Source organism: Caballeronia sp. ATUFL_F2_KS9A, from assembly GCF_023630765.1.
In the GTDB taxonomy this organism is placed as follows: domain Bacteria; phylum Pseudomonadota; class Gammaproteobacteria; order Burkholderiales; family Burkholderiaceae; genus Caballeronia; species Caballeronia zhejiangensis.
On the sequence record NZ_JALQEK010000036.1, the window covers coordinates 112,002 to 165,252 of the forward strand.

51 protein-coding genes, 2 pseudogenes and 1 riboswitch (1 of these 54 running past the window's edge) are annotated in these 53,251 nt (G+C 63.2%); of the genes and pseudogenes, 33 read left to right on the forward strand and 20 right to left on the reverse strand.

Annotated features, from left to right (window positions below):
• Both NCS67_RS24785 and NCS67_RS24790 read right to left on the reverse strand, forming a co-directional pair.
• Positions 1–1,326: the 5' portion of an aldehyde dehydrogenase family protein gene (locus NCS67_RS24785; RefSeq protein ID WP_175982023.1), read on the reverse strand. Its footprint begins 102 nt before the window's first position; only the first 1,326 of its 1,428 coding nucleotides appear in the window; its start codon is at positions 1,324–1,326; the stop codon falls past the left edge of the window.
• A 26-nt stretch (positions 1,327–1,352) separates the two neighbouring features.
• Complete coding sequence (locus tag NCS67_RS24790) at positions 1,353–2,261, reverse strand: TauD/TfdA dioxygenase family protein (RefSeq protein ID WP_250437020.1); 909 nt, start codon at positions 2,259–2,261, stop codon at positions 1,353–1,355.
• Between the two features lie 173 nt (positions 2,262–2,434).
• Between NCS67_RS24790 and NCS67_RS24795 the strand changes: the two genes are divergently transcribed.
• Positions 2,435–3,145, forward strand: coding sequence for a GntR family transcriptional regulator (locus NCS67_RS24795; protein ID WP_250437021.1), 711 nt, complete (start codon positions 2,435–2,437; stop codon positions 3,143–3,145).
• 6 nt (positions 3,146–3,151) lie between these two features.
• On the opposite strand, the gene NCS67_RS24800 is transcribed toward NCS67_RS24795, so the two are convergent.
• Positions 3,152–4,444, reverse strand: a complete 1,293-nt coding sequence (locus tag NCS67_RS24800) for an MFS transporter (RefSeq protein ID WP_008347351.1) — start codon at positions 4,442–4,444, stop codon at positions 3,152–3,154.
• Positions 4,445–4,760: 316 nt separating this feature from the next.
• On the opposite strand from NCS67_RS24800, the gene fae reads away from it, so the two are divergent.
• Positions 4,761–5,294: a formaldehyde-activating enzyme gene (fae, locus tag NCS67_RS24805; RefSeq protein WP_008347352.1), complete on the forward strand. Its 534-nt coding sequence runs from the start codon at positions 4,761–4,763 to the stop codon at positions 5,292–5,294.
• Between the two features lie 10 nt (positions 5,295–5,304).
• Here fae and NCS67_RS24810 read toward each other — a convergent pair whose 3' ends face one another.
• Both NCS67_RS24810 and NCS67_RS24815 read right to left on the reverse strand, forming a co-directional pair.
• On the reverse strand, positions 5,305–5,784 hold the full coding sequence (locus NCS67_RS24810; protein ID WP_250437022.1) for an HVO_A0114 family putative DNA-binding protein: 480 nt from the start codon (positions 5,782–5,784) through the stop codon (positions 5,305–5,307).
• A complete protein-coding gene (locus tag NCS67_RS24815) occupies positions 5,781–6,140 on the reverse strand; it encodes a toxin-antitoxin system TumE family protein (protein WP_250437023.1) in 360 nt (119 codons plus the stop codon). The genes NCS67_RS24810 and NCS67_RS24815 overlap by 4 nt, the downstream gene beginning before the upstream one ends.
• A gap of 396 nt (positions 6,141–6,536) precedes the next feature.
• On the opposite strand from NCS67_RS24815, the gene katG reads away from it, so the two are divergent.
• Positions 6,537–8,801, forward strand: a complete 2,265-nt coding sequence (gene katG / locus NCS67_RS24820) for a catalase/peroxidase HPI (RefSeq protein ID WP_250437024.1) — start codon at positions 6,537–6,539, stop codon at positions 8,799–8,801.
• Positions 8,802–8,873: 72 nt separating this feature from the next.
• On the opposite strand, the gene NCS67_RS24825 is transcribed toward katG, so the two are convergent.
• Entirely contained in the window at positions 8,874–9,629 is a 756-nt protein-coding gene (locus NCS67_RS24825; protein WP_250437025.1) for a COG4705 family protein, read from the reverse strand.
• 128 nt (positions 9,630–9,757) lie between these two features.
• On the opposite strand from NCS67_RS24825, the gene NCS67_RS24830 reads away from it, so the two are divergent.
• Positions 9,758–10,582, forward strand: coding sequence for an isocitrate lyase/PEP mutase family protein (locus tag NCS67_RS24830; protein WP_175982014.1), 825 nt, complete (start codon positions 9,758–9,760; stop codon positions 10,580–10,582).
• 9 nt (positions 10,583–10,591) lie between these two features.
• Here the strand turns inward: NCS67_RS24830 and NCS67_RS24835 are convergent, their stop codons facing one another.
• A complete protein-coding gene (locus tag NCS67_RS24835) occupies positions 10,592–11,407 on the reverse strand; it encodes a cytochrome c (protein ID WP_250437026.1) in 816 nt (271 codons plus the stop codon).
• A 161-nt stretch (positions 11,408–11,568) separates the two neighbouring features.
• Between NCS67_RS24835 and pssA the strand changes: the two genes are divergently transcribed.
• On the forward strand, positions 11,569–12,183 hold the full coding sequence (pssA, locus tag NCS67_RS24840) for a CDP-diacylglycerol--serine O-phosphatidyltransferase (RefSeq protein WP_033535860.1): 615 nt from the start codon (positions 11,569–11,571) through the stop codon (positions 12,181–12,183).
• A 3-nt stretch (positions 12,184–12,186) separates the two neighbouring features.
• On the opposite strand, the gene NCS67_RS24845 is transcribed toward pssA, so the two are convergent.
• Positions 12,187–13,404, reverse strand: coding sequence for an MFS transporter (locus tag NCS67_RS24845; RefSeq protein ID WP_034472203.1), 1,218 nt, complete (start codon positions 13,402–13,404; stop codon positions 12,187–12,189).
• A gap of 226 nt (positions 13,405–13,630) precedes the next feature.
• On the opposite strand from NCS67_RS24845, the gene NCS67_RS24850 reads away from it, so the two are divergent.
• The 3 genes from NCS67_RS24850 to NCS67_RS24860 are packed head-to-tail and all read left to right on the forward strand — an operon-like array spanning position 13,631 to position 16,199.
• Positions 13,631–13,987, forward strand: coding sequence for a response regulator transcription factor (locus tag NCS67_RS24850; protein ID WP_008347369.1), 357 nt, complete (start codon positions 13,631–13,633; stop codon positions 13,985–13,987).
• Between the two features lie 60 nt (positions 13,988–14,047).
• Positions 14,048–15,556 (forward strand): sensor histidine kinase, encoded by a 1,509-nt coding sequence (locus NCS67_RS24855; protein WP_175982010.1) that lies wholly within the window; start codon positions 14,048–14,050, stop codon positions 15,554–15,556.
• Positions 15,546–16,199, forward strand: coding sequence for a response regulator transcription factor (locus NCS67_RS24860; protein ID WP_008347372.1), 654 nt, complete (start codon positions 15,546–15,548; stop codon positions 16,197–16,199). The genes NCS67_RS24855 and NCS67_RS24860 overlap by 11 nt, the downstream gene beginning before the upstream one ends.
• Here NCS67_RS24860 and NCS67_RS24865 read toward each other — a convergent pair.
• Entirely contained in the window at positions 16,196–16,384 is a 189-nt protein-coding gene (locus tag NCS67_RS24865; protein WP_250437027.1) for a hypothetical protein, read from the reverse strand. The two genes, NCS67_RS24860 and NCS67_RS24865, sit on opposite strands and share 4 nt — an antisense overlap.
• A gap of 435 nt (positions 16,385–16,819) precedes the next feature.
• On the opposite strand from NCS67_RS24865, the gene NCS67_RS24870 reads away from it, so the two are divergent.
• The 10 genes from NCS67_RS24870 (at position 16,820) to NCS67_RS24915 (ending at position 29,297) form a co-directional block, all read left to right on the forward strand.
• Positions 16,820–17,506 (forward strand): response regulator transcription factor, encoded by a 687-nt coding sequence (locus NCS67_RS24870; RefSeq protein WP_008347376.1) that lies wholly within the window; start codon positions 16,820–16,822, stop codon positions 17,504–17,506.
• Between the two features lie 5 nt (positions 17,507–17,511).
• The gene (locus NCS67_RS24875; protein ID WP_175982006.1) at positions 17,512–18,201 is read left to right on the forward strand and encodes a response regulator transcription factor; all 690 of its coding nucleotides are present in this window, start codon (positions 17,512–17,514) and stop codon (positions 18,199–18,201) included.
• Between the two features lie 457 nt (positions 18,202–18,658).
• Positions 18,659–19,876 carry a two-partner secretion domain-containing protein gene (locus tag NCS67_RS24880; RefSeq protein WP_284504152.1) on the forward strand — a complete coding sequence of 406 codons (1,218 nt, stop codon included), beginning with the start codon at positions 18,659–18,661 and terminating at the stop codon, positions 19,874–19,876.
• 424 nt (positions 19,877–20,300) lie between these two features.
• A complete protein-coding gene (locus tag NCS67_RS24885) occupies positions 20,301–20,735 on the forward strand; it encodes a hypothetical protein (RefSeq protein WP_250437029.1) in 435 nt (144 codons plus the stop codon).
• Between the two features lie 141 nt (positions 20,736–20,876).
• Positions 20,877–21,542: a response regulator gene (locus tag NCS67_RS24890; protein ID WP_033535857.1), complete on the forward strand. Its 666-nt coding sequence runs from the start codon at positions 20,877–20,879 to the stop codon at positions 21,540–21,542.
• Between the two features lie 50 nt (positions 21,543–21,592).
• Complete coding sequence (locus NCS67_RS24895) at positions 21,593–24,808, forward strand: hybrid sensor histidine kinase/response regulator (RefSeq protein WP_250437031.1); 3,216 nt, start codon at positions 21,593–21,595, stop codon at positions 24,806–24,808.
• 215 nt (positions 24,809–25,023) lie between these two features.
• Positions 25,024–25,926 (forward strand): DUF3034 family protein, encoded by a 903-nt coding sequence (locus tag NCS67_RS24900; RefSeq protein ID WP_250437033.1) that lies wholly within the window; start codon positions 25,024–25,026, stop codon positions 25,924–25,926.
• Positions 25,927–25,928: 2 nt separating this feature from the next.
• Entirely contained in the window at positions 25,929–26,348 is a 420-nt protein-coding gene (locus NCS67_RS24905) for a group I truncated hemoglobin (RefSeq protein ID WP_250437036.1), read from the forward strand.
• Positions 26,345–26,941: a methylamine utilization protein gene (locus NCS67_RS24910; protein ID WP_250437039.1), complete on the forward strand. Its 597-nt coding sequence runs from the start codon at positions 26,345–26,347 to the stop codon at positions 26,939–26,941. The genes NCS67_RS24905 and NCS67_RS24910 overlap by 4 nt, the downstream gene beginning before the upstream one ends.
• A 13-nt stretch (positions 26,942–26,954) precedes the next feature.
• On the forward strand, positions 26,955–29,297 hold the full coding sequence (locus NCS67_RS24915; protein WP_250437040.1) for a bifunctional diguanylate cyclase/phosphodiesterase: 2,343 nt from the start codon (positions 26,955–26,957) through the stop codon (positions 29,295–29,297).
• 6 nt (positions 29,298–29,303) lie between these two features.
• Here the strand turns inward: NCS67_RS24915 and NCS67_RS24920 are convergent, their stop codons facing one another.
• A complete protein-coding gene (locus NCS67_RS24920; protein WP_175981991.1) occupies positions 29,304–30,872 on the reverse strand; it encodes a sensor domain-containing diguanylate cyclase in 1,569 nt (522 codons plus the stop codon).
• Positions 30,873–31,262: 390 nt separating this feature from the next.
• Here NCS67_RS24920 and NCS67_RS24925 point away from each other — a divergent pair, with 390 nt between their 5' ends.
• The 3 genes from NCS67_RS24925 to aroQ all read left to right on the forward strand — a co-directional run bounded on the left by NCS67_RS24925 (position 31,263) and on the right by aroQ (position 34,299).
• On the forward strand, positions 31,263–32,681 hold the full coding sequence (locus NCS67_RS24925) for an MFS transporter (protein ID WP_250437042.1): 1,419 nt from the start codon (positions 31,263–31,265) through the stop codon (positions 32,679–32,681).
• Between the two features lie 85 nt (positions 32,682–32,766).
• A complete protein-coding gene (locus NCS67_RS24930; protein ID WP_350029140.1) occupies positions 32,767–33,825 on the forward strand; it encodes a Gfo/Idh/MocA family protein in 1,059 nt (352 codons plus the stop codon).
• 36 nt (positions 33,826–33,861) lie between these two features.
• Positions 33,862–34,299 carry a type II 3-dehydroquinate dehydratase gene (aroQ, locus tag NCS67_RS24935; protein ID WP_175981987.1) on the forward strand — a complete coding sequence of 146 codons (438 nt, stop codon included), beginning with the start codon at positions 33,862–33,864 and terminating at the stop codon, positions 34,297–34,299.
• Between the two features lie 50 nt (positions 34,300–34,349).
• Here the strand turns inward: aroQ and NCS67_RS24940 are convergent, their stop codons facing one another.
• Both NCS67_RS24940 and NCS67_RS24945 read right to left on the reverse strand, forming a co-directional pair.
• On the reverse strand, positions 34,350–34,502 hold the full coding sequence (locus tag NCS67_RS24940; protein ID WP_162483411.1) for a hypothetical protein: 153 nt from the start codon (positions 34,500–34,502) through the stop codon (positions 34,350–34,352).
• 86 nt (positions 34,503–34,588) lie between these two features.
• Positions 34,589–34,849 carry a hypothetical protein gene (locus NCS67_RS24945; RefSeq protein ID WP_008347402.1) on the reverse strand — a complete coding sequence of 87 codons (261 nt, stop codon included), beginning with the start codon at positions 34,847–34,849 and terminating at the stop codon, positions 34,589–34,591.
• Between the two features lie 342 nt (positions 34,850–35,191).
• Between NCS67_RS24945 and NCS67_RS24950 the strand changes: the two genes are divergently transcribed.
• Positions 35,192–36,568 carry an amino acid permease gene (locus NCS67_RS24950; protein WP_250437044.1) on the forward strand — a complete coding sequence of 459 codons (1,377 nt, stop codon included), beginning with the start codon at positions 35,192–35,194 and terminating at the stop codon, positions 36,566–36,568.
• A 49-nt stretch (positions 36,569–36,617) separates the two neighbouring features.
• Positions 36,618–37,817: an amino acid aminotransferase gene (locus tag NCS67_RS24955; protein WP_250437046.1), complete on the forward strand. Its 1,200-nt coding sequence runs from the start codon at positions 36,618–36,620 to the stop codon at positions 37,815–37,817.
• Between the two features lie 4 nt (positions 37,818–37,821).
• On the opposite strand, the gene NCS67_RS24960 is transcribed toward NCS67_RS24955, so the two are convergent.
• Entirely contained in the window at positions 37,822–38,193 is a 372-nt protein-coding gene (locus NCS67_RS24960) for a hypothetical protein (RefSeq protein WP_250437048.1), read from the reverse strand.
• Between the two features lie 121 nt (positions 38,194–38,314).
• Here NCS67_RS24960 and NCS67_RS24965 point away from each other — a divergent pair, with 121 nt between their 5' ends.
• The 3 genes from NCS67_RS24965 (at position 38,315) to NCS67_RS24975 (ending at position 41,599) form a co-directional block, all read left to right on the forward strand.
• A complete protein-coding gene (locus tag NCS67_RS24965; protein WP_034472230.1) occupies positions 38,315–38,563 on the forward strand; it encodes a hypothetical protein in 249 nt (82 codons plus the stop codon).
• A 52-nt stretch (positions 38,564–38,615) separates the two neighbouring features.
• The gene (locus tag NCS67_RS24970) at positions 38,616–38,939 is read left to right on the forward strand and encodes a hypothetical protein (protein ID WP_175981977.1); all 324 of its coding nucleotides are present in this window, start codon (positions 38,616–38,618) and stop codon (positions 38,937–38,939) included.
• 158 nt (positions 38,940–39,097) lie between these two features.
• Positions 39,098–41,599, forward strand: coding sequence for a glucose/quinate/shikimate family membrane-bound PQQ-dependent dehydrogenase (locus NCS67_RS24975; RefSeq protein WP_250437050.1), 2,502 nt, complete (start codon positions 39,098–39,100; stop codon positions 41,597–41,599).
• A gap of 41 nt (positions 41,600–41,640) precedes the next feature.
• Here NCS67_RS24975 and NCS67_RS31950 read toward each other — a convergent pair whose 3' ends face one another.
• Positions 41,641–41,763, reverse strand: a complete 123-nt coding sequence (locus NCS67_RS31950) for a hypothetical protein (RefSeq protein WP_268811544.1) — start codon at positions 41,761–41,763, stop codon at positions 41,641–41,643.
• Positions 41,764–41,892: 129 nt separating this feature from the next.
• Between NCS67_RS31950 and NCS67_RS24980 the strand changes: the two genes are divergently transcribed.
• Both NCS67_RS24980 and mntP read left to right on the forward strand, forming a co-directional pair.
• On the forward strand, positions 41,893–43,593 hold the full coding sequence (locus NCS67_RS24980) for an outer membrane protein assembly factor BamB family protein (protein ID WP_008347413.1): 1,701 nt from the start codon (positions 41,893–41,895) through the stop codon (positions 43,591–43,593).
• Positions 43,594–43,693: 100 nt separating this feature from the next.
• Positions 43,694–43,860, forward strand: a riboswitch (yybP-ykoY riboswitch).
• Between the two features lie 8 nt (positions 43,861–43,868).
• A complete protein-coding gene (mntP, locus tag NCS67_RS24985) occupies positions 43,869–44,438 on the forward strand; it encodes a manganese efflux pump MntP (protein WP_250437052.1) in 570 nt (189 codons plus the stop codon).
• Here the strand turns inward: mntP and NCS67_RS24990 are convergent.
• On the reverse strand, positions 44,404–44,835 hold the full coding sequence (locus NCS67_RS24990; protein ID WP_250437054.1) for a DUF6632 domain-containing protein: 432 nt from the start codon (positions 44,833–44,835) through the stop codon (positions 44,404–44,406). The two genes, mntP and NCS67_RS24990, sit on opposite strands and share 35 nt — an antisense overlap.
• Before the next feature lie 174 nt (positions 44,836–45,009).
• Between NCS67_RS24990 and alr the strand changes: the two genes are divergently transcribed.
• On the forward strand, positions 45,010–46,113 hold the full coding sequence (gene alr / locus NCS67_RS24995; RefSeq protein ID WP_008347416.1) for an alanine racemase: 1,104 nt from the start codon (positions 45,010–45,012) through the stop codon (positions 46,111–46,113).
• Between the two features lie 31 nt (positions 46,114–46,144).
• Here alr and pdxR read toward each other — a convergent pair whose 3' ends face one another.
• Positions 46,145–47,602 (reverse strand): MocR-like pyridoxine biosynthesis transcription factor PdxR, encoded by a 1,458-nt coding sequence (pdxR, locus tag NCS67_RS25000; protein ID WP_250437056.1) that lies wholly within the window; start codon positions 47,600–47,602, stop codon positions 46,145–46,147.
• 86 nt (positions 47,603–47,688) lie between these two features.
• On the opposite strand from pdxR, the gene NCS67_RS25005 reads away from it, so the two are divergent.
• Both NCS67_RS25005 and NCS67_RS25010 read left to right on the forward strand, forming a co-directional pair.
• Complete coding sequence (locus NCS67_RS25005) at positions 47,689–48,315, forward strand: FMN-binding negative transcriptional regulator (RefSeq protein WP_250437057.1); 627 nt, start codon at positions 47,689–47,691, stop codon at positions 48,313–48,315.
• Positions 48,316–48,318: 3 nt separating this feature from the next.
• Positions 48,319–48,942, forward strand: coding sequence for a LysE family translocator (locus NCS67_RS25010; protein WP_008347419.1), 624 nt, complete (start codon positions 48,319–48,321; stop codon positions 48,940–48,942).
• A gap of 56 nt (positions 48,943–48,998) precedes the next feature.
• Here NCS67_RS25010 and NCS67_RS25015 read toward each other — a convergent pair whose 3' ends face one another.
• Complete coding sequence (locus NCS67_RS25015; protein WP_250437058.1) at positions 48,999–49,259, reverse strand: PAAR domain-containing protein; 261 nt, start codon at positions 49,257–49,259, stop codon at positions 48,999–49,001.
• 16 nt (positions 49,260–49,275) lie between these two features.
• Entirely contained in the window at positions 49,276–49,590 is a 315-nt protein-coding gene (locus NCS67_RS25020) for a hypothetical protein (RefSeq protein WP_250437059.1), read from the reverse strand.
• 750 nt (positions 49,591–50,340) lie between these two features.
• Here NCS67_RS25020 and NCS67_RS25025 point away from each other — a divergent pair.
• A complete protein-coding gene (locus NCS67_RS25025; RefSeq protein ID WP_250437060.1) occupies positions 50,341–50,523 on the forward strand; it encodes a SymE family type I addiction module toxin in 183 nt (60 codons plus the stop codon).
• Positions 50,524–50,559: 36 nt separating this feature from the next.
• Here NCS67_RS25025 and NCS67_RS25030 read toward each other — a convergent pair whose 3' ends face one another.
• Both NCS67_RS25030 and NCS67_RS32110 read right to left on the reverse strand, forming a co-directional pair.
• A complete protein-coding gene (locus NCS67_RS25030; protein ID WP_175981960.1) occupies positions 50,560–50,955 on the reverse strand; it encodes a hypothetical protein in 396 nt (131 codons plus the stop codon).
• Between the two features lie 332 nt (positions 50,956–51,287).
• Positions 51,288–51,425 (reverse strand): annotated as a pseudogene (locus tag NCS67_RS32110) (RHS repeat-associated core domain-containing protein); the annotation flags it as partial.
• Between the two features lie 595 nt (positions 51,426–52,020).
• Between NCS67_RS32110 and NCS67_RS25040 the strand changes: the two are divergent.
• Positions 52,021–53,251 (forward strand): annotated as a pseudogene (locus NCS67_RS25040) (hypothetical protein); the annotation flags it as partial.

Below are 53,251 nucleotides of genomic sequence, written 5' to 3' on the forward strand. Positions count from 1 at the left end.
GTTCAGGTCGAGCGTCGCGCCGTTGAGCATCACCGCCCCCGCGCGCAGATGATCCGCGACGCGACGCGCGCGCGCCGCGTCGGATGACGACACGTAGGCGGCGAGACCGAAGTCGGTATCGTTGGCGATGTCGATGGCTTCGTCTTCGCTCGAATACGGAATCATCACGACGACCGGACCGAAAATTTCCTCGCGCGCAATGCTCATGTCGTTGCGCACGTTGGCGAACACGGTCGGGCGCGCGTAGAAGCCGCGCGTGAGCGTATCGGGCCGGCCGGGGCCGCCGGCTGCGAGCGTCGCGCCTTCGTCGATGCCGCGCTGGATCATCTGCTGCACGCGCTCGTACTGACGCCGATTCGAGATCGGGCCGAGTTTGGTATCGGGATGCGCCGGATCGCCGACCGTCAGCGCGTTCGCGGTCGCGGCAGCGATTGCAACGGCGTGGTCGTGCAGACGCTTCGGCACCAGCATGCGCGTCGGCGCGATGCACGTCTGGCCGGAGTTGAGCATGCAGAAGATCACGCCGTTCGATACGGCGCTCTTCAGATCGGCGTCGTCGAGGATCAGGTTCGGCGACTTGCCGCCCAGCTCCTGCGTGACGCGCTTCACGGTCGGCGCCGCTTTCATCGCGACATCGACACCCGCCCGCGTCGATCCGGTGATCGACACCATATCGACACCGCGATGGCTCGCGAGCGCCCCGCCGATGTCGGCGCCATCGCCGTAAATCATGTTGAACACGCCGGCTGGCACGCCCGCGTCGTGGAGAATCTGCGCGAAAAGTTCGGCGTCGAGCGGCGTGATTTCCGATGGCTTCAACACGATGGTGCAGCCCGCCGCAAGCGCGGGCGCGACTTTCGCCGCGATCTGATTGAGCGGCCAGTTCCACGGCGTGATGAGCGCCGCCACGCCGATCGCCTCGCGCACGATCTGCGTGCGTCCGCGCGTGGCGACGAACGGGAAGTCCTGCAGCGCGGTCAGCGTGCCGTGAAACTGGCCGAGTCCGGCGGGCGCCTGCTTCTCGCGCGCGAGCCATGCGGGCGCGCCCATTTCCGTGGTGATCGCGTCGGCGAGCGCGCCCATGCGTTCCTTGTACAGCGTCATGACGCGGCTCAGCAACGCCGCGCGCGTCGCGACGCTCGTGCGCGACCACGCGGGAAACGCGGCGCGCGCCGCTGCGACCGCGGCGTCGACGTCGGCGCTCGTGCCCATCGCCACGCGGCCGATGACGTCTTCCGTCGCGGGATTGACGATGTCGGCGAAATGCGCGCCGGCGGCCGGCTCGACCCAACGTCCGCCGATATAGAACTTGTTCAACTCTTTCACGGTTTCTCCATTGCGTGATGACGCGCTCAGACCGGGCGCTCACCGATGATCGTCGCGCGCATCATGCGGCGCACGGCGGGATAGTAGTCCTGAACGGCATAGTGCTGCGTGGCGCGGTTGTCCCAGAACGCGATCGTGTGCGGCTCCCATTTCAGGCGCGCTTGATATTCCGGCGCGGCCGCTTGCCGGAACAGATACTGAAGGAGGTCCATTTCGGCCAGCTTGAGATCGAAGCCGAAGCGATAGCCCGCAATCTCCGCGTAGTTGGAGAAATGCGTCGTGAATGCCTCGTTGACGAAGAGCAGCTTCTCGCCGGATTCGGGATGCGTGCGGACCACCGGATGCGTGACGGCCGGGTTTTGCGCGCGCACGGTGATGCGCTGTTCGGGCGGCAGCATCGAGCCGAAGAGCGGCATCAGATCGTGCACGGCGATGAGGCCCTCGAGACGCGCTTTGACTTCGGCGGGCAGGTTCTCGTAGGCGAGCGCCATGTTCACCCAGATGGTGTCGCCGCCGGTTGGCGGACATTCGACGCAACGCAGGATCGAGCCCATCGACGGCACTTCGCGCCACGAAACATCGCTGTGGTAGATGTTTTCGCGGCCGCGCTTCTTGTCGGACTTGTCGAAGACGACGAGCTCCGGATGATCGGGATGATGCGCGATGACGGGATGCACTTCCAGCTTGCCGAACCGCTGCCCGAGCGCGACGTGCTGCGCGGGCGTAATGTCCTGATCGCGGAAGAACAGCACCTTGTAGCGGATCAGCGCGCGGCGCAGCGCGAGATACGTCGGCTCGTCGAGCGGCTGGCGCAGGTCGATGTCGCTCACGTAAGCGCCGATCGCGGGCGTGGCCTGCGTGACGGTGAACGGCCAGATTTCGCCTGGAGCCGAATCGGAAGTGCGTGCTTCGATGGTCGAACCGGCTTGCTGCATGTCGATCTCCCCGTTGATGCGGCGTCGCCAAAACAGGCGCCCGAGCCGCGATGCTCGCGAGCATGGTCGCACAACCTGTCATAACAGGTGTACCGGTTAAAACCCGTAGCCTGTCATGACAGCTACAATCGCCGTCAGTGTTTCGATCCACCGGACAAGATAAAAAGGGCGCCATGACACAAACTCGTTTCAGGCAGATCGAAGAAGCGTTGCGGCAGCAGATCATCGCCAACGATCTCGCGCCGGGCGTCAAGCTGCCGTCGGAAGCGGAACTCGTCGAACAATATGGCGCGAGCCGCATCACGATCCGGCAGGCGCTCGCCGGGCTGCATGCGAGCGGGTTGATCGAGAAGATCAACGGGAAGGGAAGTTTCGTCACGCGTCCGTCGGAGCGCTCGGATCTCGGACAACTGACCGGTTTCTACGAAGCGGCGCGCAAGCGCGGCCAGACGGGCAACGGCGAACTGCTGTCGGTGCGGACGATCACGCCGCCGCCGTTCGCGATGGAAGCGCTCGGCTTAAGCGAAGGCGACACGCTCGTCTGCGCGACGACCTTGCGTCTGTGGGACGCCGCGCCCGTCGCCATGTTCATGGTGATGGCCGACCCGGCGCTCATGGACGCACTCGTCGCCGAAGACCTAGAAACGAACGACGTCACGAGCATTCTCGAAGAACGCCTCGGTTATCGGCTGAAGCACCTGGAAACCGAGAGCGCCGCGATCGCCGCCACGAAAGAGCACGCGCGGCGGCTGAAGGTGGATCCGGGCGCGCCGCTTCTGCGCGTCCGGTGCACGCCTTTCGACATTCAGGGCAAGGCGCTGTGCTGCGCCGAACTGCTGTTTCGCGGCGACCGCTTCGCGTACAAGGCGAAGGTGTCGCGCTAGCCGCGCTCAGGCGGCGCTCGTCGCGACCGGCTCGGTCGAAGCGCGCGGCGCGCGATCCGGATGCATCCAGCGCAGCGCGATGAGCGTGGCGACGATCAGCATGGCGGCGGTCGTCGCGAAGCCCAGTTCGTAGGCGTGGGCACTCGTGCTGCCGTGCGCCTGCACGATGCGGCCGATGACCATCGGCGCGATCGCCGCGCCCGTGCTCGCGAGCGCGGTGTGGATGCCGATGAGCGCGCCGCGCTGCGCATCCGGCACGACTTCGGACAGCACGGCGGGCGCGAGCGCGAAACACACGGCCGGCAGCGCGCCGGCCACCGCGAACACGGCGACCTTCTGCGCGGAGCTGAGGCCCGGCAGCATCAGCGCGAAGAAAAGGCACGCGGATATCGCGAACGCGGCGCACAGCAAACGCACGCGTGCGCTGCGAGACGACGCCCCGCGAGCGAGCATGCGCTGCGACAGCCAACTGAGCCCGAGGCTGAACGGCGCCGCGGTGGCGATCACGAGCGCGAAGCAGCGTCCGGACGCGATGCCGGAGAAGCCGAGCGCTTTTTCGAGGTAACTCATCAGCCAGGTCGTGTTGGCGCCGAGCATCCAGTAAGCGGCGAAACCGAGCATGAACACGCTGAGGACGGTCGGATTGCTCAGGAGCTTGCGATACGGCACTTTCTGAGGCGCGGCGTCGGCACTGGCGTTGCCGCGCGGACGCCGCGCAAGATTGCCCTCGCGTCCGACGAACAGCCACACGACGCTCCACAACGCGCCGACGATGCCGAGCAGGATGAAGTTCATGCGCCAGCCCCAGTGATGCGTGATCACCGGAATGAGCAGGCCCGCGAGCAGCAGGCCGACCATCGCGCCCTGATTGAGCAAGGCGACCGGCATGTTGCGCTTTTCGTCGGGAAACCATTTGTAGAGCGCGTGTACGGAAACGGGATAGAACGGGCCTTCCGCCGCGCCGAGCACCATGCGGCTCAGGAGAAACGCGGCCATGCTGCTGAAGAGCGCCTGCGGAATCTGCAGCACGGCCCACATGACGCCCATCGCGAGCAGCAGCCAGCGGGTCTGGATGCGGTTCGACAGAAAGCCGACCAGCACCGTCGATACGGCGAACAGCCAGAAGAAGCTTCCCGCGACGACGCCGAATTGCGCCGGCGACAGGTTCAGATCGCGCATCAGCGGCACGGCCACCATGCCGAGCACGATCTTGTCGAGGAAATTGATGAGGGCAAGCGCCGTCAGCATCAGCGTCGTCAACCACGCCGCGCGTGGCCTGTAACCGTCGAGTGAGTTCATGGGTCGGATCGGCTCAAAAATGCGGCGCCCGTTCGGGCCGCGGGGTGCGTTGTAGGTTTCGCCGCGCGCGCTCGCGCGGAGTGCAAGCTGCACGTCGCCACGTTAAGTGCGCGTGACGAACCGCACCCCCACCCGAAACAGGGAGGACAGGGAAAACGCCGTCTCGCACAGTGTGTCACGCGGCGGGCGCAGACTGTTCGCCGCCTCGTTGCCTGGATTGCCGGCGCGCCTGGCATCACGCGGATGGCATCGTCCTTGCAAACGGTTCTTCCTTCGGACTATCGAACCATCGTTCAGCCCTGAAAGGAGAGTGCTCATGAGTCTGGATCTGACCTTCCGCGCAGGCGAAGCAACCGTGCTGGCGGCGCCGGGACAAGCGACCGACGCGATGCCCGAAATTCTCATCGGCCGCGTCGACGGGCCGGTCGGCCACGCGTTCGCCAACATGATGGCGCAATCGAAAGGACACACGGCGATGTTCGCGATACGCGCGTGCAATCAGATGGTGCGCCCGGCGACGATGATCGTGCCGAAAGTGACGCTGAAGGACATGGCGAACATCGATCTGTTCGGCGGCGTGGTGCAGTCCGCAACCGCCGATGCGGTCGTCGATTGCCTGATAGAAGGCATCCTGCCGAAGGATCAGGCGAACGATTTGTGCATCATCAGTCTGGTGTGGATCGATCCGCGTTGCGCGACGGACGCGAACATCGACAAGAAGGACATGTACCGCACGAATTACGAAGCGACCAAGCTCGCCATTCAGCGCGCCATGAGCAACGAGCCGAGCGTGGAGGAACTCATCGCGAATCGCCACACGATCAAGCACGACATGGACGACTGGAGCTGAATTCCGCGGCTCAGCGGTTTCCCGCCGGACGCTGCTCGCGCTTTCGTGGCGCCGCTCGCCGACGCGGGCTGCGCGGCGACGGTGCGCAATCTTCGCCGATGGCGGTGTCGGCGGATTTGTGCTGCGCGGCGGGCGGCGCGAGATCGGCCGCTTTCAAGGTGAAGTTGACGCGCACGGTGTCGTACGGAAACACGATCGCGCCGTGCTCGTCGTGTTCCAGCAAGCCGGCTTCGAGAAGCGCTTGCACGTCGCGATGCACGCCTTTCACGTCGCGTTCGAGCCGGCGCGACAGCGCGCGGATCGACATCGGGCCGGCGCCGGTCATCGCGCGGATGATTTGCCAGCGGGGCGTGGTGAAGGTGCGGAAGAGGAGTTCGGGCGTGGCGTAGGAGAAGAACCTTCCTGGGAACTTGCCGCTCTTGACCGTGGCAAGAACGCGCTCGCTGAACTCTTCCAGCGACGCGATGCCGATCGTGACGGTCTTCATCATCTTGACCTCCATCTGTTCCAGACTTGCACATTCGTGAAGAAGTCGGCGCATAACTGCTCGACCGACGTAAATTCATAAAGTGTCTCGACGTTCGCGAAGTGACGGTGATCGCCTTTGCCTCGCTCGTTGTCGTAACGCAGCACGCACTCGCCAGCGACGACATACGCAAGCCTGTATTTATATGAATGTGTGCATCCCGGAGCAGGCTCAGGGACATGCCATATCGTTAGTTCGACGAAACCACCGGAAGGCAGCTCCTCTCGCGCACCCAGGACGAGCGGAGCTTTTCTGTTGGACACTCTGACAACGCCATAGTGTGTTGTCAAATGCTCCAACACCCGGCCGCCGCCCGCCATTCCCCGAACGGACGACTTGACACACCTTCGCTGCCAAGCTCGCGAGACGCTGCTAGACTGACACGCGCGTTGAGCTGCGCGCTTTCATGACGAAAAGAAGTCAGACGCGCCGCCCGCGATTCCGCACTGCAACATGCCCGCGCGACAAGAACGCGCCACCACCTTATAGCCGTCACCTATCGGCGGCATTGCAAAAATCGCATTCTATTGAGCGCCGCTCTCACGTATTTTTTAAGTTGCACAAGGCTGTCGGGATGAACCACGCATCGCCCGATGCACGCCGCGAAATCCCTTATCGGACCAGGTTCGTGCAGCGCCTCGCATGGATCTGACGCCATGGTAGTCAGTAGCACAAGAACTAGTACTAGTGGGTACGTCCTCGCAAGGAGATAACGCATGTCAAACGAATCGAAGTGCCCGTTTACGCATGCCGCCGGCACCGGAACGACCATCCGTGACTGGTGGCCGCGGCAACTGCGGGTAGATCTGCTGAGTCAGCATTCCGACAAGTCGAATCCGCTCGGCTCGGGTTTCGACTATGCCGAAGCATTCAAGAGCCTCGACCTCGCCGCGGTCAAGAAAGATCTCGCGGAGGTCATGACCGATTCGCAGGAATGGTGGCCTGCCGACTTCGGCCACTACGGTCCGCTGTTCATCCGGATGGCGTGGCATAGCGCGGGCACGTATCGCATCGGCGATGGCAGGGGAGGCGGCGGACGCGGCCAGCAACGTTTCGCGCCGCTCAATAGCTGGCCGGACAACGTCAGCCTCGACAAGGCGCGCCGCCTGCTCTGGCCCGTCAAGCAGAAATACGGACAGAATCTTTCATGGGCCGATCTGATCATCCTCGCCGGCAACGTCGCGCTGGAAACGATGGGCTTCAAGACGTTCGGCTTCGCGGGCGGACGCGAAGACACATGGGAGCCGGATCAGGACGTCTACTGGGGCAATGAAAAGACCTGGCTCGGCGGCGATGTCCGCTACGGCAAGGGCGCGGCCGGCAACGATGAAGATCAGGGCGTCATCACCGCCGACGAACAGAAGCACGGCGAGGAAGTCAGCCGCACCGACGGCGGCCGCAATCTGGAGAATCCGCTGGGTGCGGTGCAGATGGGCCTGATCTATGTCAATCCGGAAGGCCCGGACGGCAATCCCGATCCGCTCGCGGCGGCGCATGACATCCGCGAGACTTTCGCCCGCATGGCGATGAACGACGAAGAAACCGTCGCGCTGATCGCCGGCGGCCATACGTTCGGCAAGACGCACGGCGCGGGGCCTTCCGATAACGTCGGTCCGGAGCCGGAATCGGCGGATCTGGAAAACATGGGCCTCGGCTGGAAGAACAGCTACGGCAGCGGGAAGGGCGCGGACACGATCACGAGCGGCCTCGAAGTCACCTGGACCACGACGCCGACGAAGTGGGGCCAGGGATTCTGGGAGAACCTTTTCGGTTACGAGTGGGAACTGACGAAGAGTCCCGCGGGCGCGAATCAGTGGATCGCGAAGGATTCGACGGAAACCATCCCGCACGCGCACGACCCGTCGAAGAAGATCAGGCCGACGATGCTGACGACGGACCTGTCGCTGCGCTTCGATCCGGAATACGCGAAGATTTCCAAGCGCTTCTGGGAGAATCCAGACCAGTTCGCCGACGCCTTCGCCCGCGCGTGGTTCAAGCTGACGCATCGCGACATGGGTCCGAAGGCTCGCTATCTCGGGCCGGAAGTGCCACAGGAAGAACTGCTGTGGCAAGACCCGATTCCGGCGGTGGATCATCCGCTCGTCGGTGATCAGGATGTCGCGGGGCTCAAGCAGAAGGTGCTGGCGTCGGGGTTGTCGATTACCGATCTGGTGTCGGCGGCGTGGGCATCGGCATCGACGTTCCGGGGCTCCGACAAGCGCGGCGGCGCGAACGGTGCGCGCATTCGTCTCGCTCCGCAGAAGGACTGGGAGGCGAACAGGCCTGAACAGCTCGGCAAGGTCTTGTCGACGCTCGAAGGCATCCAGAAAGAATTCAACGGCGCGCAAGTGGGCGGCAAGAAGATCTCGATGGCCGATCTGATCGTGCTGGCGGGCAACGCGGCGATCGAGAAGGCGGCGGAGAAGGCGGGCCACACGGTCACGGTGCCGTTCACGCCGGGCCGCATGGACGCGTCGCAGGACAAGACAGACGTGCTCTCGGTCTCGGCGCTCGAACCGGTCGCCGATGGCTTTCGCAACTTCGTCAAGTCGAACGTCCGCGTGCCCGTCGAGACGCTCTTGATCGACAAGGCGCAATTGCTGACGCTGACCGCGCCGGAGATGACAGCGCTCATCGGCGGTTTGCGCGCGCTCAACGTGACCGCCGCAGACAACGCGCACGGCGTCTTCACCGACAAGCCCGAAACGTTGACGAACGACTTCTTCGTCAACCTGCTCGACATGAATACGGAGTGGTTGCCGATGTCGTCGCGCCGCGATGTGTTCGAAGGGCGCGATCGCAAGTCGGGGCAGCGCAAGTGGACCGCCAGCCGCGTCGATCTGATCTTCGGCTCGCATTCGGTGCTGCGCGCGCTCGCCGAAGTCTATGCGAGCAGCGATGCGAAGGAGAAGTTCGTCAGCGACTTCGTCGCGGCGTGGACGAAGGTGATGAACCTCGACCGCTTCGATCTGAAGAAGTAAGCGGCCAGGCTCGTAGAAGCTGCAGGCAACGCGGCGGTCCTTCGGGGCCGCCGTTTCTTCTTGCAACGCGCTTCAATGCGCGACGCGCGCGGGCCGCTGCTTGAAGAGAAATCCGCACACGACGATGAACATCGCGAGCGCGATCGACGCGCCGTAACGGCTCATCGCGAGACCGCCGTTCGCGACCGGCTTGTCGAGAAAATCGCCGACTACGGCGCCGAGCGGCCGCGTCAGGATGAACGCGCTCCAGAACAGCAGGGTGCGCGAAACGTTCGTGAACCGATACGCGAGCACGATCAGCAACAGCGCGCCGCCGAAGATCATCGCGGCGCCCGTGTAGCCGAAGCCCGCGGTGTCGGCGGTCCAGTCGCCGAGCGCGGTGCCGAGGGTCTGCGAGAACATGATCGTGACCCAGTAGAAGGCTTCCGCTTTCGGCGATGCGATCGTCGATACCGAGACCGATCCCATCGCGCGATGCCACACCGCGAGCGATGCGATCAGCAACGCGAACAAGATCGCGCTTCCGCCTGCATAGCCGATGCCGAGCGAGCGGTCCGCGAAGTCGGCGAGCGTGGTGCCGACGGTCGTCGTCGCGATGATCGTGATCCAGTAGAGCGCGGGCTGGAATCGCTCCGCCTTGACTTGCGCAATCACCGCGACGACGAACACGGCCGCGAAGATGAACGTGCTCACCAGATAGCCGAGGTTCATCGACATCGAGAGTGCGTCGCCGCCGGTTTCGCCGAGCGTCGTCGCCGCTATCTTGATGATCCAGAACGCCAGGGTCAGTTCGGGGACCTTGGCGAGTGCATTTTCTGTTCGCTCCATGTCGTCTCTCATGCGAGGAAAGCCTCGAGCGTAGGGGTAAGGGCTTAGGAGCGGCTTAGTACGAGCACCATTTCGCCCCTTCGCGTATCGTCGACCTTCCGACCCGTTCATCCACAAGGAGCCACGCCATGCCCCGCACCGTCGCCGAGAAACGCGCCGCTTTTCGCGCGCTGCACGAATCCGGCTGCTTCATGTTGCCGAATCCCTGGGACGTCGGTTCCGCCCGCTATCTCGCGACGCTCGGCTTCAAGGCGCTCGCGACGACGAGCTCGGGCTTCGCATGGTCCAAAGGTCACGCGGACAATCACATGCAGCGCGACGCCGTGCTCGCTCATCTGCGCGAAATCGTCGAGGCGACGGATTTGCCCGTGAACGCCGACTTCGAAAGCGGCTTCGGCGCGACGCCCGACGAAGTGGCTCAAAGCGTGATGCTCGCGGTGGAGGCGGGCGTCGCGGGCTTGTCGATCGAGGATTCGACCGGCGACGCATCCGCGCCGCTCTTTGCGCTCGATGTCGCCGTGGCGCGCATGAAGGCGGCGCGGCGCGCGATCGACGCAAGCGGCGGCGACACCTTGCTCGTCGGCCGCGCGGAAAACTTCTTCGCGGGCAAGCCCGATATCGACGATGCCATCGCGCGTCTCAAGGCGTATTCCGATGCCGGCGCCGATTGCCTCTACGCGCCCGGCATCAAGACGCGCGAGCAGATCGAAGCTGTCGTGAAGGCGGTCGCGCCGAAGCCGGTGAATCTGCTGATCGGCGGCGTGTCCGAGTTCACGCTGAGCGACGTCGCCGCGCTCGGCGTGCGGCGCGTGAGCGTCGGCGGAGGGCTTGCGCGCGTCGCGTGGGGCGGGTTCATGCGCGCGGCGCAAGGACTTGTCGATGGCCGCTTCGACGGGTTCAAGGACGCAGCGGCGGGCAACGATCTCAACGCGATTTTCGACGCGCGCGCGTAACGTACCCGGCTACTTCTTGCGCTTCGCCATGTAGCCGAGATACGCGATGACCGCATCGAGATCGCTATCGCTGATCGCGTTCTTGTCGAAGCCGGGCATCTTCATGTCGGCCCACGCGCGAATCGACTTCGGATCGCGGATGTACCCCTTCAGCGCCCACGGCTGAAAATATTCGGTCGGATTATGCGGACGATTCAGGTCCGGGCCGACCGACGCATCGCCCGCGCCGTTCAGCTTGTGGCAGACCATGCATTGCGTCGTGAAGACGGTCATGCCGCGACGTATCGGCGAATTGGCGGGCACGCTCTTGTCGACGGCGATCTGCGGGAAGCGCGCGGCGGGCGTCGGCGCAATGCGAATCGCGTCGACCTTGAACGGCCACTGCTCGCTCGTGACGCCCGACGCGGCCGGATCGATCCACACGACATAGAACGGACCGACATCGCCGCTGCCCGGCACCTGTGGCCAAGGGTCGTCCGCCGGCTCGATCGCGAGCCACGGTTCGGCGCGCTTCTTCGCATCGCCGAACAGCAGCTTCGCGGAAAAGTGCGTGACGAAACCGTCGGTGGCCGTGACCTGAAGCTCCTTGCCCGCGGGCAGTTCCGTGATGCCGAGCAGCGCGCGCAAGGGCACGGCGCGATACGTCATGCTGCGATGAAACGTGACGTCGTTCGGCACGCGGATGATCGCGGCATCCGGGCGCGCGAGCAATTGATCGGCCGTGAGCGAGCGCTCGCCGCCGACGTTGATCGTGAGCGATGCGGCCATCGATGACGCGCAGGCGAGCATCAGGCTCGCGAGCGCCAGGGCGCGTTTGAACATCATCGTCGCGGTCCTCCTTTGCGTGCGGTGATGATACTGCCTCACGCCGTTTGCCACGATGCGTGGCATGCGGAGTGCTAAGGGAAAGAGGGCGCGATGATAGACTTGAAAGTCTCGCGGCGCTGGCCATCGGCGCTGCCCGAACGTCACGAAAACAGAAACGAATGAAAGCCAAACGATTCTCGATGATCCGCGATTTCCATCTGGCCGACTGGTTCACGCTGGGCAACGCGGTGTGCGGCACGGGCGCGCTTTTCTCGTCGATGTCCTATCTCGACGACTCCGATGTGCTGCATATCTATCTCGCTTGCGCGCTCGTGTTCGCGGCGCTCGTGTTCGACGTGCTCGACGGCCGCATCGCGCGCTGGCGTCAGAAGGCGTCGCTCTTGGGCAAGGAGCTGGACTCGCTGGCCGATGTGATCTCGTTCGGCGTCGCGCCGGCGATCATCGGCTATGGGTTCGGCATGCGCGGCCTCTACGACCGCGTGATCCTGGCCTATTTCGTCGCGTGCGGCGTGTCGCGGCTCGCGCGCTACAACGTCACGACCGAAGAGATGTCGGGCGCAAGCGGCAAGGTCACGCACTTCGAAGGCACGCCCATTCCCACATCGTTTCTCATCGTGCTGCTGCTGACCATCGGCGCGTGGTCCGGCGCGATCGGCGAAAGCATGTGGCTCGGCACGGTGCGTCTCGGCGGCTTCACGCTGCATCCGCTCGTGCTGATCTACGCGATCTCCGGCTCGCTGATGATCAGCCGCATCCGCATTCCCAAGCCGTGAGGATCAGGCGCTGGCCGAAGCCGCGTGATGCCGCCCGATCAGCAGAAAGTGCGCGAGCGCGATGAGCGGAAAGCACGTCGCGACGCTCGCGACGAGCGTCCAGCCGCCGTGCTCGTAAAGCTGGCTCGCGAACGCCGAGCCGAATGCGCCGCCTATGAAAATGCTCGTCATGTAAACGGCGTTCAGCCGGTTGCGGCTCGCGGCGTGTAGCGCGTAGATTTCACGCTGGCCGAGCACCATGTTCATCTGCACGGCGAAATCGAGCACGATGCCCGTCACGACGAGCGCGCCCACGCCCCACGCGGGATGAATCACCACGGGAAGATACGCGATCGCCGCGAGAATCAGCGCGATGAAGGTCGCGCGCACGGTGTGGCCCGCATCGGCGAGACGCCCGGCGATCGGCGCGGATGTCGCCCCGGTCGCGCCGATCAGCGCGAAGATGCCGATGGCCGTCTGCGAAAGCCCGTAATGACGCGTCAGTTCGATCGGAATGCCGGTCCAGAAGAGACTGAACGACGCGAACATCAGCCCTTGATAAAGCGAGCGATGACGCAGCACCGGCATCGTTCGCACGAGATGCCCGAGCGAGCCGATGAGCTGAAAATACGTCGCCTGATGATCTGGCTTGCGGCTCGGAATCGTGAACGCGAGCACGCTCGTGATGCCGATCATCAACACGGCGGCCGCGCCGAACATCGCGCGCCAGCCGAAGTGGCCCGCGACGAGACTCGATATCGGCCGCGACAGCAGAATGCCGAGCAACAACCCGCTCATGATCGTGCCGACCACTTTGCCGCGCGATTCGTCCGGCGCGAGATGCGCGGCGAGCGGAATCAGAATTTGCACCGCCACCGACGAAAAGCCGATCACGAGCGAGATCAGGAGAAACCAGCCGGGCGTGTGCGTGAACGTGGCGGCCGTGAGACTCGCGATCGACACGAGCGCGGTCGCGATCATCAACTTGCGGTTTTCGAGCAGATCGCCGAGCGGCACGATGAAGAACAGCCCGAGCGCATAGCCGATCTGCGTGAGCGACACGATCAGGCTCGCCGTGCCGCCCGCCATGTGCAGATCGGGCGCGATGAGTTCGATGATCGGCTGCGCGTAATACAGATTCGCGACGATCGCGCCGCAGCAGAAGGCGAAGAGCGCAATGAGGCCGCGCGTGAGTTCGACGTGCTTGCCGCCGTCGCGTGTGGTCGAAGCTGAAGCCGGCATGTAAACAGACCCTGAGGTAGCAGAACGGGACTATACGTTGTCGGCGCATTTCCCGCAGAAAGGGCTCACGCCGTTTCATCAGATGAAAGCGGGCGCTTCGGACCTATACCTTCATGTTATTTCGCGGCACGAGGCGCGTGCGTAAGATGGCTTCCAATCAGGCGTGGATCAGTTCATTGCGCGCCGAAACAGGACAACGCCCTTGCAATCGCCTTCCAGAGTTTCCGTGATCGACGATGACGAATCCGTCCGCGTCGCCTCTTCCAGTCTGCTGCGCTCGCTCGGCTGGGAGGTCAGCCTGTACGCGTCGGCGGAGACGTTTCTCGACGCAGATCCGCTCGACGGCCTCGCGTGCATCATCACCGATCTCAACATGCCCGGCATGTCCGGCCTCCAACTTCAGCAACGTCTGCACGAGCTGAATCTGAACGTGCCGGTCATGTTCATCACCGCGTTCGCATCCGATGCCGCGCGCCGTCAGGCGCTCGACGGCGGCGCGGTGTGCTTTCTCAGCAAGCCCGTCGATGGAACCGCCGTCGCCGATTGCCTGGAACGCATTCGGCAAGGATTTTTGAAGGATTAGAATGCTTCGCGTAATCTGGCGCGGGCCCGGACCTTTCCAACGAACGCCGATGATTGATTGATGGAGACATTCCAGAGCGCGCCGCGCGCGGTGCGTCACGATACGCGCATCGTGTCGATGCTCGCGGCGGCCATCGCGCTCGCCGTGTTTCTGATCGACGCGCTCACGCCGCTCGATATCGCCATCGCGGTGCTGTATGTCGTCGTCGTGCTGCTGATCGCATCGACGGGCAATCGCACCGCGACGGTCGCGACCGCGTGGGGCTGCGTCATCCTCACGCTCGTCGGCTTCATTCTTTCGCACGACGAGAACGTCTCGGGCGGCGCGCTCGCACGCTGCGCGGTGAGCCTGCTCGCAATCGGCACGACCGCCGTTCTCTCGCTGCGCATTCAGGCCACGACGATGCAGCGCAAGCGCATGGAAGCCGAGTTGCAGCGTCAGCGCGATGCATTGAAGCGCAGCGAAGCGTTCCTGCTCGATGCGCAGCGGCTTTCGCTTACCGGCAGCATCGCGACGCGTCTGCCCGCCGGCACGATGTGGTGGTCCGACGAGGCGTATCGCATCTTCGATTATCCGCGCGACATGACGCCTTCCATCGATGCAATTCTCGCGCGCTCGCATCCCGACGACATCGCGATCGTGCGCGGCGCGCATGAAGCGGCGCTGTCCAGCGTGCGCGATATCGATGTCGAGCATCGGCTGCTGCTGCCGGATGGAACCGTGAAGCACGTTCATTACGTGGCGCATCGTGCATCGAGCGAAAACGACGGTGGCGAATACGTCGGCGCGCTGATGGACGTCACCGAAACCAAGCTCGCGCAGGAAGCGCTCGCGCGCTCGACCGCCGAACTCGCGCATGTGACGCGCGTGACGATGCTGGGCGAGCTGGCCGCGTCGATCGCGCACGAAGTCACGCAGCCGATGGCCGCGATCGTCACGAGCGGCGGCGCCGCCTTGCGCTGGCTCAATCGCGCGCAACCGGATATCGCGGAGGCGCAGCAATCGATCGCGCAGATGGTCCGCGACGCCAAGCGCGCGAGCGAAGTCATCGCACGCATTCGCGCGATGGCGAGAAAGCGCGACAGCCAGCCCGCGACGCTCGAAGTCAACGAGATCGTCGGCGAGACGATCGAGCTCGTGCGGCGCGAACTCGCGCGTCATCGCGTGGATGTGCGCGCCGATCTCGCGACGCCGTCGCCGACGGTGCGTTGCGACCGCGTGCAGTTGCAGCAGGTGCTCATCAATCTGATGATGAACGCCGCGCAGGCGATGTCCGCCGTGAACGGGCCGCGTGTGTTGCGTGTGGCGACGCGCGAGAGCGACAGCGATCCCGGTTACGCGCAGATCGTCGTGCAGGATTCGGGCACGGGCATCAGCGACGAGAACGCGCGGCGTCTGTTCGATGCGTTCTTTACGACGAAGGCCGAAGGCATGGGCATGGGCTTGTCGATCTGCCGTTCGATCATCGAGGCGCACGGCGGCAGGATATGGGCGGAATCGCCCGATGAAGGCGGCGCGCGTCTGCTTTTCGTGCTGCCCGAAAACGAGAGAAGAGACGATGAGCAATGACAAGCACGCCGCGATGGTCTACGTGGTCGACGACGACGAATCGATGCGCGATGCGCTGCGCATGCTGCTGCGTTCGGTCGGACTGAACGTGACGACGTTCGCGTCCGCGCACGAGTTCCTTGCGCACGACATGCCCGAAGTGCCGAGCTGTTTGATCCTCGACGTGCGGCTGAAAGGGCAGAGCGGTCTCGCCGTGCAGGAGCAGATGGCCGCGAGCCAGCTCGGCTTGCCGATCGTCTTCATGACGGCGCACGGCGACATAGCGATGACGGTGAAAGCGATGAAAGCGGGTGCGAAGGATTTTCTCGCGAAGCCGTTCCGCGATCAGGACATGCTCGATGCCGTCGCGCAGGCGCTCGAAGCCGATGAAGAACGGCGCGCCGCGAGCCGCTCGGTCGCGGACTTGCGGCGCGCGTATGAGTCGCTGACGCCGCGTGAGCGCGAGGTGATGGCGTTCGTCGTGTCCGGTCTGATGAACAAGCAGATCGCAGCGGAGATGAATCTGAGCGAGATCACGGTGAAGATTCATCGCGGCCAGGCGATGAAGAAAATGGCCGCGCGTTCGCTGGCCGACCTGGTGCTAAAAGCCGAAGCGCTCGGCGTGAAGATGCCGCAAGGCGCATCGACGCCGCCGCGCGCCTAGCGGTCTTGCGTCATCGAGGGCGCGGTTTCTTCGCTCAACGCGATGCGTTCGAGCGGCAACTGCGTGTCGTAACCGGCGCGATCGAGCGCGCTCCAGTCGTGCGGCGCGCTCAGCGAATACCACGTTCCGAACGCCAGAACGGCGGCGCAAGCGGATAACAGCCTGCGTGTCGATGTATCGCCCATGATGCGCTCCCGATGCGTGACCATGACGTCAGCTTAGAGAAGCGCATGCGCGCGCGCCATTCTACGAACGGCTCGGCGTGCTTATACGAACGTTTGATGCAAGCAAGGCAGGTCTTCGCCATTTCGAAATCGATCGATATATCGGCGCCCGGATCGCGCGTAATCTCCCGTCGTAGTTTTAAGTCTGCCCCCGTTCAGCCGCCGTTGCGTTAGCCCGGCGGCTTTTTTTCGTGTGTACGTCCGCTATCCGCAATACGGCATTGCGCCTTGCTCGGCAAACCATCGGCTTTCATGACGCAAGTCGAACGTTTCGTCCTTCCCGGTTCGTTTCAAAGTCGTTCTATATCGAGCCGAAATCCCGGTCGATATTGTTCATCCGGATCGTTATCCATATTCAGTACGGTTGAGCTAAGCAGATTTCGGGGAGATGAAACGATGGCGAAAGACATTCGAGTCGCAATAGTCGACGATCATCCGATCGTCCTGTGCGGCCTCAATAAAGCATTACTTGAAGCGGGATTCAACGTACGTGGCGTGGAAAGCAGCGCCGACGGTTTGATGAACGTCCTTGAAAATGAAGCGTGCGATGTGGTCGTGGCCGATTATTCGATGCCGGATGCTTCCTCGTTGGACGGCTGGCAATTTCTGACCGCCTTGTCGAGCAAATACCCGAAGTTGCCCGTCGTCGTTTTCAGCGAATTCGACGATCCATTTCTCGTGGGAAGTCTCGCGCAACGCGGCGTCGCTGGCGTGGTCAGCAAGCGCGAAAACATGTCTGAAATGCTTGTCGCGATCCATACGCTCTTCGCTGGCGGGCGCTATTTGTCTCCCGTCGCGCAATCGGCAGTAGAGCGCTTCAATGTGTCGCCGGAGTTGAGCCGCTTCACCGCGCTCACGCGTCGGCAGATGGAGATCGCGGGCTTGATGCTATGTGGTCTTTCTGTATGCGAAACGGCGCGCCTGCTCGATCGCCGAATGAATACGATCAGCTCTCAGCGTGCGGCGGCTTGCAAGCGACTGGGGTTTTCCCGGGAATCCGAGATGTATCGCTTCGCGGCGAGTCACGGATTGTCGTTGGAGCGTTCGCAAATCGGCGTCGAATTCGACGCGATCCGGGGGTAAATGTCATGACTGGCAAACGCGAGAAGCTGAAGGTCGTTATCGCGGATGATCATCCACTCGTCGCATTTGGTCTCCACAAGGCATTGGATGAGGCCGGCTGCGATGTGGTCGGCACGACGCACGACGTCTCCGATCTGATGGATTTACTGGCACACCGCGAATGCGATATTTTGATCGCCGACTATTCGATGCCGGGCAGAGGATCGCCAGACGGATGGCGATTCCTTTCCATTGTTTCGCGCGAATTTCCCGATCTGCGGATTCTTGTCTATACCGAATTTCATGAGCCGTTTCTCGTTGGATCGCTCGAGCAACGCGGTGTGGCAGGGATCGTGAGCAAATCCGACGAGATGTCCGAGGTGTTGACTGCGGTGCGGGAGCTCGAGCGCGGCGCGTCATATCTGTCGCCGACCGCGCGCGCGGCTTTGTATCAGTACCGGAGTAATCCGGAGCTACAGCGCTTCGGGATGCTGACGGCGCGCCAGATGGAGATCGCCGGGCTCATGCTGTGCGGCATTTCAGGCCGCGAGATAGCGAGTTTGATGCAACGTCGCAAGAGCGCGATCAGCTCGCAGAGTATCAAAGTACGCAGCTTGCTGGGCTTCGACCGGCTTTCTGAGCTGCATCGCTTCGCATCGAACCTTGGATTGAAGCTGGACCGGTTCGGTCCGGGCGACCTTTCCCACGCAGCCTGATTCGGGCGGCGTGCCGATGCCCGGTCTATCCAGACCGGGCGCACGCGTTTCGGCGTCGCGTACAGAAACGGCGCGTTTCTCCCACGATCCCTTATCGGTGTACCGGGCTGGATGGCGCGCATCGAGGTGCGCGCGCCGCTAACTGCCGGCTGTCTCGAAGTTCACGCTTTGTCGATTGGGGAACATTCTGAATTCCATCGACGCTTGGCCCGCCGGGCCTTTGATCCACGGTATCCGCTCGGGCAGCCGTGAGGGCATTCGAATTTCTTCTATATGGCGACGCGGCGTCGATCAATAGCATTCGATCCGTGGAGTTGGTCTGCTTTCTGGCACCGGTTCCTGAGTGTGAAAAAGGTGCGCGACCGCGCGTGCGTCGAGCTGAGCGAATTCCTGTCACACGTTGCGCCGTACTCGATATCCGGGACGGCTAAATCTCATTTACTAGGTTTATTTTCGGATGAACAAGAATCGGTTTCGTCGTGTTTTCAGTAAGCGTCATGGCATGCTGGTCGCCGTTGCGGAAGACGTAACAAGCCAGGGCAAGGCGCCCGGCGAAGGCAACGCTTCCTCCTCCTCTTCTCCTCAAAGCGCGAAAATGGGCGTCATTGCAACGATGACGGCCTTTGCGCTCGCGATGTTCGCATCGACCCCTGCGACGAGCTTCGCGCAGGCACTGCCGACCGGCGGTCAAGTCACCGCAGGTCAGGCTTCGATCTCCCAGAATTCCAACACGATGACCATCAATCAGGGCACGCAACGTGCCGTGATCGACTGGAACTCGTTCAACGTCGGCCAGGGCAACACGGTCCAGTTCAATCAGCCGAACGCACAAGCGCAGGCGCTGAACCGCGTGACGGGCGCGGGCGCTTCCAACATTCAAGGTTCGCTCTTGGCCAACGGTCAGGTGCTGATCCAGAACGCCAACGGCGTGCTGTTCGGCAAGGGCGCGGTGGTGAACGTCGGTTCGCTGCTGGCGACGACCAAGTCGATCGACGCGAACCAGTTCATGTCGGGCGGTCCGCTGAAGCTGTCGGGCACGGGCAAGAACGCGAGCGTGGTCAACGACGGCACGATCAACGCGCAAGGCTATGTCACGCTGATGGGCGATCAGGTGCGCAACACCGGTTCCATCGATGCGGGCAAGAACGGTCAGGTCGCGCTCGCCGCGGGCGACAGCGCGACGGTTGCGCTCGCCAACGGCCAGGGCATCCAGTTGACGCTGAACAACGCGACGGCCAACGCGCTCGTCGAGAACAGCGGCACGATCAAGGCGGACAACGGTTCGGTCCTGCTGACCGCGCGCGGCAGCAACACGCTCTTGAACAGCGTGGTGAACATGTCTGGCGTGGTGAAGGCGGGCACGGTGGTGGCCGATGCGGGCAACACGGGCGACGTGACGGTGTCGGGCAAGATCGATGCATCGAACATGAGCGCGGGCGGTCAGGGCGGCACGGTGGTGCTCTCGGGCAACCGCGTGGGCGTGTTCGGCAACGCGAGCATCGACGCGAGCGGCGACAAGTCGGGCGGCAAGGTCAACGGCGAAGCCAACAACGGCAACGGCGTGGTGATCGACGGCAACACGAGCACGTCCAACGACAGTTCGCTGAACATCTCTTCCGCAAGCGTCACGGTTGCGACTGGTCGGAAGTGGTCGCGCGCATCGCCGGGCATCTGAAGATGCTAAGGGCCGATACCACGTGCGTCTGAAAAATTCATAAGACATCCTCAAGACGCGAGTCTGCGGGATGTCTTGCGTCCTGTGCCCAATCACCGAAGACTCCGCGATAGACCCTCTCGCGCTTCGGTGTTTTCGTCTTCGGAGATGACGAAAAGAACGATCTCCCTACATAAGTTCGCAGATCGAAGCAAGACCATTCCCGGATGAATCGTGCGGATATTTTGACCATATCGGGCTTTCGATATTTTTCTATATCGAGCGGAGAGCCCGTCGGCTAAATTCGACCATCGTTGTGGCAGGGCGCAAGTCACGAGCGATGGGCACTCGCTCTGCCTGCGTGCTGGCCTGAGTAAGCACTGTCTTCCTTCGGATCCTGTATGAGCCGGGGTCGACCGTCGTGCCCTTTGCACTGAATATCGCCATGTCAATTCTCGAATTTCTGAGCCGAAAATTTCGGCATTACTGCGCAATGGCCGGGCGCGCGTCGTCGATTCTCACGTCGGTTTATTTCGGCTTGTCGTTTCTGCTTCTGGCAGCGCTAGGGGTATCGAGTTGGAATTTGATCGTGCCGATTGCTTTGGTATTCAGCCTTTCGATGATCATCTTTGCTTGCATGCTGCTATCCGAAAGCCGTAAGTACGAACGTGAGGCCAGGCCGCCGGTGACATCGATTCCGATCGACCAGCTCGCGAGTTCGCTTCGTGGAAGCAATGAGCATGAGCAGCGCGGGTCAGGATGCACAAACGTCCGCGCTGCAGACAAAGTGCGTGCGGGACGTGAAGCCGGTGTCGCCGGGAAGATTCGTTTCGCCGGGCGAAACGCACTTCTGACACCGCCGATGTTTCTCCCGGATTGAGCACGTCCTAAAATCCGATAGGCTTCCTTTGCGGGATAGCTCAGGCCCGCCCGACATTCGTGAGTTGCTTTTACATCAATAAATGAGCCGTACGTTTCGGGTTTTGACTCGAAGAGCGGCAACTCAAAAAACGGTTGTTATATGAACGCACGAGGGGACAAGATTCGGATGGTTTTGGCGGACGATCATCCGATCGTGCTGTTGGCTGTAGCCGACCAATTCTCGAAAATTCCGGGTTTTACGATCGCCGCCATGGCTCATTCCGGCGCCGAGTTGCTTCGCGTACTCGAAAAGGAGCCCGTCGACCTTATCATCACCGATCTGGTGATGCAGGGAGAAGACGAGACGGACATAGACGGCTTGCGGCTGATCAGCAAGCTCAAGCGGTCCTTTCCGAACATACCCGTCATTGTGCTGACCATGATGACGAGCGGCGGCATCTACCACGAATTGTGCAAGCTGGGCGTCGCTGCGATCATGAGCAAGGAGGAGCCCGCCAGCGAGCTCAGCCAGGTCACGCTTCGTGCATTGAGCACGAAAGAGACGATCATTTCGCCTAAGATTCAACACCGTCTGGCGCGCGATGGATCGACCCTGCAGGACCTCGCGCGCGAGCAGCCGCTTTCGCCCCGCGAACTGGAAGTGGTGCGCCTCTTCGCACAGGGCCTTTCGGTGACTGAAATCGCGCGCACGCTGAACCGATCCGTGCCGACCGTCGCCACGCAGAAGCGATCGGCCATGCGCAAGCTGCATGTGGAGAACCACGTCGATCTCGTCAAATACGCGGCCAGAGCAGGACTAGCCTGATGGAGCATGTTTTCGCCGCATCGCGAGATTCTCCTCTGCAGATGCTGCGAATGCTCGAGGACAATCTCAAACGCGAGCGACGCATTTTCGCGGTCGCCATCGGCTTGCTGATTTTCTCTTCGATGTGTGCCGCTTTCGCGGCCATCGTTTTTCTGGTCAATAGTACGCTCAGGACCGAGCTTGCCGACGTCCAGTCCGTCATGCGCGGCGTGAATATCGGTATCTTCAGTCGTTACAACATGCTGAAGACGGGCGAGCTACTCCTCGAAGTCACCCCGCAGGACTACCATCCATCGCCCAACGGTCCTCGGGCCGCGCTGCCGTGCGCGCCCTTACCTTCGGACAGCGAAGACGCATCGATGAGCCGGATTTGCAGCGCGGCACTGCGTGCTATTCCCGACGGGAGCTTGCCGTTCTCCCTGCAATTCGCACGGTTCGACGGAAGCGCGTCGTATGGTTTTGAATTTTTCACCAAGCGCGACGCCGATGAGGGACCCGGCACCGAACGATTGCGCTCACTCGTCGATACCGCCAAGGCCACCATGAGTTCTCGCGGCCTCGATCCCGTAAGCGTCGCACGAGAACATAGCGTTCTATGGTTCCGTGCACCGGCCCTGCTGGGTTTCGAGAGTTCGACGATCGTTATGTTCATGGTGGTCGAGAAGGACGATCGACCCGTTGCGTTTGTCTTCACGAAGGTGGATGTCGAGCGTGTGCTGAAATTGGTCCGGCCCGCCGCCCTCAATTCGGAAATAACGATCTTTAGCGACGATGGCACGGTGCTGGCGGGCGATGCATCGGGAGACGCGCGATTCGTCGACAAACATCTCGAAAAGGGGCCGCCTGGCGTATCCCACTGGATCATGGGACACGGATGGGGCGCGCGAATGGAACCGCTTGCGCTCGGCGTCGGCCACATCGTCGTTTCCTTGCCGACGGCGACCAATCTCGCTGTCAAGCGTACGGAAGTGTCGGTTATCGTTCTGGTGGAAGCGGCGCTCTCAACTATGCTCGTGGCGTTATACCGATACTGGAACTACCGCTTCCTGACGCGTACCTATGAGCAGGCTTGCCGCGCGGTGGAAGGCGAGATTCTAAATCATCTGCAGGTGCAGGTGACGCCGGTCGGTTTGTGCATTGCGCTGCGTAGCGATTTCAGCGCCATTGCCGCGAATCAGGTCGCGCGTAACCTGCTCGACCTCGATGCCAGCGCGATGCATCTGCCCGCCGCGCTATGTGTGGCCTTCCATCAACATGGCATGAGCTTGCCCGCAAAAGGCGACGCCGCCGTGATCTGGCAATTCGAATGCACGCTGGAGAAAGCGGACCAGTCGTCGCGTCACCTGAAGATTTCCTACACGTCGGCGGTCGTCAACAAGACCGATGTGCTGTTCTGCGCCATTGCCGACATCACGGAGCATCACGAAGCCGAACGCCTGCTGCGCGAAGCGAAGGAAACCAGCGACGCCGCCGCCAAGGCCAAGCTGAATTTCTTCGCTTCGATGAGCCACGAGATCAGAACGCCGCTGGCGTCGCTCGTCGGCAATCTCGAACTCGTCGCCAGGGGCCCGCTGGCGGCGGAACAGGAAGCCCGCGTCGGTGCGATGCAGGCGTCGGCGGGCGCGCTGCTGCAGGTCGTCAACGATGTTCTCGATTTCTCGAAGATGGACGTCGGGGAAATGCGTCTCAGCGAAGAGCCGGCGTCGATACGCGACATCGTCATGCGCGTGATGGTCGGTCATTCGCCCATCGCGAATCGCCAGGGCTTGCGTTTGTTCGTCGTGATCGACCGCGAGTGCCCGTCACGCTTATGGCTCGATCCGATTCGCGTCGCGCAGATACTCAACAACCTCCTTGGCAACGCGCTCAAGTTCACGTATTCGGGCAAGGTCGTCGTGCGTGCGCGCTGGGTCGACGGCGCGCTCGCACTGAGTGTGGCCGATTCGGGCATTGGCATTCCGGAAGCGCAGCGTCAGATGCTCTTTCAGCCGTTTGTCCAGGGCGACGCGCACCGGCTGACTCAAGCGCGCGGCACCGGGCTCGGGCTCTCGATCTGCGAGCATCTGTGCCGGCTGATGAAAGGGCGCATCGCGCTTGAAAGCACGGAGGGCGTCGGCACGCGCATCACCGTCACGCTGCCGTTGCAAGTGGCTGAGTCGTCGCCGGACGAAGCCGATGCCTTGCTCGTCGGCCGGCCCGCCATCCTGTATCGGGCGAACGAGCATCGCGAGTGGTTCGACGCACTCTTCGATGCAGAGCGCAGTTCGATTACGTACATCACGAACGAGGGCGCGGCGGCGAACGTGGAGGGTTGCGACTGTCTCATCGCGACCGACGAAATCTCGGATGACGAGATCGATGCGCGATGGACAGATCGCGCGCGCGTCATCCGCGTGACGCAGGACGGCCCGCTCGTGCCGGTGGCGAGAGAGAACGGCGAAATAGCCGTCAGCATCTTCGCGGCCAAGGAGTTCCGGGAAGCGGTGCAGATTGTCAGAGACGGGAGGCATCACGCGATCTCCGCGTCGCCCATTCGGTCGGCGCCTCTGCAACCCGCTTCGGCGAATCCCGGCGCGACAGTGCTGATCGCCGAGGACAATCGCCTCAACCGAGGTTTGTTGCGCGACCAGTTGCTGACGCTCGGCGCATCCGTGATCGAAGCAGCCGACGGCGAGGAAGCGCTCGATCTGCTGCGCAAGAACCGCGTGGACCTCGTGCTGACCGACATGGACATGCCGAAGATGAACGGCGCGCAACTCCTGGCGGCCGCGCGTGCCCTCGATCCGTCGATGCGTGTCTATGCGGTGAGCGCGAGTGCGAGCGCGACCGATGTTCAACGTGGTCGCGACGCCGGTTTCACCGACTATCTGACAAAGCCGGTTGCGCTCTCCGTGCTCGCTGACGTGTTGCGCACGTTAGCCGTCGATGAAGGAAACGCATCGGCCGATGATGCGTCGCCGCCACGATTGCCGACGGTGCCGGCGCCGTATGTCGCCGCCTTCGTCCAGCAGATCGGCGAAGACATCGCCGCGCTCGACGCGATCTGCTCGCAGCGCGACGCCCCGGCGCTGCGCCGCTGGGCGCACAAGCTTGCGGGCGGGCTGTCGGTGCTCGGCCCGTCCATGCTCTTCGATCAGTGCGAGGAATTGCGCGCGACGCTTAGAGAGGCGGGCAACTGGGTCGAGGACGTCGAGACATACGTCTCGCTGATTCGCTCGGACCTTCTCGAACTGCGCGACCTGCATCGCGACACGATCCACGGTTAGGCCGACGCGCTGACCCATCCCGGATTGCAAACATTCGGCCCGCAAAAACTGACGAACGGCCGTCAAGTTCGACCGTCAGCGGCCGTTTACACGCATATGAAAAGGCGCCGCCTACCTGGCGAGTGACCTTCCCAGAGCGCCTGGCTCGCCGCGACGCGTCGCGCGGCACCCCGAGGCGGCGACGGCAACCCCGACAACCGCTCGATGTCTCCCGCATGCGTCAGATTTACTCAAAGATGCGCCTCGCCAGTCTGGCCGTGGCGTCGCTCCTTTCGTTCTCGTCGTCCGCTTTCGCCGACGATCCGCCCGCCGTGCCGCTCACCGGCGGCAAGCTGCTGCTGACGGGCGGCGTCTCGGAAGTCGAAGGCGCGGCGGGCGGCGGCCTCACGCCGTGGGCCGTCATCGGCGGATACGGCACCGCGCGCCAACTCGGCGCGAACGCGCACGGCACCTACATCCGCACGCAGGATTACGCGCTCGGCACGTGGGGCCTGACCGTCGGCGTCGCGAATCGCGTCGAGCTGTCGCTCGCGCGTCAAAGTTTCGATACGCGCGATGCCGGCGCGAAACTCGGCCTCGGCGAGAACTTCAAGTTCAATCAGAACATCTTCGGCGTGAAGGTGCGGCTGCTCGGCGACGCGGTGCTCGATCAGGACACGTGGATACCGCAAATCGCCGCGGGGCTGCAGTTCAAGCACAACGAACAGGGCGATATCGTGAAAGCGGTCGGCGCGGCGAGCAATTCCGGCACCGATTTCTATCTGTCCGCGACGAAGCTGCTGCTCGCGCAAAGCCTCCTCTTGAACGGCACGCTGCGCTTCACGAAGGCGAACCAGTTCGGCCTGCTCGGGTTCGGCGGCGACAAGTCGAACGCGTATCACCCGGAATTCGAGTCGTCGGTGGCGTATCTGCTGACGAAGAACGTCGCGATCGGCGGGGAATATCGGATGAAGCCGAACAATCTCTCGTTCGCGCGCGAGCAGGACGCGTACGACGCGTTCGTCGCGTGGGCGCCGAACAAGCACGTCTCGCTGACGGCGGCGTATGTCGCGCTCGGCGACATCGCGACGGTGAAGAATCAGCGCGGCCTCTACGTTTCGATGCAGGCGGGGTTCTGACGATGAAAATCCGCCACGCCGCAATGCTGGCTCTCACGCTCGCCTGCGCGAACGCGCACGCCGACGAGGCGCTCTACGAACAGTTCGGGGAGCAAGCAGGGCTGACGAAGATCGTCGACGACATGTACGACAACGTGCTCGCCGATCCGCGCACCGCGCCGTATTTCGACAACGCGCCCGTCAAGCGCATCAAGCAGAAGCTCGTCGAGCAGATCTGCGTGCTGCTCGACGGCCCGTGCGTCTACACCGGCCGCCCGATGCGCCGCACGCACGAAGGACAGAACATCGACCGGGCCGCGTTCAACGCGCTCGTCGAAGACTTGCAGGCCGCGATGGACAAGAACGGCGTGCCGTTCCACGCGCAAAACAAACTCCTGGCGAAGCTCGCGCCGATGTACCGCGACGTGCAAGACCGCGAATGAACATGCTCAAATTTCTCATCACGTTGCTGGTGTTCGGCGCGACGATTGCCCACGCCGGGAGCGTGCGCGTGCAAGTGGTCGATCAGGCTGGCGCGCCCGTGCCCGACGCCATCGTCTATGCGCTGCCCGTCAACGGCAAGCCGCCCGCGACGAAGCCCGCCAGCGCGGTCATCGATCAGATCAAGCGGCGCTTCGTGCCGATGGTCTCCGTCGTGCAGACGGGCGCGTCGGTGGCGTTCCCGAACAAGGACAACATCGAGCACGACGTCTATTCGTTCTCGCCGCCCAAGCGCTTCGAGCTGAATCTGTATCACGGCATTCCCGCGAATCCGGTCGTGTTCGACAAGCCCGGCCTCGTCGTGATGGGCTGCAACATCCACGATTCGATGGTCGCGTATCTGCTGATCGTCGATACGCCGTGGTTCGCGAAGACCGACGCGCACGGCGCCGCGACCATCGACAATCTGCCCGCCGATGCGTACAAGGTGATCGCGTGGCATTTCCGCCAGAGCGATCCGAACGCGCAGCCGACGCAGAAGGTCAACGCGGACGGCGCGGTGAAATTCGCGCTGCAACTGCGCCCCGCCGAATAGGACGCCCGTCACGATGCTCTTTCACAGCCTGCGCGCGCGAATCGCGCTCGTCTTCGTCGTGCTGATGCTCGTCGCGCAGGCGGCGGCGTTTCTCGTCATCAACTCGGTGATTCTGAAGAACGCGCATCGCAACGCCGAAGAGCAACTGTCGGTGGCCGAGCGCGTATTCGCGCAGATTTTGCGCGGCAATAGCGAACAGTTGACGCAGGCGGCGAGCGTGGTCGCGCTCGACTTCGGCTTTCGCGAAGCGGTCGCGACGCACGACAGCAAGACGGTCGCGTCCGCGCTGCGCAATCACGGCGACCGCGTTCATGCGGACGTCGTGATGCTCGTCGATCTCGACGGCAAGCTGATCGCCGATAGCGGCGGCGTCGGGCGCGAAGGCATGGCGTTTCCGTTCCCGAAGCTCATCAGGACCGTCGCGACGAAGGGCGATGCGTCGTCGTTCGGCATGATCGGGCCGCGCGCGTATCAGCTCGTCGCGGTGCCGGTGAAAGCGCCCATCGCGATCGCGTGGGTCGTGATGGGCTTCGCGGTCGACGATGCGCTCGCACGCGATCTGAGCTCGCTCACGTCGCTCGATGTGTCGTTTCTCACCGTCGGCGACGACGGCAAATGGGGCGTGCTGGCCAGCTCGCTCCCCCACGACGCACGCGACGCGCTGACGGATCAGGCGCAACTCGCCGCGAACGGCTACGCGACGCGCGTCATGCGGCTGCACTCCGAAGGGCGCACGGTCGCCGTGCTGCTCGAACGCTCGCTCAACGAGGCGCTCGCGCCCTTCAAGCGCCTGCAGACGACGCTGCTGCTCATTACGCTGCTCGGCGTGCTCGTGTCGATCGTCGGCAGCGTGCTGATGGCGCGCTCGGTCACGCGGCCGATCGCGGCGCTCACGCAGTTTTCGAAGCGCATCGGGCAGGGCGATTACGCCGCGCCCATCGAGATTCGCCAGAACGACGAAATCGGCGAGCTGGCGCGCGCGTTCAATCAGATGCGCGACGGCATTTCGGAGCGCGAGAAACGCATCACCGAGCTCGCGTACATGGATCGGCTCACCGGCCTGCCGAATCGCGCGCTCTTCAACGACCGCCTGCAGCAGGCGATCGGCGCGGCGACGCGGAGCAAGCGCCCGCTCGCCGTGATGATGATGGACCTCGACCGCTTCAAGTACGTGAACGACACGCTCGGGCATCCGATCGGCGACATGCTGCTGTGCGAAGTGGCGAAGCGCCTGCGCGCGGCGCTGCATCGCAAGACGGATACGGTCGCGCGTCTGGGCGGCGACGAATTCGCCGTCCTTCTGCCGACCGACGATCTGGCGTCCGCGCGTCTTCTCGCCACGCGCATGCTGAACGCGCTCGAAGAGCCGATCACGATCGAAGGGCAACTCGTCGATGTGGGCGCGAGCATCGGCATCGTCACGTTTCCGCAGAACGGCACGGACATGAACGTGCTGCTGCGCCGCGCCGATATCGCGATGTACGTGGCGAAGCGCTCGAATCTCGGCTACGCGCTCTACGACGAACGTCACGACCAGAACAACGCCGAGCGTCTTTCGCTGATGAGCGAGCTGCGGCAGGCCGTCGAGCACGATCAATTGACGCTCTACTATCAGCCGAAGGTCGATCTCGCGACGCATCGCGTGAAATATGTCGAGGCGCTCGTGCGCTGGGATCATCCGACGCGCGGCTTCGTCTCGCCCGACCAGTTCATCCCGTTCGCGGAGCAGACCGGCTACATCAAGACGATTTCGCGCTGGGTCGCCGACAAGGCCATCGCGCAATGCGCCGCGTGGCGCAGGCAGGGCATCGAGCTGGCCGTGTCGGTGAACGTGTCGGCGCGCGAGCTGATCCAGTCGACGCTGCCCGAAATCTTCCAGGGACTGCTCGACAAGCACGGCGTCGCGCCGGAATCGATCTGGATCGAGATCACCGAGAGCGCGATCATGGACGACCCGAATCACGCGATCGAGACGCTCGACCGGCTGCACGCGCTCGGCATTCGCCTGTCCATCGACGATTTCGGCACTGGGTATTCGTCGCTGTCGTATCTGAAGCGCATGCCCGTGGATGAGCTGAAGATCGACAAATCGTTCGTGATGGGCATGTTCCAGCACAAGGACGATGAAACCATCGTGCGCTCGACAATCGATCTCGGGCACAACATGGGACTGAAGGTCGTCGCGGAAGGCGTCGAAACCGAAGAGATGCTGGAGCGGCTGAAGGCGCTGCGCTGCGATCTGGCGCAGGGCTATCACCTGAGCCGGCCGCTGCCCCCCGCGAAGCTCGAAGCGTGGCTCGACGCGTGGCGCGAGTCGAACGAGCAAGCGCTGATCGCCGGGCCGGAAGAGGCGTAGGCTCGCTTACCAGGCGCGGCCGCGGTCGTTCGCGACGGCTTGTTCGTCGCTCGCGATGGAGTCGCCGTCGCGATCGGCGAAGCGATAGGTGCCGCGTTCCTCCGATTTCGCTTCGTACAGCGCGGCATCGGCGCGCTTCAATGCGCTTTCGAACGACTCCGCCGGACGCGCCAGCGCGATGCCGACGCTCACGCCCACGCGCACCGTCTGCCCGGATTCGAGCGTGTACGGCGCCGACAGCTCGCCGATGATCTTGCGCGCGAAAACCACGTTGGCCGCGTGCGCGATATACGTGGCGACGATCGCGAACTCGTCGCCGCCCAGACGCGCGACCAGCTCGCCGCGGCGCATCGCGTTGCGCAGGCGGTCGGCGACGAGCTTCAGCAGTTCGTCGCCGGCATTGTGGCCGTGCGTGTCGTTGACGTGCTTGAAGCCGTCGAGATCGACGTACATCACCGTCACTTTCTCGCGGCCCGCGCCGCCCGCCATCAGACGCCCGGCCTGGTCGCCGAGATAGCGCCGGTTCGGCAGGCCCGTCAGCGAATCGTGATGCGCCCATTGCAGGATTTTCGCTTCGGCTTTGCGGCGCTCCGTCACGTCCTCGATGATGATGACCGCGCTGCCGTCGGGCACCGGATTGCGGCTCAGTTCGAGATGCCGTCCGTCGCGCAAGGGCAGGTCGAGCGTCGGATGGCCGCTTTCGAGCCATTGCGCGCATCGCTCGGCAAGCTGCGCGCGCGGCGTCTCGCCGAATTTCGCGAGCGCGGCATAGCCGATGAACTCCGGCAGCGACACGTTCAGCCGCAGCATGTCGATGGTCGCGCCGAACAGCTCCGCCGCCTTGCGATTCGCGATCACCACCCTGCCCGACGCATCCACGGTGCAGAGGCCGTGCGGCATGTGCGCGAGCGCCGCGTCGAAGCGCGTGGCGATTTCGGCGTGGCTTTCCTTGGCGGTCATCAGCGCGACGAGGCCGCGATAGTGCCGCTGCACGACCGCGCACATCGCGGCGATATAGAGGACGAGCGGCGGCACGAGAATCCAGTAGCCGGACGGCCCGAACAGCCCGCCGACGCCGATCGGCAGCGCGCCGAGGCACACCTGCGCGATCGCCAGATGCGGCGTGCCCGCGTTGCGCGACGCGACGCCGCCGAGCAGGCCGGCCGTCACCATGATCGCGAGCGACGCGAGCACGGCGTCGCCCGAGATCACGCAGCCCATCGCGCCGAGGCCCGTCACGAGACAGGCCAGCAGCCCGAACGGCGCATAGCGCGCGGCCCACCGGCCGGGCTGCGGCGCGTCCGTGCGGCTCAGCGCGCGATATCGGCCGACGATCGAAAGGCGGGTGGCGAGCAGAAGCGCGTCGGCGGCGAGCCAGAGCATCGTCCAGAGGGACGGCTGGCGTCCGAGCGCGATCATCGCGACGAACGCGCCGGAGATGCCGGACAGCAGCAGCGGGCGGATGTCTTCGACAAGCGTCGACAGCAGCGATGCGCGAACGGCAGGCGTGATCCGTCCGTCCGCGGTCGCCGGCGTGGCCAGAATCGAATCGATCAAGGACGGATTGCCTGACATACGCAAGACCGGGCCGGCGAGAGGATGAATACGAAGGCGGCGGTGATGCGATCACCGCCGGTAATCGTGTATACGGCGGCGTCTGCGTGTTCTTTAGGCAAGACTTAGCGGCGGCTCAGGCGTGGTGAGCGTCGATTATTCGCTGAGAGCGCATTCTGACTTTCCTTCGAGCCGGATTATGTTTTCGCGCGGACATAGTAATTTAGGGCTCAAGTCTTTCAACCTGGCCTGACGCCGGGTTTTGCCTCATCGAAAGCTTTCGTTTCAGAGACGATCATGTTTGATGTCCTGCGCGCCATGCCGCGAAGGCGTCGTCGGTGAGGATGAAAGAAGCAGTTTCGCGGAAAGATGGCCACAGAAACCGTCGGGCGATTCATAAAAGGAGACGTCATGGACACGAACTCTCTCTCACCCGGTGCCAAAGGCGGGTCGCACGCCGAGCACCACAAGCAGACGAAGAAGGCGACCGCGAGCGGCTGGATCGGCTCCGCGCTCGAGTACTACGACTTCTTCATCTACGCGCAAGCCGCCGCGCTGATCTTTCCGCAACTCTTCTTTCCTTCGGGCAATCCGAAAGTGGCGATCGTCGCGTCGCTCGCGACCTACGGCGTCGGTTACGTGGCGCGTCCGATCGGCGCATTCGTGCTCGGTCATTGGGGCGATACGCACGGCCGCAAGACCGTGCTCGTGCTGTGCATGTTCCTGATGGGCTTCTCGACGATGGCCGTCGGACTTTTGCCGACGTATCACAGCGTCGGCATGCTCGCGCCGACGCTGCTCGTGATCCTGCGGCTCGTCCAGGGCTTCGCGGTCGCGGGCGAAATCTCCGGCGCGAGCTCGATGATTCTCGAACACGCGCCATTCGGACGCCGCGGTTTCTTCGCGAGCTTCACGCTGCAAGGCGTGCAGGCCGGACAGATTCTCGCCGCCGCCGTGTTCCTGCCGCTCGCGTACTACATGCCCGAGGACGCGTTCAATTCATGGGGCTGGCGCATTCCGTTCCTGCTTTCGGCGTTCGTGCTGGTTGCCGGCTACATCATCCGGCGCGAAGTGCACGAGACGCCCGCGTTCGAGAAGGAAGGCGAGAAGGGCGCGGTGCCGCGCTCGCCAATCGTCGACGCCTTCAAGTACAACCTGGCCGACATGATCCGCGTCGTCTGCATGGCGCTGATGAACGTGATTCCCGTGGTCGCGACGATCTTCGGCGCGGCGTATGCGGTGCAGGCGGCGTACGGCATCGGCTTTCACAAGAGCGTGTATCTGTGGATTCCGGTCGTCGGCAATATTCTCGCCGTCATCGTGATTCCGATCGTCGGCAATCTCTCCGACAAGATCGGGCGCAGGCCGCCGATCATCGTCGGGGCGATCGCCTCGGGGCTGCTGTCGTATCTGTATCTCTACGCGATCAGCATTCACAACGTCGGCATGGCGATCGTCGCGTCGCTCTTGATGTGGGGCATCGTCTATCAGGGCTACAACGCGATCTTCCCGAGCTTCTATCCCGAACTCTTCCCGACGCGCACGCGCGTCTCCGCGATGGCGATCTCGCAGAACATCGGCACGACCATCACGGCGCTGTTGCCCGCGCTGTTCGCGAGCGTCGCGCCGCCCGGATCGACGAACATTCCGGTCATGATCGGTTCGATCACGCTCGCCGTCACGATCATCTCGGCGATCGCCGCGTGGAGCGCGCGGGAGACGTACCGGATTCCGCTCAACCAGCTCGGCGAGCCGGACGCGCGGCCGGTCGAGAAGTCCGAGTACGACCGCCTGCGCGCGGAATCGGTCGCGAACGCGCGCACTTCCTGAAGCTCATGTCCTCTTTCCTTGCTCAGGCGGCGCGCGACAGCGCCGCCGGGCTGAACTCGCGCTTTTTCAACACGGTGAAATCGAAGTGAATACAGACTCAGGCAAGACGCGTATCGCGGTGGCGGGCGCGGGCTATATCGGTCAGGCGCACATGGGCGTCGCGCAGGCGAGCACGACGTGCACGCTCTCGGCCATCGTCGATCCGGCGCCCGCCGCCGTCGACATCGCGCAGAAGGCGGGCGTGCCGCTCTACAAAACGCTCGACGAACTGCTCGCGAAGGATCGCCCGGACGGCATCGTGCTCGCGACGCCGAATCAATTGCACGTCGAACATGCGCGCGTGTGCATCGCGGCGGGCGTGCCGATCCTGCTGGAGAAGCCGATTGCGCCGACGGTCGAGGAAGCGCGGATGCTCGTCGATGAAGTGGAGCATTCCGGCGCGAAAGTGCTGATCGGCCATCATCGCGCGCACAGCCCGATCATGGCGCGCGCGAAGCAGGTCATCGACGAAGGGCGGCTCGGCAAGCTCGTCGCGGTGATGGGCAGCGCGGTGTTCTTCAAGCCCGACGAGTATTACGCCAGCGCGCCGTGGCGACGCGAGCCGGGCGGCGGGCCGATCCTGCTCAACATGATCCACGAGGTGCACAACTTGCGGATGCTGTGCGGCGATATCGTCGCGGTGCAGGCGTTCGCATCGCACGCGACGCGCGGCTTTCCCGTCGAAGATACGGTCGCGATCAATCTGCGTTTCGCGAGCGGCGCGCTCGGCACGTTCATGCTGTCCGACACCGCCGCGTGCCCGCGAAGCTGGGAGCAGACGTCGCAGGAGAACAAGGCGTATTCCACGTATCCCGACGAAGACTGCTACGTGATCGCGGGCACGTTCGGCTCGCTTTCCGTGCCGACGATGCGTCTCAAGTCCTACGCGAAGGCCGAAGATCGATCATGGTGGAAGCCGTTCGACGAAGACGTCGTGGCGATGCAGCGCGACGATCCGCTCGCGCATCAGATGGAACATTTCGGGCGCGTGGCGCGCGGGGAAGCCGAACCTATTGTCAGCGCGCGCGACGGACTGCAGAATCTGCGGATCACCGAGGCCATCGTTCTTGCCGCCACGAGCGGCAGGATCGTCGAGACCGCCTGAATCTTTTCAATTCCCCTTCCAGTTCAAGGAAATCACATGGCAACGATCCTGACGCTGCACGGCGTCAACCTCAACATGTTCGGCAAGCGCGACCCGAAGCAGTACGGCACGGCGACGCTCGCGCAAATCGACGAGCAGATGGCCGCGCTCGGCAAGGAACTCGGCGTCGAGGTGGAGTGCTACCAGACGAATATCGAAGGTGAGATGTGCTCGCGCATTCATCGCGCGTTCGAAGAAAACGTCGATGCGATCGTCATCAACGCGGGTGCGTGGACGCACTACAGCTACGCGATCCGCGATGCGCTCGCGATCCTGAAGGCGCCGATCATCGAAGTGCACATGTCGCACGTGCACGCGCGGGAGGAGTTCCGCCACAAATCGGTGTTCGCGGAAATTGCGCGAGGGCAAATTTCCGGTTTCGGCGTCGATAGCTACTTGCTGGGCTTGCGCGCAGCAGTCGCCGCGATCAAATAAGGCCGATGCCTTCACGGCGAAGCGTGTGGGCGCTTCGCCGTGTCATCGGGTCAGGCCGGGCGACTGAAATCCTTCGACGCGGGCGCGACCGGCTCGCGTTCGCTCTGCTTGCGCAGCGGTTCGTGATTGCGTTGCGCCGCGCCGCGGATGAACAACACCGCACCCACCGCGCAAACAGCCCAGACCACCGCGATGATCGTCAAGTAGCTCATATCCTTCTCCCCGATGCTCCGAGCGCGGGCGGCTTTGCCGTCACCGCTGCCCGCCTTCTGTTGGCCCTGTTGGTCCGTTACGTTTGCGACGCGGGCAGCGCCAGCAAACGTCCGATCAGCTCTTGCGCGAACGCATGCTGCTCGGTAATGGTCTCTGCATCGTCGTCGGTGGCGTTCGGATCGCCGTGCAGCTTCCCGGCGAGACGCATGATGTTGTCCGACACCGACTGCAGCGCGCTCAGCAATTCCGCTTGTGTCGCCGCGCTGTCCTGCGATCCTTCGCCGAAACGCTGCGCCGTTCGATGCGGCCTGGCGTTTCCTTCCATCGTCTGATACATGGCGACCCCCGTCGTGAGTGGATGATGCGATTCTCACGCCGCGACGCCTCGAGTAATCCTCCGAACAAGCCCTGATTCCGGCCTCAATTCGTTTGATGTCCGTTTCCGCGATTCGGAGCACGGCTGCTATACGCCCGCCCATCAAGGCTTTGCGGCCGCCGGGCGGTAAAATCGCAGATCCGTCCGCTGATAATCGGCCTTTTTTGCAGCGGCTTGTGGGGTCATCCGCACGAAAAAACAACAGTTTCTTACCAAAAAGCAGACTAAAAGGTCGGATCAAACGATACGCGCGATCGTTCGATTTATGAACGCAGTAATTTTTGCAGTGCAACAGACATCGACATGGCTTCACCCACGACGAACGAAACACCCTCGCCGCACACACTCAAACGCGGACTCAAGAGTCGCCACATCCAGTTGATCGCGCTCGGCGGCGCGATCGGCACCGGGCTTTTTCTGGGCGTCGCGCAGACGATCAAGCTCGCCGGGCCATCCGTGCTGCTCGGCTACGCGATCGCCGGGCTGATGGCGTTCTTCATCATGCGTCAGCTCGGCGAGATGATCGTCGAAGAGCCGGTTGCCGGTTCCTTCAGCCATTTCGCCGATAAATACTGGGGCCACGCCGCCGGTTTCATCTCCGGCTGGAACTACTGGGCCATTTACATTCTGGTGAGCATGGCGGAGCTGTCGGCCGTGGGCATCTACATGCAGTACTGGTGGCCGGGATTGCCGATGTGGATATCGGCGCTCGCGTGCTTCGTGATCGTCAACGCGATCAATCTGACGAGCGTGAAGTCCTACGGCGAGACGGAGTTCTGGTTCGCGATCGTCAAAGTGGCGGCGATCATCGGCATGATCCTGTTCGGCGGATGGCTGCTCGCGTCGGGCAAGGCGGGGCCGGAAGCGAGCGTCGCGAATCTTTGGCGGCTCGGCGGCTTCTTTCCGAACGGCGTGCACGGGCTCGTCATGTCGATGGCCGTCATCATGTTCTCGTTCGGCGGGCTGGAGCTCGTCGGCATTACGGCGGCGGAAGCGGAAGACCCGTCGCGCAGCATTCCGCGCGCGACCAATCAGGTCATCTATCGCATCCTGATTTTTTATGTCGGCGCGCTCGGCGTGCTGCTTTCGCTTTATCCGTGGGACAAGGTCGCGACCGGCGGCAGTCCGTTCGTGCTGATTTTCCGCGAGATGAACAGCACGGTCGTCGCGAACGTGCTCAACGTGATCGTGCTGACGGCCGCGCTCTCCGTGTACAACAGCGGCGTCTATGCGAACAGCCGCATGCTGTACGGCCTCGCGCAGCAAGGCAACGCGCCGCGCGCGCTGCTCAACGTGAGCGGACGCGGCATTCCGCTCGCGGCGCTGGCGGTGTCGGCGCTGGTGACGGCGGCGTGCGTTGTCATCAACTATGTGATTCCGGGGCGCGCGTTCGGCCTCTTGATGGGACTCGCGGTGTCGGCGCTCGTCATCAACTGGGCGATGATCAGCATCATCCATCTCATGTTCCGCCGGCAGAAGCGCGCGAACGCCGAAGCGACCTCGTTTCCGAGCTTTCTGCATCCGTTCACGAACTACGTCGTGCTCGCGTTTCTCGCGGGCATCGTCTGGGTGATGTACGAGATTCCGGATCTGCGCCTGTCCGTGTACCTGATCCCGGTCTGGCTGGCCGTTCTCGGAATCGGCTACTATCTCAAAACTCGGGCCGCGCGCGGAGACTGACGCGGCCGCGCTTGCTGATCTCTCGTCCTCTCTCGTCCTATAAGTCACCATGTTCGAACATATCGATGCTTACCCCGGCGACCCGATCCTGTCGCTGAACGAAAACTTCCAGAAAGATCCGCGCACCAATAAGGTCAACCTGAGCATCGGCATTTACTTTGACGACGAAGGCCGTCTGCCCGTGATGCAGGCCGTGCGCGAGGCGGAACTGTCGATCCTGAAAGACCTCGGCCCGAAACCGTATTTGCCGATGGCCGGTTTCGCGCATTATCGCGACGCCGTGCAGGCGCTCGTGTTCGGCAACGACAGCCCGGCGCGCGCCGATGGCCGCATCGCGAGCGTGCAGACGCTCGGCGGATCGGGCGCGCTGAAGGTCGGCGCGGATTTCATCAAGCGCTACTTTCCGAAGTCGCAAGTGTGGGTGAGCGATCCGACGTGGGAGAACCATCGTTTCATCTTCGAGCGCGCGGGTTTCGAAGTGAACACGTATCCGTATTACGACGAAGCCACCGGCGGACTGCGCTTCGATGCGATGCTCGACGCCATCGACAAGCTGCCCGCGAAGAGCGTCGTGCTGCTGCACGCGTGCTGTCATAACCCGACGGGCGTCGATCTCGATCAGGCGCAATGGGTGAAGATCATCGACGTGCTGCAAAAGCGCGATCTGCTGCCGTTCGTCGATATGGCGTATCAGGGCTTCGGTTCCGGTCTCGACGACGACGCGTTCGCCGTGCGCGAACTCGCGCGCCGTGGCGTGCCGGCGTTCATCGCCAATTCGTTCTCGAAGAATTTCTCGCTGTACGGCGAGCGCTGCGGCGGCCTGCACGTCATTTGCGACGATGCCGCCGAAGCCGATCGCGTGCTCGGCCAGCTGACGAGCGCGGTACGCGCGAACTACAGCAATCCGCCGACGCACGGCGCGAAGATCGTCACGCATGTGCTGAACACGCCCGAACTGAAACAGTCGTGGGAAAAGGAACTCGCGTCGATGTGCCAGCGCATCGCGCGCATGCGTCAGGCGATCCACGACGGATTGAAGGATCACGTTCGCGGCGAGATGCTCACGCGGTATATCAAGCAGCGCGGCATGTTCACGTACACGGGTCTGGTCGCGGATCAGGCCGACCGGCTCAAGGAGGAATTCGGCGTGTACATCCTGCGCTCGGGCCGCATGTGCGTCGCGGGCCTGAACGACAGCAACGTGCAGATCGTCGCCGATGCCATCGGCAAGGTGCTGGCGGCGAAGTAAATCGCTACATCGCGGGACAGGACAGCACTTTCTGCGGCGGAAGGCTGCCCGGTCCCGTCTCGACTTTCGTGCCGCGCGGCGGCGTCAGAATGAGCCGCACGGCACTCGTGCCTTCGTTCGCGAGCACGTAGACATCGCCGCTTCCTTCGGGCTGCCAGTACACGCGATACACCTCGCCGTCCTTGTACACATGCAGCGCGCCGTGCCGCACGGCGCCGCCCCGCCAGAAATTCACGCTTTCCCCTTCGCGCAGCGCGATCATGCCGTCCTGCCCGTTCGTGGCGCTTTCGAGCGTGCCGCAGACGGCGTCGTCGGCGCGTGCGTGCGTGCAGACGGCCAGCGCCGCTGCGCATAGAAACATCGTTTTGCGATTCATCGGCTATCGACTCCCGGAAAAAGCGCGTGCGCCGTCCCGCGCTCCTCGCAAGATACGCGCCGACGTTCCTCCGCGCGTGTGCTACTTTGAATGGAAGCAGCATTCGATCATGGAGGGCGACATGACTGTGATCGCGCCGGACGAAAGAGCGGATTTCCTCGCGATTCTCGCGCGCCATCGGCTCGACGAGAGCGATTTTCTGGTGCACGAAGGCGGCGCGTCCGATGTCGTGGACGATGTTTATCCGTTGCAGGGCGTCGTCACCATCACGCGACGTTCCACGTTGAAGGAACGCGAATATCGCATCGGACACGGCACGCAATGGACCGCCGCGTTCGAAAAAGACTTGAACAAGGGCGTGTTCAAATGAACGGGCACGCGCACGCAGTTTTTTCACGCATTTTTTTGAAGCGGAGCAGGCGATGAGACCGACCGAATTCAAATCGTTCAAGGCGCACGTCGCGATGATGCTGCGTGATCTGCCGCGCGGCGTGACGGCCGATCTCAGCGATGTCGCCGTCGCGTACTGGAACGGCACGCAAGTGGTCGGCGCCTATTTGCGCGACAACGGCCGCCTCGACGAAGACTTCGATTTCGACGAAAACGCCTGGGGCGTCTGGCGCGACGATTTCCTCGCGTGGTTCGATGCGCCGCGTTTCTCCGAACGCGCCGATCTGAAGGCGGCGTTCGTCGCAGGCGTCATGCCCGCGAGCGCGCACGGCGGGCTCTGGCCGCGGGCGCTGTGATCTAAGCTTCATTCGGCAAGTCATCCGTAAGCACGCCTCGCACGCGCCCGTTCCCCGCCGAACGGCACAGCGATTGCTCCGTTCCTCCACGCGACAGCGTCCGAACCACGACCGCGCGACGGCCGTGTTCCGCCTTTCATCGTCACGGAGGATTCAGCATGGCTGGCAACGGCAGACTCAGTCCGCTCACGTTCTTTACGGCCATCGTGTTTATCGTCATCGGCGTGTTGCTGGCGGCGGGCGGAGCGTATCTCGTTGCGCTCAAAGGATCGTGGTACTACGTGATCGCGGGTGCGGCCATCGTGCTGACCGGGCTCTTGTTGTTGATCCGGCGGCGCTCCGCATTGCTGCTTTTCGCGCTGTTCCTGTTCGCCTCGACGATCTGGGCCGTCGTCGAAGTGCGTTTCGATTTCTGGCAACTGATGCCGCGCCTGTGGATCTGGCTGCTGCTCGCGATCTGGCTGCTGATTCCGTTCGTGCATCGCGGCGCGTTGTTCGGGCCGCCTTCGACATCGCGCGCCGCGCGCACGCCCCTCGCCGCCGCGATCATCCTCACGCTGCTGCTCGGCGTCGGCACCTGGTTCAATCATCCGCACGACCGGCCGGGGCGCATCGACGTGAACGTCGCCGCCGACGCCAATCAGCCCGATGCCAACGCCGCGACCGGCCGCGCGGCGGGCGACTGGGTCGACTATGGCGGCTCGCCGCTCGCGCAGCGTTACGCGCCGCTCGCCCGGATCACGCCGGATAACGCGCATCGGCTAAAGGTGGCGTGGACGTATCGCACCGGCGACATGCCCGGCCCCGACGATCCGACCGAAACCACCGACGAGAACACGCCGCTCAAGGTCGGCGACACGATTTTCCTGTGCACGCCGCATAGCAAGGCGATCGCGCTCGATGCCGCGAGCGGCAAGGAAAAGTGGCGTTTCGATCCGCGGATTCAGAGTCCGATCGGGTTCAAGCATTGGGAGCACATGACTTGCCGGGGCGTCGCTTATTACGATGCGTCGATGCATCCGATGCCCGCTGCCGCCGCGCCCGAAGCCAGCGCGCCCGCCGAAGCCGATGCGGCCTCCGCGCCTGCCGACGCATCCGCGCCCACGGAAGCGTCCGCGCCCGTGCAGACGCCCGCGCAAACCACGGCGCAGGCCGAATGTCCGCATCGCCTGTTCCTTCCGACCGCCGACGCCCGCCTGATCGCGCTCGACGCGGACACCGGCAAGCCGTGCGCGAGCTTCGGAAAGAACGGTGCAATCGATTTGCGCGCGAATATCGGGCCGTTCACGCCGGGCGGCTATTACTCGACCTCGCCGCCGGCGGTGTTCCGCAATCTCGTGATCGTCGGCGGTCATGTGACCGACAACGAATCGAACAACGAGCCGTCGGGCGTGATCCGCGCGTTCGACGTCAATGACGGCCATCTCGTCTGGAACTGGGATCCAGGCAATCCGGACGCCACCGAACCGATCGCGGCGGGCGGCACTTATGTGCGCAATTCGCCGAACATGTGGTCGATGTTCAGCGTCGACGAAAAGCGCGGCATGATTTTTCTGCCGATGGGCAACCAGACGCCCGATCAGTGGGGCGGCGAGCGCACGCCACAGGCCGAGAAGTTCGGCGCGGGCGTCGTCGCGCTCGATGCCGCGACGGGCAAGCTGCGCTGGAACTATCAGTTCACGCATCACGATCTGTGGGATATGGATGTGGGCGGGCAGCCGACGCTCGTCGATCTGCAGACGGCGCAGGGCACGCAGCCGGCGCTGATCGCATCGACGAAGCAGGGCAGCATCTACGTGCTGAATCGCGAAACCGGCCAGCCGATCGTGCCGATCAGCGAAGTCGCCGTGCCGGGCGGCGCGGCGAAAGGCGATCACACCGCGCCGACGCAGGCCGTTTCCGCGCTCAACTTCAACCCGCCGCGCGTGACGGAGGCGGACATGTGGGGCACGACGCCGTTCGATCAGCTTTGGTGCCGCATCAAGTTCAGGAGCCTGCGCTACGACGGGCCGTACACGCCGCCGTCGGAGCAGGGATCGCTCGTGTTTCCGGGTAACTTCGGCGTATTCGACTGGGGCGGGATTTCCGTCGATCCGGTGCGGCAGATTCTGATCGCGAATCCGGACTACATGGCGTTCACGTCGAAGCTGATTCCGCGTAACAAGATTCCCGAGGACAACGGCGAGAAGAAAGGCAGCGAAACGAGCGGCATCAAGCTCGCGCGCGGTACGCCGTTCGGCTTTGAGATCAGCGCGTTTCTTTCACCGCTCGGGATTCCGTGCCAGGCGCCGCCGTGGGGCTACATCGCGGGCGTCGATCTGCGCACGCAGAAGATTGCGTGGATGCACAAGAACGGCACCATCGTCGACAGCGCGCCGCTGCCGATTCCGATGCCGCTCGGCGTGCCGAGCCTCGGCGGGACGATCGTGACGGCGGGCGGCGTCGCGTTCCTGACGGGCACGCTCGATCAATACGTGCGCGCCTACGACGTGCGCGACGGCAAGAAGCTGTGGGAGGCGCGTCTGCCGGCGGGCGGTCAGGCCACGCCGATGAGCTACGCCGATGCAAGCGGCAAGCAATATGTGCTCGTGACGGCGGGCGGTCATGGCTCGCTCGGCACGAAGGCGGGCGATTATGTAATTGCCTATACGTTGCAGTGAATGCGAAAAAAAGCGCGGGAATTTTCTCCCGCGCCTGCACGTTACGTCCGGCGATAAGCCTCGGCCATGAGCGCGCTGACCTTGGCGCGCGCGCTCAGCGCATTGCGGACGGCGGCGACGATGAAGGAAACGAGGGCGATCGGCGTGGCAGCGATGATTCCCATGATGAACTCCGTACTAGGGGTAACTAACTAGGTAATAACCCTAGGTTAGCACATTATGACGCATTGCAACAAATATCTTTCGGGGAATTGACCGTACGCAAAGGCGAAACGCTCTGAAGGAGCATCCAGATGAAGACGCACTTTCCGGCTCGTATCGCGGCGATCGGCGCCGTTGTGCTCATCGCGGCGATCGTCGTCGCGTGCAGTGGCGGTTCCGGCGATAGCGCCACTTCGTCTGCGGCGAGCGGCGGCGCGCCGGCGGCGGCATCGAGCCCGTCGGGGGCATCGAGCCCGGCGGGGGCATCGGCGCCTCTGGCTGCGGTGTCGAAAGATGTCGTCACCTGGCACAACGACATCGCGCGCACCGGACAGCAACTCGCGGAAACCGTCCTCACGCCGGCGAACGTCAATCAGCGTACTTTCGGCAAGCTCGCGCTCTTTTCCGTCGATGGCGCCGTCGACGCGCAGCCGCTCTTTCTGGCGGGCGTACCGATCGCGGGCGGCACGCGCAACGTGCTCTACGTCGCGACGGAAAACGCCAGCGTCTACGCTTTCGACGCCGACAGCGGCGCGGTGCTGTGGAAAGTCTCGACGCTCGGCAGCGGCGAGTCGCCGAGCGACGACCACAACTGTCATCAGATCACGCCGACCATCGGTGTCACGGCGACGCCGGTCATCGACCGGACGCGCGGCCCGAATGGCGCGATGTATGTCGTCGGCATGTCGAAGGATGCGTCGGGCGCGTATCACCAGCGCATTCACGCGCTCGATGTCGCGACGGGCGCCGAGCTCTTCAACGGCCCCACCGAAATCCGGGCGACGTATCCGGGCAACGGCGCGGGCAGCCAGAACGGCACGCTGACGTTCGATCCCGGCCAGTACGCCGAGCGCGCGGCGTTGCTGCTGCTGAACGGCGTCGTCTACACGGCGTGGACTTCGCATTGCGACTTCATGCCGTACACCGGCTGGGTCATGGGCTACGACGCCGCGACCCTGCAACAGGCGAGCGTGCTGAACCTCACGCCGAACGGCCAGATGGGCTCGATCTGGATGAGCGGCGCGGGCCTTGCATCGGACGGCCAGGCGATCTTTTTCCTCGACGCCAACGGCACCTTCGATCCGACCCAAAACGCGCAGGAGATGCCGATCAACGGCAACTTCGGCAACGGTTTTTTGCGGCTGGAAACGTCGCCGCTCAGGGTGCAGGACTATTTCGAGCCGTCGAACACGGTGCAGGAGTCGAACGAGGACGAAGATCTCGGTTCCGGCGGCGCGATGGTGCTGCCGGACTTCACCGATGCGGGCGGCACGGTCCGGCATCTGGCGATCGGCGCGGGCAAGAACTCGACGATCTACGTCGTGAACCGCTTCTCGATGGGCAAGTTCGATTCGAACGCGGACCACATCTATCAGGAACTCGTCGGCCAGATTCGTGGGGCGATGTTCGGCGCGCCCGCGTATTTCAACAACACGGTCTATTTCGGCGCGGTCGGCGACAGCATTCGGGCGTTCGCGGTCAGCAACGCGTTGCTTTCGGCGACGTCGACGAGTCAGACGTCGAATGCGTTCGGCTTCCCCGGCGCGACGCCGAGCATTTCCGCGAACGGCACGGCGAACGGCATTCTGTGGGCGGCGGAGAACGGCGCGACAGGCGCGCTGCGCGCCTACGACGCGGCCAATCTCGCGCGCCAGCTCTACAGCAGCAACGACGCCGGCACGCGCGACCAGTTCGGTGCGGGCAACAAGTTCATCACGCCGATGATCGCGAACGGCAAGGTGTATGTCGGCACGAAGAACGGCGTCGCCGTGTTCGGGCTGTTGTCGAAATAGGATCGGCGCGCGAACGCGGCGCCGGGCGTGACGCCGCGAGCGCGCCGCAACTAGCCGAAACGCCGTGGAACGGTCGCGAAGTCATGTTAAGCTCTCGGTTCTTCGCTGGGGAGTAGCCGGCTTTCCTGCACAGGGAAAGCGCTCATGTCAACACGCTCGGTCGTTCAGGCCGTGGCATGAGCAGCCATCAAAGGTTGGCAAGACCATCGACAGAATTCGCGACCGGTCGGGCGCGCGTTCTGTCGTTCCATCTTGCCCGACCAGAGCGCTACTCGATGAATCTCGCCTCCACAATTTTTCTAGCCTTCGCCATGTCCACCGACGCGTTCGCCGCAGCCGTCGGCAAGGGCGCGACCCTGCACAAGCCGCGCATCGCGGAAGCGTTGAAGACCGGCGTGATCTTTGGCGTGATCGAAGCCCTGACGCCGCTCGTCGGCTGGGCGCTCGGCAGGGCGGCCGCGCAGTATGTCACCGCGTGGGATCACTGGATCGCGTTCGGCCTGCTCTTCCTGCTCGGCGCGCGCATGATCCGCGAAGGTTTCAGCAGCGTGAGCCACGAAGCCGAAAAGCCCAATTCGCATTCGTTCTGGGTGTTGGCGCTCACCGGTTTCGCGACCAGCATCGACGCGATGGCGGTCGGCGCGGGCCTCGCGTTCATCGATGTCGATATCTTCTCGACGGCCGCGACCATCGGTTTCGCGACGATGCTGATGGTGACGATCGGCGTGATGGTCGGCCGGCTCGTCGGCGCGACGATCGGCAAGCGGGCGGAAATCGTCGGCGGGCTGATTCTGATCGGCGTCGGCAGCGTCATTCTGGCCGAGCATCTCGGCCATCTCGGCTGAGGATGCGCGCCTTGCCGCCGCGCGGCGTGAGAATCGCGAGCACGGCGGCGACGATGAAAAGCGCGGGCACGTCGCCCGCCAGATGACCGAGGTGGCGCCCCGCGCCGCCGAACGACTGCACGGCCATGATCGCGCCGTGCACGACGCTCGACCACACCGTGAACCAGATGAGGCTCAGATGCCTCATCGGCTCGCGCGATGCGATCAGCAGGAAAACGCCGAGCGTCGCGTAGATGCCGACGATCATCATCGCGTATTCCGAATGGCCTTCGTGGCCGGCATCCCACGCCCATCCAGAAGGCCAGAGCAGCATGAGCGGATAGAAGGCGAAGAGCGCGATCAGCCCGACGACGGCGAGCACGATGCGCAGGCAGGCGAGGCGACGGGCGTCGTTCATGGCGGCTCCTTGGCGGCGCGACATGAGCGACAAGATACCGCGAAGCGCACCGCGAAAGCCATCGATGGCGGCAGGCGTTTCCACCAAAAATTGGCGCAAATAAAATAACAACGACTGCCATTAGGTCGATACGATTCATCATTCCACTGCCTTTAACCACAAATCCAGCACGTCATGCCACGTCCGATTTCCGCGCGCATCCATCTCGACGCCATCCGACAGAATCTTCAACTTGTCAAACGCACGGCGCCGTCGTCGCGCGTGTGGTCCGTCATCAAGGCGAATGCTTATGGTCACGGCATCGAGCGCATTTATCCGGCGCTCGCTGAAGCCGACGGCATCGCGCTGCTCGATCTCGATGAAGCCGTGCGCGTGCGCGAGCTCGGCTGGAAAAAGCCGATTCTTTTGCTCGAAGGCGTTTTCGAGCCCGCGGATGTCGAAACGGCGGATCGTCACCGGCTCACGGTCACGGTGCATTGCGACGAGCAGCTTGCGTTGCTGAAGGCGGCGCGGCCGAACGAGCGCATCGACATACAGTTGAAGATGAACTCGGGCATGAACCGGCTCGGCTATCGGCCGGGCGAATTCGTCGAGGCTTGGAAAAGGGCGTCGGATATCGCGGCGATCGGCTCGATCGGCCTGATGAGTCACTTCGCGAACGCCGACGAAGGCGCGATCGACTGGCAGATAGACGAATTCGAAGCGGCCACGCGCGATCTTCCCGGCACGCGCTCGCTGTCGAACTCGGCGGCGGTGCTGTGGCATCCGCGCGCGCATCGCGACTGGGTGCGGCCGGGCACCATCCTCTACGGCGCCTCGCCGACGGGCTGCGCGCGCCACATCGAGCATTTCCCGTTGCGCGCGGCGATGACGCTCGAGAGCCGCATCATCGGCGTGCAGACGCTCGCGGCGGGCGAGACGATCGGCTATGGCCGCACTTTCACCGCGGATCGCGCGATGAAGATCGGCGTGGTCGCATGCGGCTACGCGGACGGCTATCCGCGTCACGCGCCGACGGGCACGCCCGTCATCGTCGATGGCGTGCGTACGCGCATCGTCGGACGCGTGTCGATGGACATGCTCACCGTCGATCTCACGCCGTGTCCGGCTGCGGGCATCGGATCGCCGGTGGAACTGTGGGGCGAACGCGTCCGGGTCGATGAAGTGGCCGAACCGTCCGGCACGATCGGCTACGAGTTGATGTGCGCGCTCGCGCGGCGCGTGCCCGTCGCGATCGACGCGGGCGTTTCGAATCGGGCAGAAGCGCATTCGGCATGACGCTCACGATGACGCGTCTCGAAGGCAGTGCTTACGTTCGAAAATGCGCGATCACATCGGCGAGGATTTCGATGCCTTTGCGGATCTGCTCGACCGGCACGCTCGCATAGCCGAGGATGAGCCCGGCCGTCCGGTTCGACGTGCCGCCGCACGGCGCGACATGAAGCGGCGACACCGGATAGACGCCCACGCCCTTCGCATGCGCGGCGGCGACGAGCGCGGCTTCGTGCGCCGCGTCGATGAAGGGCAGCCACAGCGTGACGTGCAATCCGGCAGCCGTGCCCGTCGCGTGCGCGCGCTTCGGAAGAAGATCGGCGATGGCGTCGAGCAAGGCCGCGCGCCGCCGTTCGTATTCGCGCCGCACGCGCCGCACGTGACGCTCATACGCGCCGCTTTCGATTAGCGCCGCGAGCACGCGCTGATCGATGACGGCCGAATGACGATCCGCGAGCCGCTTCGCCTGACGGAACGCCGGCACGAGATCGTGCGGCAGGATCATGTAGCCGAGCCGCAGATGCGGCGAGAGCGCCTTCGAAAACGTGCCGATGTAGATCACGCGGCCATTCGTATCGATCGATTGCAAGGCGTCGATCGGGCGCTGGCCGTATCGGAACTCGCCGTCGTAATCGTCTTCGATGATCCACGCGTCGTGCCGTTGCGCCCATTCGAGCAATTCGAGACGGCGGCCGATCGGCAGCACGCCGCCCAGCGGAAATTGGTGCGATGGCGTCACGTAGGCGAGCCGCGCGCGTCCATCGGCGGGAAGGCGGCGCGTATCGAGACCGTGTTCGTCGACGGGCACCGGCAGCGCCACGCCGCCCGATGCCTCGAAGCAATGCCGCGCGATCAGATAGCCGGGATCTTCGAATGCGAAGGCGTCGCCGGGATCGAGCAGCAGCCGCGCGCAAAGATCGAGCGCCTGCTGCGTGCCGTTCACGACGACGATCTGATCGCTATCGCAGACGAGCCCGCGCGCGCGGCCGAGATACGCCTGCAACGCGCGCCTGAGCGACGCGTCGCCTTCGGGCGCGACGTAATAGAGGCTGTCCGGTTGATGCAGCAGTTCGGCCTGATACGCGCGTTTCCAGATCAACGAAGGAAAGTCGCGCGCGGACACTGCGCCGTACAGGAAGTTGATGCTGCCTTTCGTCACTTGCGCGAGAACGGGCATCGGCAGTGTGGAAACGCGCCGGCCATAGGCGGAAAGGGCGGGCGCGGTGCGTTCGGCGCGCGCGGGAATCGGCGGCGCGAGCGGCATCGGCGGCGTGGCGACTCGCGCCACGCGTCCCGCCGACGTGACGAGAAAGCCCTCCGCCGCGAGCTGTTCGTACGCTGCCGTGACGGTCGTGCGCGAGACGCCGAGATCGGCCGCCAGCGCGCGCGTCGAAGGTGCGGGAGCGCCGGCGGGCAACGTGCCATCGGCGATCTGGGCGCGCAGCAGATCGTAAATGCGCCGTCCGGTGCCGATGGCGTCTTTCAACTGGACCATGAAAATTGCTCGAAACTGGATCTTCTTATTGTGCCTGTTTCGGGCGATAGTGACGGGGTTCCGCCACTTTCCATCGGGCATCCAAGATGTATATTCCGCCGCATTTCGCCGAGACTCGCCCTGAAGAGCTGCATCGGATCATTCGTGCGCATCCGCTCGGAATGCTGGTGACGCACGACGCCGCCGGTCTCGACGCCAATCACATTCCGTTCGAGTTCGATCCGGCGCAGGGCGAGCATGGCTTGCTGACGGCGCACGTCGCGCGCGCCAACGACGTGTGGCAGCGTTGCCCGGGCGGCACGCCCGTCATGGTGATTTTTCGCGGCGCGGAGGGTTATGTCTCGCCGAACTGGTATCCGAGCAAGCATGAGACGCATCGGCAAGTGCCGACGTGGAACTACGAAGTCGTGCACGCGCACGGCGTGCTCACCGTGCGCGACGACGAGCAGTTCGTGCGCGGTCTCGTCGCGCGTCTGACGCGGCGGCACGAGGCGAACGAGCCGAAGCCGTGGAAGATGGGCGATTCCGAGCGCGAATTCATCGATGGGATGCTGCGGAATATCGTGGGCATCGAAATCGCGGTGACGTCGCTTGTCGGCAAGTCGAAGCTGAGTCAGAACAAGGAAACGCGCGATCGGATCGGTGCGGCGGATGCGCTCGACGCGCGGGGGAAAGGGGAGCTGGCACGGGTGATGGTGCGGGCGGGAGACTAGTTCATGGCTTTTATTGCTTTTCTGATCGCGGCGATCGCTCTCGCCATTACGCCCGGTCCGGGCCTCGCGTATGTCGTGGCTCGCACTGTCGCTGGTGGTCGTTCCGAAGGCATGGCGTCGTGTCTCGGCACGGCGGTGGGCGGTCTCGTCCATGTGGCCGCGGCGGCGCTCGGGCTATCCCTGTTGATCGCGCGCTCGGCGACGCTCTTTAGCGTCGTGAAGTACGTCGGCGCGGCGTATCTGATTTATCTGGGCGTTCGGCTTCTGTTTCGCGAAGGCGAAGCGGGCGGCGTCGCGCCGGTTGCATCGCACGGTGCGCGGCGTGCGTTTCGCGAAGGCGTCCTGGTCGAAGCGCTCAACGTCAAGACGGCGCTGTTTTTTCTCGCCTTTCTTCCGCAGTTCGTTTCGCCGGGGCATGCGCTGATTCCGCAACTGGCGATGCTCGGGAGCATTTGCGTCGTGCTTAATACGCTTGTCGACGTGGGCGCGGTGCTCGCCGCTTCGCGTCTGCTGAAGTCGAGCGCCGCACGCGTCGCGCGCGCGAGGATGCTCACGCGGACCTCGGGCGTCGTCATGCTGGCATTGGGTGGGTATCTCGCGTTTGCGCGGAGGGCGATCCCGAGTTAGGGAACCGGCCTCACGCGATTATCTGTTCCTCGCATGACCTTCCGTGAAGAGGGCTTCTAATCAATACTGCCGTGACTTTCGACGGCAAGCACACGGCTGCCGCAGGCGGTCAGATGCCCATCCAGCGCGACGCCATTGCCGTTCGTGTCGATCAACATATCGGAACACTGAATGATCGGGTTCGTGCCGTGTTCGGGGCATGTCACCAAGTCGCCCATTCTTGCGACCCCGCGGCCCTTGATGTCCATCGTGTCGGAGCCCGTGATGATGTGGCCGCCGTGGGTGGTTGCGTCGCCTATGCATGCGATTGAAGTCATTTTCGTTATCGTGCGGTTAGAGGTTTTTCCAGATCGGTTCAGCGCTTGCGCCGGACAATTCGAAGATGAAGAATTTCACCGCGTCGAAATAGTTGGTGAATATGCAAGGATTGAACGAGGCGCCTCGCTCGTCGACGCATACGACCCAGTAACCATCTTCCTCGGACAGGCGCAACTCTCCAAACCCGATATGCGGGTCGTCACCTAAGCGGTAGGAATCACGCCTGATACCGCGAGCGCCAAGTTCAGCGGCGATGGCGTCGAGTAGCCTTTGCTGGTCGATGCCTTGACCAACACGAATCTCGTACGCCTTCTTGAGATGAATATCCATCGATCAACTCCTTTGTTCATCGTCGTCTCAAGAAGGCCCGTAGCTTTTCTTGCTCGACGCTAACGACATGTTCACCCACGGCAAGACCACCGGGCAGACGTGTATCTTACGGACGCTCCGTCCTTCTGGCATGTTTCCATTGTCGAGTCTCTCTAGCGGCCTTCGATGATTCTTCGAATGCGACGATTCGATTCGTCTACCTTGACTTGAATATCCCGATCGGCGGCAACGGCGTTGAGTCCGCCCGTAAGGCCAATCAGGTACTTCGATATGAATCTGCCCGTCGCCGGATCATCGTACCGATGCCGGTTGTAATGAAGCCCCGTCTGACTTCGCCTGGACACAAACTCCTCGCGAGCAGGCCGCAGTCCCTTATCCAGCAAGCCGTCCAGCTCGACGAGCTCATGCACGAAAGAATTTTTTTTGTAGACGCGATTCTAGACGCTCATCGGTAGCCCGAACTATGCGACTCGTCCGAGTAACGCTTGCTCGTTACCCGCAGTGGCTGACGGCGGCCGCAGGCCGACCGCAGACGCGGCGGAACTTGGCCGAAGCACACCGATGCGCCACGTTCGCGCAAGTCTTCGCCCACCGCGCCCGAATCCGTCAAGGCCGCGCAGCGCCCGAAGGGCTTGGTCTTGACGGTCATCGGTTCACCACGCTCGTTTTTCGTCGCTCTTGGCGCGCGGATGGCGCAGTTCCGCAAAGCTAGCGAATCTTAAAGCACGTCCACACGATACGGAACGCTTCGTGACCGTTCAGCAGTCGCAGCGCGAGAGCCGCTCTACCAAACCCTACTGGCAGCGAACCGAGCCGCCGTGTTTTCCGTGGCTCAAACTCGCCGGGCCATGGATCGAGCAGGCAGGATTCACAGCAGGGCAGCGCGTCAAGGTCAATGTTGAACATGGGCGGCTGATCATTACCGCCGAGTAGACGAAGGGCCGCGTAGCGGCCCTTCGAACTTAAAGATTAGCGATTCTCGACGTTGTATCTAGCTACTCTTGAGACGTCTTCATCTGGGTCATCGAAGAGCCCGCGGACTATCGATATAGGTGCCTTTTTGTTTGAGGCGATGCCTTGCCGAACCACTGGATCCGGATCTCTCGCGAGGAGCTCAAACAACTCCACCGATAGTTTCCGCTTTACGGCAACGCTACGTCTGACATCAGATTCAAACTGGCAGAGCTCCGTCAATATTTCCAACGGAACAGTCTTGTTATGAGCAACCCATTTCCTGTAGCCCGGGAACCTCGAAATCACATCTTTCCAGACAGATACAGGAGCCTCTTCGTTAGCGGCTCGGTCGTACTCTTCCTTCATGAGACTATCTCTTAGCGCTATGAATTCTTCAGCAGACTGGATCATCTTGAGTCCTTGCACTGCAATGAATCAAGATTAACGTTTTTCCCGGTATCGCTCTTATGTTTACTCATGTAGTCGCCGTAAACATCGGCGTCAGCGACCCAAGCTCCATTCTTATCATAGACTTTCCAAGCGCTATTGCCATGCCCGGTTTGATCTTCGGACCACCACATGCCCGTGCTCGGATCGCGCAAGTATTTAGCGTAACCAACGCCTGATACATTGCCTGCGCAAACTCGATCAAATCGATTTATTTCCCATTCCTTTCTACAAGAGCACTTAGAATTTTGATTCGGCTTGTTTGACGTTTGCTTTCGTCCCGCTATCGCAGGAGTCTTCGATAAGCCAAACGGATCAACCCACTCGATCGGGTTCGGCGCATACTGATACGCGTTGAGTCCACCGGCCAGCCCAATCGGATCCTTCGAGATGAACCGCCCGCTCTGCGAATCATAGTACCGATGCCGATTGTAAACAAACCGCCAGGACACGCGCCCCGCGCACGCGGAGCGCTATCCCTTATATGGCTTGCCTCTACAGCCAGAAGCGCGCTCGCCAACAGAATTTTTCCTAGACGTGATTCTAGCCGCTCATCGGTAGACCGAACTATGCGACTTCTCCGAGTAGAGCTTGCTCGTAGGCCGCCGACAGACGGCAGACGCGGCGGAACAGGGCGCTCGCAGACCGACGCTCCACTTTTGCGCAGGCGCATCGCCCGCTACCTCTTTAGCCGCTCGCTTTTGACTTGGATTTGCTTTTGATTTCGCCGCGTGAGCGGCGCTGGTCCCCTTGGGGGTGCCCGCGTGGCCGAAGGCTACGCCGGCGGGGCTGTACACACTCGCGCGTGCGCGCTGACTATGCTTTGTTCGTGCTCAACAGATTTGGCCGCGACGCGGCCACTGGAATATTCTTGTGCGCAGCGCGCACCCGGCAGGGCCGGGGGCGCAAGACATAGCGCGTATTAGCGCATTCTGGCGGGCTGGGCAGTGGCAACCCGCCACTGCGCCCGATTCATCGAACCACGGAAACACCACGCAACCATTCAAATGCTCGTGACCGCTCGCGCAGATGTCGGTGCGTCATGCGACGAGCGTCAATCTGCTCGATGTGCTTGCACGGCGCACGTATCAGTACAACGCGGCGGGCCACCTGACGCGCATCGAGGACCACGCGCGCGGTGTAACCGACTATACCTATGACCCGCTCGGGCGCTTGCTCAAGTCGGTGACGCCCGATCTGACCGAAATCTTTGCGTTCGATCCGGCGGGCAATCCTGTCGATCCGGAGAAGGTTCCGCCGCGCCCGGTCGTGGAGACGGACGCAGAGCGCGCCGAGCGGCACGCGCGGGAACGCGCCGAAGATGAAGCGTGGCTGCGCGCGAATCCGGGCAAGCCGGCGCGCTCACAGTGGGATCAACGCCGCTCCGACGATGATAAGAAGCTGCATGCATGGGAACAGTCGTTGCCGAAGTGCATCGGCAATGTGCTGAAGGAGTTGAACCGCACTCATTACGCGTATGACGAGCGCGGGAATCTGAGCCGCAAGACCGAGCCTAATGGCGTGACGTGGGTTTATGCCTACGACAAGCAGAACCGGCTCACGGAGGCCAAGCGCTACGGGAAGCCGCCAGCGGCGAACGAGATAGACCGCCGGGAGAGGAACACGGATGGTTCTACTACCTGGATTTCTGGCACTGCCCCGTTCGATGTTGCCGCGAGCTATACCTACGACGCGTTCGGGCGGCGCGTGGCGAAGGAAGTCAGAGGCGCGACAGGCGCAACCGAGCTAACCGTCTTCACATGGGACGGCGATGTGCTGCTCATGGAAGAGCGCTTTGACGAGCTGCCGCGCGAGTATGGACGCGAGCGCAAGTCCGCGAATGCCCGCTATGAGACGGTGCGAGAGGACGCGCAGGACGCGTATTCGCTGCCGGTCGCGCAGCGCATGCATACGTTGGACGCGAGCCATCAATGGACGCGGGCGTCGCTCTATCTGCACGAACCGGGGACGTTCGTGCCGCTCGCGCGTCTCGACGAAAAGCTGGTCGAACCCGCGTTTCTCGCGACGGGCACCGATGGTGGGTTTGTTCAGGTTCCGGCGAAGAGCCGTCATGCGACGCTGTTCTACCAGAATGACCACCTTGGCACGCCGCAGGAGTTGCTGGACGAGTCGGGTATCCGGACGGTTCATTCAGATGGGGCACGCTCGACGAGAACGGCAAGGGGATGCTCGCGAACGTGCCGCGCGGCGGCGGGCGTATCGAGTATTTCGAGGATGGATATTCGATCAAGGACGACAA

What these genes read in the sequence shown, in the direction of transcription:
- NCS67_RS24790 (WP_250437020.1), bottom strand. Translation starts at nt 2,261, where the DNA reads ATGCAGCAAGCCGGTTCGACCATCGAAGCACGCACTTCCGATTCGGCT.
- NCS67_RS24890 (WP_033535857.1), top strand. Translation starts at nt 20,877, where the DNA reads ATGAACGCACGAGGGGACAAGATTCGGATGGTTTTGGCGGACGATCAT.
- NCS67_RS24815 (WP_250437023.1), bottom strand. Translation starts at nt 6,140, where the DNA reads ATGGCGGGCGGCGGCCGGGTGTTGGAGCATTTGACAACACACTATGGC.
- NCS67_RS24810 (WP_250437022.1), bottom strand. Translation starts at nt 5,784, where the DNA reads ATGATGAAGACCGTCACGATCGGCATCGCGTCGCTGGAAGAGTTCAGC.
- NCS67_RS24965 (WP_034472230.1), top strand. Translation starts at nt 38,315, where the DNA reads ATGACTGTGATCGCGCCGGACGAAAGAGCGGATTTCCTCGCGATTCTC.
- NCS67_RS24835 (WP_250437026.1), bottom strand. Translation starts at nt 11,407, where the DNA reads ATGATGTTCAAACGCGCCCTGGCGCTCGCGAGCCTGATGCTCGCCTGC.
- NCS67_RS24915 (WP_250437040.1), top strand. Translation starts at nt 26,955, where the DNA reads ATGCTCTTTCACAGCCTGCGCGCGCGAATCGCGCTCGTCTTCGTCGTG.
- NCS67_RS24860 (WP_008347372.1), top strand. Translation starts at nt 15,546, where the DNA reads ATGAGCAATGACAAGCACGCCGCGATGGTCTACGTGGTCGACGACGAC.
- NCS67_RS24920 (WP_175981991.1), bottom strand. Translation starts at nt 30,872, where the DNA reads ATGTCAGGCAATCCGTCCTTGATCGATTCGATTCTGGCCACGCCGGCG.
- NCS67_RS24880 (WP_284504152.1), top strand. Translation starts at nt 18,659, where the DNA reads ATGAACAAGAATCGGTTTCGTCGTGTTTTCAGTAAGCGTCATGGCATG.
- katG (WP_250437024.1), top strand. Translation starts at nt 6,537, where the DNA reads ATGTCAAACGAATCGAAGTGCCCGTTTACGCATGCCGCCGGCACCGGA.
- NCS67_RS24830 (WP_175982014.1), top strand. Translation starts at nt 9,758, where the DNA reads ATGCCCCGCACCGTCGCCGAGAAACGCGCCGCTTTTCGCGCGCTGCAC.
- NCS67_RS24895 (WP_250437031.1), top strand. Translation starts at nt 21,593, where the DNA reads ATGCTCGAGGACAATCTCAAACGCGAGCGACGCATTTTCGCGGTCGCC.
- NCS67_RS24795 (WP_250437021.1), top strand. Translation starts at nt 2,435, where the DNA reads ATGACACAAACTCGTTTCAGGCAGATCGAAGAAGCGTTGCGGCAGCAG.
- NCS67_RS25030 (WP_175981960.1), bottom strand. Translation starts at nt 50,955, where the DNA reads ATGATCCAGTCTGCTGAAGAATTCATAGCGCTAAGAGATAGTCTCATG.
- NCS67_RS31950 (WP_268811544.1), bottom strand. Translation starts at nt 41,763, where the DNA reads ATGGGAATCATCGCTGCCACGCCGATCGCCCTCGTTTCCTTCATCGTC.
- NCS67_RS24845 (WP_034472203.1), bottom strand. Translation starts at nt 13,404, where the DNA reads ATGCCGGCTTCAGCTTCGACCACACGCGACGGCGGCAAGCACGTCGAA.
- NCS67_RS24960 (WP_250437048.1), bottom strand. Translation starts at nt 38,193, where the DNA reads ATGAATCGCAAAACGATGTTTCTATGCGCAGCGGCGCTGGCCGTCTGC.
- NCS67_RS24950 (WP_250437044.1), top strand. Translation starts at nt 35,192, where the DNA reads ATGGCTTCACCCACGACGAACGAAACACCCTCGCCGCACACACTCAAA.
- aroQ (WP_175981987.1), top strand. Translation starts at nt 33,862, where the DNA reads ATGGCAACGATCCTGACGCTGCACGGCGTCAACCTCAACATGTTCGGC.
- NCS67_RS24865 (WP_250437027.1), bottom strand. Translation starts at nt 16,384, where the DNA reads ATGGGCGATACATCGACACGCAGGCTGTTATCCGCTTGCGCCGCCGTT.
- NCS67_RS24875 (WP_175982006.1), top strand. Translation starts at nt 17,512, where the DNA reads ATGACTGGCAAACGCGAGAAGCTGAAGGTCGTTATCGCGGATGATCAT.
- NCS67_RS24910 (WP_250437039.1), top strand. Translation starts at nt 26,345, where the DNA reads ATGAACATGCTCAAATTTCTCATCACGTTGCTGGTGTTCGGCGCGACG.
- NCS67_RS24900 (WP_250437033.1), top strand. Translation starts at nt 25,024, where the DNA reads ATGCGTCAGATTTACTCAAAGATGCGCCTCGCCAGTCTGGCCGTGGCG.
- NCS67_RS24905 (WP_250437036.1), top strand. Translation starts at nt 25,929, where the DNA reads ATGAAAATCCGCCACGCCGCAATGCTGGCTCTCACGCTCGCCTGCGCG.
- NCS67_RS25010 (WP_008347419.1), top strand. Translation starts at nt 48,319, where the DNA reads ATGGCTTTTATTGCTTTTCTGATCGCGGCGATCGCTCTCGCCATTACG.
- pdxR (WP_250437056.1), bottom strand. Translation starts at nt 47,602, where the DNA reads ATGGTCCAGTTGAAAGACGCCATCGGCACCGGACGGCGCATTTACGAT.
- fae (WP_008347352.1), top strand. Translation starts at nt 4,761, where the DNA reads ATGAGTCTGGATCTGACCTTCCGCGCAGGCGAAGCAACCGTGCTGGCG.
- pssA (WP_033535860.1), top strand. Translation starts at nt 11,569, where the DNA reads ATGAAAGCCAAACGATTCTCGATGATCCGCGATTTCCATCTGGCCGAC.
- NCS67_RS24825 (WP_250437025.1), bottom strand. Translation starts at nt 9,629, where the DNA reads ATGGAGCGAACAGAAAATGCACTCGCCAAGGTCCCCGAACTGACCCTG.
- NCS67_RS24945 (WP_008347402.1), bottom strand. Translation starts at nt 34,849, where the DNA reads ATGTATCAGACGATGGAAGGAAACGCCAGGCCGCATCGAACGGCGCAG.
- NCS67_RS24870 (WP_008347376.1), top strand. Translation starts at nt 16,820, where the DNA reads ATGGCGAAAGACATTCGAGTCGCAATAGTCGACGATCATCCGATCGTC.
- NCS67_RS24980 (WP_008347413.1), top strand. Translation starts at nt 41,893, where the DNA reads ATGAAGACGCACTTTCCGGCTCGTATCGCGGCGATCGGCGCCGTTGTG.
- alr (WP_008347416.1), top strand. Translation starts at nt 45,010, where the DNA reads ATGCCACGTCCGATTTCCGCGCGCATCCATCTCGACGCCATCCGACAG.
- NCS67_RS24970 (WP_175981977.1), top strand. Translation starts at nt 38,616, where the DNA reads ATGAGACCGACCGAATTCAAATCGTTCAAGGCGCACGTCGCGATGATG.
- NCS67_RS25020 (WP_250437059.1), bottom strand. Translation starts at nt 49,590, where the DNA reads ATGGATATTCATCTCAAGAAGGCGTACGAGATTCGTGTTGGTCAAGGC.
- NCS67_RS24855 (WP_175982010.1), top strand. Translation starts at nt 14,048, where the DNA reads ATGGAGACATTCCAGAGCGCGCCGCGCGCGGTGCGTCACGATACGCGC.
- NCS67_RS24925 (WP_250437042.1), top strand. Translation starts at nt 31,263, where the DNA reads ATGGACACGAACTCTCTCTCACCCGGTGCCAAAGGCGGGTCGCACGCC.
- NCS67_RS24800 (WP_008347351.1), bottom strand. Translation starts at nt 4,444, where the DNA reads ATGAACTCACTCGACGGTTACAGGCCACGCGCGGCGTGGTTGACGACG.
- NCS67_RS25005 (WP_250437057.1), top strand. Translation starts at nt 47,689, where the DNA reads ATGTATATTCCGCCGCATTTCGCCGAGACTCGCCCTGAAGAGCTGCAT.
- NCS67_RS24990 (WP_250437054.1), bottom strand. Translation starts at nt 44,835, where the DNA reads ATGAACGACGCCCGTCGCCTCGCCTGCCTGCGCATCGTGCTCGCCGTC.
- NCS67_RS24975 (WP_250437050.1), top strand. Translation starts at nt 39,098, where the DNA reads ATGGCTGGCAACGGCAGACTCAGTCCGCTCACGTTCTTTACGGCCATC.
- NCS67_RS24955 (WP_250437046.1), top strand. Translation starts at nt 36,618, where the DNA reads ATGTTCGAACATATCGATGCTTACCCCGGCGACCCGATCCTGTCGCTG.
- NCS67_RS25015 (WP_250437058.1), bottom strand. Translation starts at nt 49,259, where the DNA reads ATGACTTCAATCGCATGCATAGGCGACGCAACCACCCACGGCGGCCAC.
- mntP (WP_250437052.1), top strand. Translation starts at nt 43,869, where the DNA reads ATGAATCTCGCCTCCACAATTTTTCTAGCCTTCGCCATGTCCACCGAC.
- NCS67_RS24885 (WP_250437029.1), top strand. Translation starts at nt 20,301, where the DNA reads ATGTCAATTCTCGAATTTCTGAGCCGAAAATTTCGGCATTACTGCGCA.